The following is a 57,671-nucleotide window of genomic DNA, read 5'->3' as shown; positions in this document are numbered from 1 at the left end:
ACCAAGATCGGCTCCGGCCTCAAGGCAGCCGACCATCCCATCGTCGGCTCGTCGGGCGACACCAGTGCTGACGGCATTCCCGACCTCTGGGCCGTGGACAGCCTCCACCGGCTGCGTACCTGGGACGGCACCGCAGTCTCCGGGAAGGTCACCGGATTCAGGACCGGCCGCACGATGGGCGATGCCCGCATATCCAGCTCTCACTGGAGGCTGAACGAAGGCACCGGAACCGCGGCCGCCGACCTGCGCGGCAGGAACAACGCCACGCTCAGCGCCACTGGCGCCAGCTGGGCCGACGACACCGTGGCGGGCGCGGCCACCAAGGTCGTCGCCCTCGACGGCGCAGCGTCCGGTACCGTCACCGCTGCCGGCCCCGGTCTCGACACCTCCCGCAGCTTCACCGTCTCCGCCTGGGTCAAGTCCCAGGAGAAGTCTGTCGTCCTCAGCCAGGACGGGCAGCGCTCCAGCGGCTTCATGATCTGGCACGACCAGGACGGCACGTGGCAGTTCGGACTGTCGAAGAAGGACGACGACAACTGGGACTACGACCGGACCAGTGTCGTCAACGACGCCGCCAAGGTCCGGGTCAACGAGTGGACCCAGCTCACCGCCACCTACGACGACCGGACCGGACTGATCGCCCTCTACGTCAACGGCACCCTCGCCGGCACCGGCCACCACGCCAAGGGCAATACCTGGAACGCCACCGGCTCTCTGGTCCTGGGCCGCTTCAAGAATGCCGGCCAGCCCTCGTCCTTCTTCCAGGGGCGCATCAGCAACGTGGCAGTCTTCAACCACTCCACCGTCCCCTCGGCCGGCAGCACCACCCTCGTCTCCGCGGTCAGCGCCACCAAATGCGCCGACGACAACCACGGAAGCACCGCTGAGGGCAACCGCATCCAGATCTGGGACTGCAACCCCGACCCAGGCGCCCCCCAGCTCTTCGATATCCGTGAGAACGGCGAGATGCGCGTAGTCGGCAAGTGCGTGACCGCCGCAGGCGGTGGCATCGCGAACGGAACCCCCGCCCAGCTCTCGGCCTGCGAGGGAACCGGAGGTCAGCAATGGCTCCCCACAGCCACGAGCGGCTTCTACAACCCGCAGTCCGGCCGCTGCCTCGACCTGCCGAACGCACGGATCGACAACGGCACCCAGCTCGTGTTGTTCGATTGCAATGGCTCCAACGCACAACGCTGGCATGCCTTCGGTCTGGTCTCCCCCTTGGGAGCCAAGAGCTGACTAGATGAATACCCGAGCCCGCTGTCTCCGGAACCTTCCGAGGCAGCGGGCCCGTCAGCGGTGGAGCAGCAGTTGCAGCTTGTCCCGCCCCATGGACGGGGATTGGAGTCCATCACCGCAGCTCAGCACACGTCGGGATCTCCCAGGCAGCCCAGTCCCGTACAGCGAGGGAAGGTCGTCACTGCCTGTGGCTTGGGTCCGAGCAATGCGGGGGACGATCGGAGTGCACCTGTCGCTGACAACTCGGTCAAGGCACCAGGGACAGCGCGCGCCGAGGCTCCGATGCGGCTCGCTGGCCGCCGCCGTCGACCATCGTCATGGTCAGACCGAAGAGCATCTTGTTCATCTCGTCCGGTGTGAGGCCGAGCTCGGCGGCCACCGCCGCCGGTTTCATCCCCGTGGAGCGCAGACCCTGGAACACCTTGGTGAGCACCTGGGACGTCTCTCGCTTCTTCATCCCGTCGGGCTCCGCCTTGCGGTACCCCCGCTGGCTCAGCTCGGTGCAGGCGGAACGGTACTGCCAGTCGGTGAGTAGTCCGAGGTCGTGCATGCGGTAGGTCAGGGCCATCGCGGACACGTTCCAGATAGCCTTGCCCTTGAGGATCTGATCGACGTGTGCCCCGGTCGGCATGTGGCCCAGCACGCTCGAAGCGGGCATGAGGAAGGCGCTGGCGAAGTCGTTCGCCTGCCGCTCGGCCTCGGGGCCGGCGCACTCGCGGTCGGTGCCGTGCATGACGAGGTGCCCGAGTTCGTGGGCGGCGTCGAAGCGGCTGCGCTCGGCGGACTTCCTCGTGTTCAGGAAGACGAACGGGGTTCTCCCGCGCCAGACGGCGAAGGCGTCGACCTCCGCGTAGTCGGGCGCGAGCGAGAAGACTCGGACGCCGTGCGCCTCCAGTAGGTGCACCATGTTCGGTGCCGGGGCGTTCCCCAGCCCCCACGTCGTGCGGACCATCTCGGCCGCGGTCTCAGGGTCGGGCTTGCCGAGAGAGGGGAGGTCGGCGATCGGCAGACGGAAGCGTTCCTCGATCCAGTCGTAGAGGAGCGCGGCCAGCGTTCCGGCCGCGCGCGCGGCGTCGAGAGTGCGGGCCGGGGTCTTGCTTCGAGCACGCCACGAGATGCCCTCGGCGGGCAGCTCGTCGATCTCCGGACCTGTGAAGAAGTCTCCCGGGAAGCCGAGCGCGCCTGCGAGTCGCTCCACGGTGGTACGTCGGGGTGCCGTCCGGCCGGTCTCATAGTTGGACAGGCTCTGAAGCGAGACCCCCGCAAGTTGGGAAAGCTCGGCGAGCGTCAGGCCTCGGCGCTTTCGGGCCAGCGTGATGCGGGACGGGGTCACCATGGTGAGACTGCCTCGGGATCCGGATGGTGCGGGTGGGGCGGCCAGTATCGCGGCCACCCCACATGATGGGTCTCAGCGAAACTCGACGGGGATGTCGATCTCGTCGGGTCCATCTTCGTCCGGTAGTTCGATTTCGTCCATCTCGATGACCGGTAGCGGAATCCGCTGCTCCCACTTGACCACGAACCCGCGATCGACCTGGCCGGGCAGTGACAACTCGCTGTGGATCCGCACTCCGCCCTCGGCCTTCACTCGGTACGAGACCAGGAACCAGGTCTTGAGCTTCAGGGCCTCGGCTTCGTCGAGGAGGGCTTCGTTCGGATCGACGGGCGGCGGGAAGAGCCCGAGCTGCACGTTGTACTCGGCGGCGCGCTCCGTGGCGGCGCCCCTCTTGTGGAGGTTGGTGGGGTGGAGGCTCGCGTTACCGGTGGCCGCGTCGCCGACCATCGTGCCGATGGCGAGCGTCTTCCCCGGGTTGCAGACGAGTTCGAGGTGGTCGTGGAGAAGTCGTTTCCACCCCTCGTGGCGGATGTGCGCTTCCCGCAGCATCCGCACGTGCTCCTGGTAGGCACGCGTCCCGCCAGTGTTCGCGGGGTGGTTGGGGGTGGCCGTTCGCCGCGCCGCCTCGCCGGCATACAGAGCCGGGTGCAGATACTCCAACTTCGTTCCGAGCGACGCCAACTGGACATGGACGCCATCGGGAACGGGCGCAACGAGGGGCACAGCCATGGAGCCTCCGGTGAATGGATGGGGAGTTATAAGGAGGCTACCGCAAATGAGGCGTCAGTTTTATAAGATTCACGACACGCCCCTTGACCTGTAGGTCAGTTGCCACTCACCAGATGCCGCGGATGCAGGCAGGACCACAGATTCGGCCGCGGCCCGCCGTGTCGCCGGCCCGACGAAGGAACCCCGTGACTCAGCAGACCAACGGCCACTCCCCGGCCCTCAAGGCGGCGTTCGACTCGATGACGCTGCTGGTCGCGGCGGTCATCGTCCACGACCGGGCCGCCAATCGCGTCGTACTCCTCCAGCGCGGCGAGAACGCCAAGTTCGGGAGGGGCTTGTGGGATCTGCCTGGCGGCAAGAGCGAGCCGGGTGAACCCATCACCGAAAGCGCAGTCCGCGAGCTCCATGAGGAGACCGGCGTCACGGTCGAGGCCGACTCGCTGGAGGTCGTTCACGTCATCCACGGCGCCTGGGGCGTCGAGGCTCCCAACGGTTACCTCACGGTCGTCTTCGCCACTCACGAGTGGACCGGCGAGCCCGAGAACCGCGAGCCCCACAAGCACTCCCAGATCCGCTGGGTCCACGTCGATGACCTGCCCGGCGAATTCGTCCACACGTCGGGCAGTGCCCTACTAGCCTTCCTGCACGGCGGCCCCCAGGTCACGCTCCGGGGGTGGCCGTAGACCCCGAAGGCAGGAGAGAGCCATGTCCGATTCGCCCTGGGACGCCGCACTATCGCCCATGAAGCCGTTCCACCCCTTCAACAACATCGGTGAGCCGATCGGTCTGCACCAGGGACAGATCGGCGGAGTGCGGGACACGGAAGTGCCGGGCGAGGTGACCCTTGCGTGTTCGCCGGTGCTCAGCCTCGACTGGAGCGTCACCCCCGAGCCGAACTCGCATCCGCACACCCAGGACACAGCCGTCCTGCGGCTTCCGCGGGCCTACGGTGAGGCAGAGGTGGAAGCCTGGGTCCGCGGTTTCGACGAGGGTTGGATCAACGCAGCCGTCCTGGGAGACAGCAAGGCCCCTCTGGCCCGGATCGCGGTCCACTGGTTCAACCTCCCCCGGTTCACCGGGCAGCATCACCTGACCGATCGGATCGAGGGTGCGGATCGGTACTGGTCCGGGGGCCGCTGGTCCCACGAGGTCGACGGCTGGAAGATCGTGCTGGACGTGCGCGCTGACCACCGCGCTGTCTGGGAAGGACTCCTCAAGACCCGGCTCTATGGGATGACGCACGTGATGGAGATCAGCCGTGCGGACGGACGGCGATTCACCGCCAGTGAGGCGGCGCACCTTCTCACAGCCCTCCACCTCGGCATGTCGTTTTCGCTCGGTCGCTGGACCGCTCCGCTCCTCCCTGTCGGCCTCGGAGCTGACGGGCAGGCCGTCTGGGAGTCCTGGGGTGCCCTGCACTGCGATCCTGCGCGCAGGCACTCTTCCGGCTGGTGGGACTCGTGGGACATCGAAGCCCTCGGCAGGTTCCTTGACGGGCTCGTCCCGGCGATGGCCGATCCCGTGCTCGCGGAGCCGCTGAAGCTGCAGATCAGCTACGCGATCACGGCCATCCGTGACCAGGGATTCGTGGAGCAGCGCGTGATGATCGCCGCTGCCGGACTGGAGCACGCCATGTGGCAGCGTCTGTTCGTCCGTGGTGTTCTCACCCGCGCGGAGTACAAGAACACCCGCCTGTGGCCTGCCCACGCGAAGCTGCGGAAGGTTCTCGGGGAAATCAACGTCGCAGTCTCCATCGACCGCAACCATCTGCCCGCGATGGCCGCCTTCGCCGACGAGATGCGCCGACGGACCGGACGGGTCTGGGACGGGCCCTCCGTGGTGACGAAGATCCGCAACTACATGGTCCACCCGGAGGAGGACCAGAGGGAGCTCTACCGGATACCCGGTCTCGTCACGGAGGCGTGGGCACTCAGTCGGCACTACCTGTCCCTGCTGGTCCTCGAGTCGCTGGGCTATCGCGGACCGCATCAGAACCTGTCGAGAATCCGCGGCATGGCCGGCGAGGTCGAGGAGACTCCCTGGCCCTGACTCGGGGCCTACGCGACATCCCTCCCAAGTCGCGCCACGAAGTCAGCCACACGGGTCAGTGCCTCCGCCAGGCGCTCCGGCGGGACGGTGTAGGAGATGCGGACGTGGTTGGGGGCCGCGAAGTCGGCACCTGGGGACGACCGCGACGTTGGCCTCCGCGAGGAGGAGTTCCGCGAAGACCTCGGCCGAGGTGATGGTCTGGCCCGCCAGGGTGCGGCCGTAGGTGCCCGAGATGTCGGCGAGGAGGAAGAACGCGCCGGTCGGGTCGCCGTCGACGTCGATGCCCGGGATGTCCGCGAGCGCCTTGATGGTGATCAGGTGGCGGTCGTCCAGTTCCAGTCGCCGGCGTTCCAGCTCGGTGGTGAGGTCGGCGGTCAGGGCGCCGAGGGCTGCCTTCTGGGAGATGGAGGAGGGCGCGTAGGCGGTGTGGCTCTGGATCGCCGTGATGGCCTGAGCCACCGAGGGCCGCGCGCGGTGATGACCGCGGGCTCCGTCCTCGGCACCCTCGCACTCCTCGTGATAGCGACCGCCCCCAACCTGGCCGTCTTCACACTGGGTTGCGTGCTCGCCGACTTGACCATGGCCGCCACCTTCTACCCGCCCGCCTTCGCCGCCCTCACCCGCTGGTGGGGCCCGGACCGCATCCGCGCCCTGACCATCGTCACCCTCGCCTCCACCGTCTTCGCACCGCTCACGGCAGTCATCGCGGAGCACCTGAGCTGGCGCGCCACGTACGCCGTCCTCGCGGCGATCCTCGCCGCCGTCACGATCCCCGCCCACGCCCTGGCCCTGCGCGCCCCCTGGCCGGCCGCCCCACCGCAAGCTCCCACCGCTGACGGCACCACACCCATACCCCGCAGCCGCCCCTTCATCCTGCTGGCCGTGGCATTCGCCCTCTCGGGCTTCGCCATGTACGCCGTCGTGATGGGCCTCATCCCGCTCCTCACCGAACGAGGAGCCACAGCCACGCAAGCCGCCTGGGCTCTGGGGCTCGGCGGGGCAGGCCAGACCCTCGGCCGCACCCTCTACTCGGCCCTCGCGACCCGCACCTCGGTCACCGCCCGCACCGCCACCCTGATCGCCCCCGGCGGTGCGACCACGGCATCACTGGCCTTCACCCCAGGCCCCATGCCGCTCCTGATCGCCCTCGCGATCCTCGCCGGAGACGTCCGCGGCAACCTCACGCTCCTACAGGCCACCGCGGTCACCGGCCGCTGGGGCACCACGCACTACGGCCGCCTCTCAGGGCTTCTCGGCGCACCCACCCACATCGCCGCAGCCCTCGCTCCCTGGGCCGGAGCCGCCTTCGCCACGCAGTTCGGCGGGTACTCCCCGCTCTTCGCAGTCCTCGTCGCCACTTCGTTGCTCACGACGATGCTCGCCGTGGCATCAGCGGCGAGGAAGCCCCACCCGGTCAGTTCCGCCGATCCGAGGTGAGCGTGATCCATCCGTCCGGGATCCAGCCTTCGAGGTAGCCCTCCAGGAACGGCTCGAACTCCGGGATTCCGAGGTGCGCCACTTCCCCGAGCGCCTGGCGCCACGGAAGCCACAACTGTGATGGCCTGGGGCCGCCTTCGACGTGCATCGTGAACAGACGTGCCTTCCGATGTGCGCCGTCACCGGGCGACACGCCATCCAGCCGGGCCACCGTGCCGCCGAACCGGAAAGCCAAGCCGGCAGCGAGTCTGCATGCAGCCGCTCTGTACGACTCACCCGGGGCACACGCGCCCATGGGGAGGCTCATGAGCCCCGGCGAGTACTGGACAAGGCCCATCCGGTGAAGGTCGTCGAAGCACACGAGATACACCACACGCCGCCGCACCTCTGGTGCATACATACCCACAAGAAAAAGAATGGCCCGTCGGGAGCGCGACGCACTCCGGGCGGACCGAACGGGTGGGTAGTCGGCGATCTCAGGACTCGGGCGGCGCGGGCGGCAGCGCCGCCGGCCCGGGCCAGATCTGGAAACCGAAGGACGCTTCCAAGCGGGCGAGCGTGCCCGAGTCCGGCATGACCCTGCCGTTGAGCACCCTGCTGATCGTCGAATGGGTCAGGCCGGTCGCTGCCGCGAGGCTGCGCAGCGTATGCCCGGTGGAGGACATGGCCCGCGCGAGGTTCCGGGAGAGGGACTGGCCGTAGTAGGCACTGACCGGAGCATCAGGAGCGAGAGCCGCATTGGGCCAAGCGCCGTCCACGACGTAGTCGCGCGGCTGCTTGTCGTTGCTGCTCCGGGGCATGCCGAGATCATCCCACGTACCCATGGGGCCGACCCTTCCCTTGTCTCGGATCCCGCAACGGAGACCTCTTGCATGGTGCAAGTACGGAACAGCGTAAGGGTCCACGAGCCGTCCGTGCGGCACATTCCAGGGTTTCGGCAGCGCTCCGTGGTGGCGGGCGACGACACCACCCGGTCCCTCACGCGCCACTCGGCTACTACGCGCGCCCGATGCGCCACTCCGGCAAGCGTTCTCAGATGCACCGAGACCGGAGACATCATGCAAGTCATAAGAGACATGGCCTCCAACACGACTTACTTACGGCGGAGTCGCACCCAACCCCAGAGAATCTGCACGCTCGCATCTATGCATTTGCCTGCGGAGCGGGCGAAGGCTCGCTAGCTTGTGGGTGGATCATCCGAGGGGAGCGGAGCATGACCACAACAGGAGCGGGGTCCGCGCACCCTCTCGTTGAACACCTTCGCGAGATCCAGGCCGGGGAACACGCCAAATGGGTCATCGCGACTGGCGTGTTGGCCGAGGTGCGACAAGAGATGGCCGACCTCCAACGTCGCTTTGAAGAGGCGGAGCGATCCCTCCTAGCGGCAGACGTACGACTGTCGGCCGTGAGCGACACGGTTCGCCAGGCCGAGGAGTTCTTGGGGGCGAAGCAGCCCTCACATCCACCGACGAATCCAGGTGATCGCCCGAATCCCGCGGAGCCGCAGAACTCCGGCTCCGACGCCCGTGACTCCGGTGTGCCACATCAGGCGGCGGGGCGGCCGGCCTCCGGCGTCGACACGGAGCAGAAGTCCCTCACAGAGCTGGTCCTCGAAGCGCTCGCGGACGGCCTGGATACACCGACCTCCAAGATCGTCGCCCATGCCCAGCTGGAGCGTCCGGACGCGACACCTCGGCAGATCACCAACTGCGCCAGCCACATGCGGGCCAAGGGGAAGGTCCTCATTGTCGGCCGCGGACTCTACCGACTGGTCAGCAAGGAGCCGCGCACGTAGATATCGCCATCTTCCAACAGAAAAAGGCGCCGCCTGGGTGGTCAAGACCCTGGCGACGCCGTGACACGTCAGCTGAGGGCCCACGCGCCGCCTCCAGGCTAGGCCATGCAGTAGCGGCCCACCCGGCCCTCGGGAATTTTGTGCAGTCAGCACTTGATCATAAATGAGGGCCCACGCCATGCCATCCGACGCATTCATGCACCACTGGCCCCTACAGGCCAGCAGCGGTCAGGCGCTCCAGTACCCCCACGGGGGTGTTCGATGAGTGCCGCAGACAAAGTCCGCAACATCATGCCCACCGGCGGAATGGCCACCCTGCGACAGCTGAAGGTGGTCGACGCCGTCGCCGAACTGGGCGGCGACGACCGCCTGGCCATCCCGGTCTCAGAGATCGCCGCCAAGGTGGGGCTCAGCGCCTCCAACATCTCCTCCTCGCAGGGCTTTCTTCGTCAAGCCGGCCTGCTGGAGACGCACCACGGAGCCCTTTCGGTCACCGATGCCGGCTTTCAGCTGACGCGGCTCCGGGCGGAGGACTCCGCCCGCGCTCGCCTCTTCCTGCATGACCACTGGCAGTCCGCCTGGTTCACCAAGGCCGCCAAGCGCCTCCTGCGACAAGGGCCGCGGCAGAGGACCACGCTCGCCGAAGAGCTCGGCCAAGGGCTGCCCGCAGCGGCGCCCGAACGCGGGCTCTATCTGGTGGACTGGCTCGACTACGCCCTGATCGTCCACGTCGCCAAGGACGGACTGGTCCGCCTCCCGGGCTCCATCCCCACACCCCCGCCCCCAGCCGCTCCGGCATCAGGCCTGTTCCTCAGCTCCGTCGAAGAGACCATGGCGCTACCCGACGACACCTTCGTAGCGGCCATGCGGGCTTACGGGACCCTCGTGAGCTCGCTCCGAGGACCGGCGGCCCGCGCCTAGCCAGGCCGGCTCGCCCCGCCGCACCGAGTGACGCCCCGGGCCGTCCTGCCCGGGGTCTCTTCGGCGCGTCCTCATCCATTCGCCCACGCCGGATTGCAGCGGAGATCACACATGCCCACCGTAATGGTGCAAGTACGGAACACAATGAATCATTCGAATCTTCCCAGTCAGAGGGTCGGGGGAGGGGTCGAACTGCTCTCCCCGACCCTCCGGAGGACCGTCATCATGGGAAGCGACCTGTCTCTCATCCATGCCATCGACCTCGTCATCGACGCATGGCGGGAGATGACCGCCCTCGACGAGATGTCCGAGCAGACCTTCGACAAGTTCGGTCTCCTCATCAAGAGGTTCGGACGGAACGCCACTGCGCGAGGCGTACTGCTCATCTCGGACGTCACCGATGGCATCGCCGAGGACTTCGTGAACGCGAAGGGCCGGAGCCGCCACGGCCACGTCTCGGACTCGGCGGTGGCTACCCGCCGAGTCCGCCGAAGCGTCTTGCGAACCGCCTTCCGCACCCTGCACGAGCTCGGCCTGAGCGACCAGGATCCGACACGCAACATCGTCCTGCCCGCCCGCACCTACGAAGGTTCCCGCCCTCTCACCGAAGACGAGGCCGTACTGCTGCGCCACCACGCCGCATACGCGGCCCGGCCGACCCGGCACGCAGCCGCGGCCGCCCTCGCCCTGGCCGGCGGGCACAGCGGCGAGATCGGGCACAGCGTCGTGGCCGACCTCGACCTGCCGCACAGCCGCGTCTGGATGCACGGAGCGCGCAAATACGACCCCCGCTGGTGCCGGCTGGACGCCTGGAGCCGCCACGTACTGGCCGATCGAGCCCGCCACGTCCTCGCTCAGCACCCGGACAAGACCACCGCGCGCCTCGCGGTGTCCTGTACCCCGGCACCCGATCCGGCCCTGCAATCGCGCACGTGTGTCGCGCTCCGCGATCTGCTGCGCAGGATCGGCCTTGACGGGGAACCCGACGTCACCCCGGCTTCCGTCACCACCCGTGCCGCCGTCGAGACCTTCGAAGTGACCGGCCGCATCGAGGAATCCGCCCGAAGGCTCGGGCTCCGATCCCTGGACAGGGCCGCCTCCATCGTCGGCTACGACTGGCAGACCGACCCCGCCTACACCGACGGGGGCCCGGCCCGTGCCTGACGACGTTTTCGGAACCCCCAAGCCCCACCCCGAACGCCCGAACCGCAAACGCCAGCTCACCGACCAGGACCAGCGCAGCATCGCGGAGCGCGTCCGCGACTGCCTCGACTACCCGCTCCTCTACGAGATGGCGGAACTCCTGCCCCCGCCGAACGTCGTCGGCTGCCCCCGCGAGTACCCGGGCATCGTCTACCTGATCATGGCCGCCCTCACCCCGGTGACGAAGTCCAAGCGTTCCACCACAGGACTCCTCGCCTCTCCCCAGGACTGGCGCAGCGTACGGGCGAGCATCCGCCGCCACCTGGGCCGCAGGGCAGCGGCAGCCCTGCCCCTCACCGCACCTTCCCGCGGGCAGTACCAGGACGCCCTGAACAACCTCCTCGTACCGGCCGCTGACGCACTCGAGGAAGCGTTCCGCAGGTATGCCGCCCAGCAAGCCCTGAGCCAAGGGCTGTTCCCCTCGGACACGCCCAAGGTATGGAGCCGCCCCGAACGCCGACAGCTCCTCGTCGGCGACGCCACCGTCCCCAAGGCACCCTCCAAAGCGCGCGCCATGGAGATCGCGGACGAGGACACCGGCCTGATCCGAAACCACCGCGTTGACCCGGCCGCCCGCATCTACTACGAGAACGGAGAGAAGGAGAAGCGGCGGGTACGCGGCACCAAGTGGTTCTTCGCCTCCGGACGCGACACCGGCTACTGGACCCGTGTCATCCTCAGCTTCGCCCACGTCGCCGGCGGCGAGTACGAAGACGAAGCAGCCATCGCCGTACGCCAGTTCCGCATGCTGAAGGACGCACTGCCCCACTGCATGGGCGTCGTCTACGACGGAGCCTTCCGCGGTGTCCACCGCGACGCCCTCGCCCGGACCGGCCTATTGGCCATCAACAAGCAGCACGGATCCGTCGCCCCCGTCTTCTACGAACGCATCAGCCCCTGCCGAAGCGGCCACGAGCTCTGGTGCGACCAAGGCCGCATCGCCGAGAGCATCCGCATCGACGATGGCACCCGCATCCTCGAACCCCTCCCAATCACCAAGCTCGAGCACCGTGCCGGAGCCGCCAAGAGCCGCTGGTACCACGTCCTCAAGATCCCCTGCCGCCACGGCGACCACGACTACCGCGTCCCCGTCGGCATCACCACCACCCCTGCCGACCGGACCCTGCGCTGCGTCGACACCGGCAAGCGCATCAAGAGCGACAGCGAACGCGGCTTCCACCGAGCCGAATACCTTCAGCAGATCCCCGAGGCCAGCCTCACCCACCAGCTCCTCTACCCCTACCGCGCCGACTCCGAGTCCGTACACAGCCAGTTCGACCAGAGCCTTTGGAACCGCCGCATGATCGCCTACGGCGTGGATCGCCAGAAGATCTTCGTCCTCGGCTTCGCCCTCTCCCAGAACGCCACCAGCCACCAGATCCACCTCCAGGCCCGCAGCAACGCCCAACAGGTCCTCCGCATCGCCTGACACCCCTCGACCCCACGACGGCCGCGCCCACCCCAGGGCGCGGCCGTCGATCCGTTAAAAAGGCCCCATCCATGGCAAGCGGAACAGAACGGACGCTCCAGCGGCCTGCCCACACCCGTGCAGCACCCCCGGCCTCCCCACCCACCACCCCAGACGCTCAGAAACCCCAGGTCACGACGATGCGTTCACCTCAGGCCCACTCCCACGGCAATCCATGCGACCACTCCCAGCACGATCCGCTAGGCTGTCAGCGGTCAGACGGCTACCAGGCGTGTGCCCGGGAAAGTGTCCGCGAGGGCATCTCGACCCGGGTGTGTGCACGTCATCTGACCAGCATGTTTGTCGAGACGGTTCGCGCGATCCCTCTGGGGTTTCCGGCAAGGTTTCCGACAAGCCCCCGCCTTCGTAGCTCAGGGGATAGAGCACGGCTCTCCTAAAGCCGGTGTCGCAGGTTCGAATCCTGCCGAGGGCACGGTCGAGGACCCTCCGCCGTTTCAACGGCCGGGGGTCCTCTTCGTGTTGTACGGGACTCAGCGGGCGGCGCGCTCCGGGCGGTCGTCCCCCCGGCCGGGGCGGGGGTCGGGCCGGGGCGGGGAGGCGGGGGCCGGGAGCACGACGCGGGCCTCGGCGCCGCCCTCCGCGCGGTTGCGGAAGGCGAGGGTGGCGCCGAGGGCCCGGGCCTGCCCGACGGCGATGGTCAGGCCGAGCCCGTGGCCCTTGTTCGTGCCCTCCGTACGGAACCGCTGCGGGCCGGTCGTGATCAGGTACTCCGGATAGCCCGGCCCCGCGTCCGTCACCGTCACGACCGGGCCGTCCACGGTCACCGTGACCGGGGCCGCGCCGTGGCTGTGCGCGTTGGCGACGAGGTTGCCCAGGATCCGCTCCAGGCGGCGCCGGTCCGTCTCCACCCGCGGGGAGGCGAGCACGGTCAGGGCCGTGTCGGTGCCGGACGCGCGGATCGTGCGGGCCGCCAGGTCGGCCAGGTCGTAGGAGTCCAGCTCCACGCGTTCGCTGCGCGTCTCCAGCCGGGAGATCTCCAGCAGGTCCTCGGTGAGCGAGCGCATCGCCTGCACCCGGTCCCGTACGAGCTCGGCCGGGCGGCCCGGGGGCAGCAGCTCGGCGGCCGCGTTCAGGCCGGTGAGCGGGGTGCGCAGCTCGTGGGCGACGTCCGCGGTGAACCGCTGTTCCGCCTCCAGCTTGCCCTGGAGGGACGAGGCCATGGTGTCCAGGGCCCGGGAGACCGCCGCCACCTCGTCCTTGGCGCGGGACCGGTCGCCGACCCGGGCGTCCAGGTCGCCGGCACTGATCCGGCGGGCCACCTGCGCGGTCACGTGCAGGCGCCGGGTGATCCGTGTGACGCCGACCGCGCCGATGAGGAGGGTGACGCCGATGGCGAGGCCCGAGGAGCCGAGGATGGCCCGGTCGAGATCGGCGATGGTGCGCTCGGCCCCGCGGAAGTCCACGGACACGGCGAGCGCGCCGCCGTGCTCGGCGGGCGCGGCCGCCCACATCACGGGGCGCCCGCGGTGCCTGCCGACGGCGGTGCCGCGCTTCCCCTCGACGGCGAGGGCCCGCAGCTCCGGGGGCAGGCCCGAGGGGTCGATGCCCTCGCCGCGCGGCATGCGCGCGCCGTCCTCGTACGCCTCGACCGACCGTTCCAGCTTCAGCAGCGCCTTCTCCCGCGCCGTGCCCACGGTCTGGCGGGTCATGGCGCCGTGCACCAGACATCCGAGCAGCGCCGCGAGCCCGCAGCACATCAGGGTGATGAAGACCGTGGCCTTCCACGTCAGGGTCGAGGTCCAGGCGGGCAGCCGCGGGCGCGGCCGCAGCCGCGCTCTGCGCTGCAATGCGTTCATGGTCAGGTCACGGTAATGCGCGCGGGAGGGCGGGCGACCGGCGGGATCCGGCCGGATCCCGCGAGAACCAGCCGGATCGGGCCGGGGCCCGTCGGCAGGCGCTGCACCCCTGTACCGGCGCCCGCCCGAACCGGAACCGGAAACGGAACGGGATCAGCTCAGGCCGCTGCTGCGTTCGCCGATGCGGTCGCCCTGCGGGGTACCGGCCCGCTTGAGAGCGGCCTTCGTGTGCAGTCCGCCCTTGACCTTGCTCCGGACAGGACCGTCGAAGCCGTGACCCGGGGAGCGCGGCGGCTGCGAACCCTCCTGCGCCTTCGCAATGGCGGCCCGGACGTCCCGCTTCTGCTCTTTGTTCATCCCGTCGTCAACTCCCTCAGGAAGCACCCAATCGGACTACTGGGATCGTATGCAGATATACGGAGCAACGCACCCGGACCGGAACGTAAAGAAATCCGGTCACCGGATCACGGAATCGAGTCGGTCGCCGGAGCAGGACGCTCCGGCGGTCCCACCGTCGCCCGGACGACCTCCTCCGGACAGGGGGTGCCCCGCGGCAGCTGGTACTTCGCCGCCACCCGGTACTCCCCCGGCGCCGGAGCCAGCAGCTCCGTCCACACGTCGCCCTCGGCGTCCGGCAGCGCCTTGAACAGGCACCCGGCGGTGTTCGCGAACTCCTTCGGCACGGCCCCCCGGGCCTTCGAATCCGCCGTCTCCTGCGGCGGCGGCACCGGCTTGCCCACCCCGTCGACCAGGCCCAGCCACGGCGAGTGCGGGATCCGCACCAGCACGCGGCCGGCCTGCTTCACGTCGACGACGAGCTGGTCGGCGCCCGCCCGCACCACGGTCGCGGGCCCCGCCACCAGGTTCGTCGGAGCGTCGACCTTGAAGAGCTGCCAGTTCGCGTCGCCCCACACCTGCTGGAGGTACGGCAGCCCCGCCCGCACCAGCTTCGCCTCGTCCTCACCGCCCGAATCGGGTTTGTCGGCCGGCAGCACCACGTAGTGCACGGCCCAGCGCTCCAGCCAGGCCCGGTAGCCGGCGGCGGTGAGCGTGTCGTCGTAGAAGAGCGGATTGCGCTCCAGGTCGGCCTGCCGGTTCCAGCCGCGCGCGAGGTTCACGTACGACGGGAAGGCGGAGGACTCGCGGTGGCTGCTGACGGGGACCACCTCGACGCGGCCCCGGTCGGCGCCCGCCTTCTGGAGCTGGTCCACGAGCGGGGCCAGCTCGCGGTTCCAGGCGGCCACCGGGGTGGTGCGGACGATGTCCGTGATGCTGTTGGTGGTGATCCAGGCGTTCAGGCCGACGAACGCGAGCAGCACCGCGTACCAGCGCCGCGACCGCGGGACCTCGTACGGGAGTGCCGCGAGCAGCACCGCGCCGCCGAACAGCATCACCATCCGGGTGACGTTCGAACCGACCTGGGAGTCGATCACCCAGGTCAGGAACACTCCGAGGGCGTAGACCGCGGCGGCGATGCGGACCGTCTTCCAGCGCCGCGGCACGAGGAAGAAGATCAGCAGTCCGAACACGAACGGCAGCCCGGCCGAACCGATCTTCATCGGCTGCGTCCCGGAGAACGGGAAGAGCCAGGCCGACAGCCCGACCACGGCCACCGGGGCCAGCCCCAGCGCGTACGCACCCGGGCGCCGCCGGCTCAGGAACAGCGCGGCCGCGATCACCCCGAGGAAGAGGCCCGCGACGGGGCTGGCGGCGGTCGCGATCCCGGCGAGCGGGGCCGCCACCGCGGCCTTGGCCCAGCGGCGGTGCGCCCACTTGCGGGGCCAGCAGAAGACCGCCGCGACCGCACCGAGGGCGAACATCGCGCCGAGCCCGAAGGTGACCCGGCCCGAGAGCGCGTTGCAGAACAGCCCGTACGCCCCGGCCAGGGCGGGCCACACGGGCTCCCGCACGGCCCCGCGGCAGCGGGTCAGGATCAGGGCGAGCAGCCCGGCCGAGACGGTGCCCGCGATCATCATCGTGGTCCGTACGCCGAGCATGTGCATGAGGTACGGGGAGACCACGCTGTACGAGACGGGGTGCATGCCGCCGTACCAGGCGAGGTTGTACGCCGAGTCGGGATGCCGGCCCACGAACTCGGCCCAGGCGTCCTGGGCGGCGAGGTCGCCGCCGCTGTTGGCGAAGCTGAAGAACCACACGACGTGCAGGACCGCGGCGAGGAGCGTGGCGACGGCCACCGGGTGCCGGCGGAGCGGGTCGAGCGCGCGGGTGCGCCGCCGGCGCTGCTCGGGCGGCTGGGGCGCTTCGAGCCGGTCCCCCGGCTGCTGTGCCTCGTGCGGCTCGGGCCGCGGCGGCAGGGCGTCGGTGCCCGGGCCCGGGCCCGGGGCGCCGTCGGCCGACGGGACGGCGCCCTGGCGCCGGCCCTGCTGCTCAGCGGTGGTCACTGCCGCACTCCCCACACATGGATCCGCACCGGCACGCATCTGCGTCCCGGGTCCACACCGTCGTCAAAGTCTCCCCGAGCCCGCTCCCGGCCGCCGGTCCGGGCGCCCGGACCCGCACCTCGGCGGACACTCGCTAGACGCGCACCGGCGCCCCGGGGTTGCCCGGGGCGCCGGATCAGCGCTCGTACCGACCGCCGTGTCGGCCGCTGCGGCTCACGGTCGAGGTGAGCCCATGCGGTCGGCCGATGCGGTCGGCCGGGGTCAGCCGATGCGGGTCAGCTTGCTGCCGATGCCCGGCGACGTCAGGTCGCTCTGCAGCGCCACCGGAACCTTCACCTGGCTGGCGCCCTCGCCGACCGTCAGCAGGCCGACCTCGGTGCCGGCCTTGGCGGTCTGCGGCACCTTGCCACCACCGTCCGCGAGCTTGACGTCCACGGTCAGCGAGGCCCAGCCGATCGCCTGCACGTCGGCAGTGGCGACGACCGGCGTCCGGCCGCCGAGCCCGTCGTCGACATAGCCCACGACCTGGCCCTTCTTCACGACGACCGCGCCGTCGAGGGCCTTCTGGGTGGCGGTCATCAGCTGCTTGCTCGCGGCGAGCACGGTGTCGATGATCGACGGCTTGTGCTGGCCGAGGACGGCTCCGACGATCAGCTGGTTGGTGTTGCCGACCTTCTTCTGCGCGGCGAAGAGGAGGTTTCCACCCGCCTTGGTCGTCGTACCGGTCTTGATGCCGAGCGCGCCGGCGGGTCCGGTGAGACCGTTCCAGTTGCGCCAGCTCTTGCCGTACGGGTCGACCCAGTTCGGCTTCTTGGTGATGTCGAGCAGCGTCTCCATCTCGACGAGCTTCAGGCCCAGCTTCACCTGGTCCTCGGCGGTGCTGACCGTGGTCGCGTCCAGACCGGAGGGGTCGGTGTAGGTGGTGTTGGTCATGCCGAGTTCCTTGGCGGTGTCGTTCATCTTCTTGACGAACGCCTCCTGGGAACCGGAGTCCCAGCGCGCGAGGAGCCGCGCGATGTTGTTGGCCGACGGGATCATGAGGGCGGCGATCGCGTCGTACTCGGAGATCTTGTCGCCCTCCCTGACCGTGTCGAGGGTGGACTCGTTGTCGGTCGAGTTGTTCTTCTTGCCCTCGGTCTCGGCCGTCTTGTCGATGTCGATCATCGCGCCCTGCTCACCCTTCTTGATGGGGTGGTCGCGCAGGATGATGTACGCCGTCATCGACTTGGTGACGCTCGCGATCGGCACCGGCTTCTGCTCGCCGGACTGGCCGAGCGTGCCGAGGCCGGCGGCCGCCATGTACGCCTGGCCCTCGGTGGGCCAGGGCAGCTGCGGGGCCGCGCCCTCGAAGGTGTACGAGGACTTCGCGGTCATCACGAGCTTCGGCTCGGGCAGCGGGCGGACCAGCTGCACGACGGCCAGGATGACCGCGAGGAGCACGACGAGCGGCGCGTAGATCTTGATCCGGCGGACGGCGGTGCGCAGGGGGCTCGGCGGCGGGGGCGGGTTGTTCGTGAGGTCCGCCAGCATGTCGAGCGGCGGCTTGGGCGGCAGCGGCTGCTGGGTGGTCCGCTCGCTGCGGTCACCGCGGTCGAGCCGCTCGGTGGTGGTCGCCGCGGAGCCCGGTGCGGGCGGGGCGGGCGGAACCGGCGCCTTGGGCGGCGCCCCGCCTTCGGTGCGCAGCGGCACGAAGGTGCTGGCCTTGGGCGCGTCGGGCTTGGGCGCGTCGGGCTTCGGGGCGTCGGGCTTCGGAGCGTCGGGCTTCGGGGCGTCGGGCTTCGGGGCGTCGGGCTTCGGGGCACGGAATACGGCGGTCCGCTCGCTGTCCTCGGCGGGCGCGGGGGTCGGCTTCGAGGCGGCGGGCTTCGACTTCTGCCCGTCGTCGGGCTTCACCGCGTCCACCTTCGGCACCCGGAACACCGCGGTGCGCTCGCTGTCGGCGGGCTCGTCCGCAGCGGGCTTGGAAGGCGCGGCGGGAGCCGCCCCCTTCGGCAGCCGCACACCACGGGACTTCGCCGCGCCACCCTCGGCGGGCTTCACCGCCCGGAACACCGCGGTGCGCTCACTGTCCGCCGCCTCGGAGTCCCCGGACTTCCGGTCCGCGTCCGCCGGGTCACCCTTGCCGCCTTCGGCGGGCTTCACCGTACGGAACACCGCGGTGCGCTCGCCGGAAGCCGACCCGCCGTCCGCCTTCGCGGGCTCCACCCCGCCGGAAGCGGAACCGCTCGCCCGGGACGCACCCGACCGCTCGTCACGCTCGCCCGACCCCGTACGGGCACCACCGGAAGCGGAAGCGGAGGCATCCGCCCGGGACCCCGCCGAAGCGGCGTCACCCTCGACCGACGGCCGGTCGGCGTCCGAGGCCCCGGCCTTCCCGCCGGAGGCAGCACCCGAACCGCTCACCGCAGCGGCCGCGGGCTTCGCCTCGCCGGAGCCGGAAGCGGAACCGCTCGCCCGGGATCCACCCGACCGCTCGTCACGCTCGCCCGACCCCGTACGGGCACCACCGGAAGCGGAAGCATCCGCCCGGGACCCCGCCGAAGCGGCGTCACCCTCGACCGACGGCCGGTCGGCGTCCGAAGCCCCGGCCTTCCCGCCGGAGGCAGCACCCGAACCGCTCACCGCAGCGGCCGCCGGCTTCGGCGCGCCAGAAGCGGAATCACCCGCTCCGTCGGAGGCGGAAGCGGAGGCGGAAGCGGAACCGTTCGCGCGGGGCACGGCGGGGCGCGCATCGTCGGCGGCGTCGTCGTCATCGGCGGCGTCGTCGTCATCGGCGGCGGCGGCGGCGGCATCGTCGGGGTCCGACGACGCGGACTCTTCCTCGGGGGCCGGGTTCACGGGATCGGCCGGGGAAGGGGACTCCGTGGTGGCGACCCACGCCGCCACCGCCTCGCGCAACGCGTCCCGGCCACCGGACTCCGCACCACCGCCGGAATCGCGCTCGGCCTCCGCCTCGGCCTCGGCTCCGCTTTCGCCCTTACGGGCGACCCCGGCGCCGTCCTCGGATTCCCTCGGCCGGAAGACCGACAACCTCGGGTCGCGCTCCGCGGACGACTCCGCCGCCCCCGGCGTTCCTTCATCTACCGACTTGTCGGGGGACTCGCCCGCCACCGCTCCTCCTCATCGCCGCCATTGTTCGGCTGTCCGAATGTCTAACAGTGTCCCGTCTCGGGGGCATCGCCCCCGTGCCAGACGAGAACGACATAGCTGCGGGTTCCCCCACAAAGCGACCACGCGCTCTCGACAGATGAATGTGAGAGGCGTCACCCTGTCACTCATCCACGCGGGGAGGCATGGATGGGCAGGAGCCGCAGAACAATTCCGGAGGAGCTTCTGCTGCTCGCCTTGGACCCGGCCACGGGTACCACGGCGCAGCCGCAGTCGCTCGACCTCGGCCTGGCCGGGGCACAGCTAGTGGAGCTGGCTCTGGCAGGACGGATAGCCCCTGATGGGGATCGTATCGCCGTGGTGATGCCACGGCCGACAGGAGATCCGACTCTGGACTCCGCACTGGAACTGCTGCGCAGGCGCGGCAGCCCGGTACGGGCCGTCCACTGGATCGGCGGACCCCGGCTGGGGCTCCGTCAGATTTACCTCGCCCACCTGGAGCGCTGCGGCATGGTCCATGCCGTCGCGGGACAGATGTGCGGGGTCTTGCCGACGACTCGCTACCAGGCGACGGACACGGAGATCAGCCGGGAGATCCGAGCCCGGCTCGACAGTGCGATCCGCACCGGCGTACCGCCGGACCCGCGGACCGCGGCGCTCGCCGCGCTGGCCCACGCGGTCGGTCTCGGCAAGCACCTGTACCCCGGCAACGAGGGGCGTTCGTCCAGGTCCCGGCTGCGGGACCTGATCAGGCACGACCCGATGGGCGGACTCGTGGCGCACGCCGTCATGGACGTCCAGAACGGTGTGGCCGCACAGCCACGCCGGGACCGGCCACCGGCACCGCAGGCCCGGCCCGCGGCGGGCGGCCTGCCGCTGCAGCCGCGCCGTACGGGTGCGATGGCCCGCGTGGCCGCGCACTGATCCAGCCGGCCACCGCACCGCTGGTCCACCGCACAGCTGCTCCACCGCACCACCGCACCATCGCACCGCTGCTCCACCGCACGCCGCGCACAGCACGACGCACGGCCGTGGCGCCGCGCCGTCGTAGCACCGCACCGTCGTAGCGCCGCACCGTCGCACGGCCGTAGCACCGCACACAGCACCGCCGCACCACCGCACCACCGCACCGAACCGCCAGCGCGCGGGGTGACGGAGCCGTTCAGTCGGCTCCGTCACCCCGCGCGTGCGTGTTTTCCCCGCCGTTCCCCAGCGGCGCCGCCCGCTTCGGTGGCAGTCTGCTGAACATCAGCCACGCAGAGAGACAGCTGCACTACAGAAGAAGGCGGAGGTGCCGTTCACGTGGCGTCCAATGTCAATCCCACCGTCCGACGCCGCCGACTGGGAATGGAGCTGCGCAAGCTCCGCGAGGACAAGGGCATGACGGCCGAACAGGTCGCCGAGCGCCTCCTCGTCTCCCAGTCGAAGATCAGCCGGCTGGAGAACGGCCGCCGTTCGATCAGCCAGCGCGACGTCCGCGACCTCTGCGACGTGTACGAGGTCGAGGACCGCCGGCTCATCGACTCCCTCATGCAGATGGCGAAGGACTCCCGCCAGCAGGGCTGGTGGCACGCCTTCGGCGACATCCCGTACAGCGTCTACATCGGCCTGGAGACGGACGCCGCCAGCCTGCGCACCTACGAGCCCCTGGTGATCCCGGGACTGCTCCAGACCACGGAGTACGCCCAGGCCCTCGTCCGCGGCGCGTGGCCGGAGACCGCCCCGGCCGACGTGGACAAGCGCGTCCAGGTCCGGATGCACCGCCAGAAGCGGCTCTCCGAGACCGAGAACAACAACCCCGACCTCGGCCCGCTGCGCCTGTGGGCGGTCATCGACGAGGCGGCGCTGCGCCGGCACGTGGGCGACGCCCAACTCATGATCCGGCAGCTGGAGTACTTGATAGAGCAGTCGGAGCAGCCGCACGTCACCGTGCAGGTGATGCCGTTCGAGCTGGGCGCGCACCCCGGCGTGAACGGCCAGTACGCGATCCTGGAGTTCCCGGACGCGTCCGACTCGACGGTCGTCTACATCGAGGGCGTGACGAGCGACCTGTACCTGGAGAAGGCCAACGACGTCCAGAAGTACAGCGTGATGTACGAGCACCTGCGCGCCCAGGCACTGGGCGTCGACCGGACACGGGAGTTCATCCTCCGCATCATCAACGAATATGCGGACAAAGGCGAATAGTCCTGTGACGCAGGGGGCGGGCGGGAACGGGGGCGGCACGGTACACCGTCGATCCCCGGCCACAGAAGGCTTGAATGGAATGTGCCACTCGGTCGGGTGAATGCCTCCTTCACCCGTCAGGAGCTGCGGGTAGCGTCGATCACGTCAGCCGGAAATGGCCGACACGACACCGGAACCCCCGGAACTACTCGCTCACCGGAGAGAAACATGGCTATTCGCCAGGGCGCCAACGACAACTGGGTCAAGTCCTCCTACTCCGCCAACGGCGCCTGCGTCGAGGTCAAGTCCCCCGTCATGGAGGCGATCGCCGTGCGCGACTCGAAGGTGCAGGACGGCCCGTCCCTCACCTTCGCGCCCGGCTCGTGGACCTCCTTCGTCACCGATGTCACCGAAGGCCGGCTGGGACGCCTCGCCTGAAGATCACGACGCGTCCCGACCGTCCCGCCGAGACTGACTTGAGCCCTCTCGACCGATCCGCCGTCTTGGCCGAGGGGGCTCGGCCATGCCCGGCCGGCGCGCGTCAGCGCAGCTGGTCGACGTAGCGGTCGGTGCCCGGCACCGTGGGGATGAACGGAGCCACGAACTCCACCCGCCCCAGCCCCGCCTCCGCGACCTCCGCGTCCATCCCCTGGAAGCGGTCCCAGCAGGTCCGGGGGTCCTGCTCCAGGAACCACAGCAGCGTGAGGCGCGTGTCGACCCCCTCCACCTGCTTGACGTACGTCATCCGGTCACCGGGCAGCGGTGTCGGCCGGAAGACGGTCACCATGGCCGCCGGAGAGCCGTGCAGCCGCCTCGGCAGGGCACGTGAGCGCAGCCACTCCAGCAACTGGGTCCGCTGCTCGGGACCTTCGGCGTCGACGACCTGGACCACCAGCCCGGCGTAGGGGTGGTCGAGCGCGTGGTGGTCCCGTGGGCCGGCGGCGCCGTCGCGGTAGACGGTGGCCGCGTGGTCCTGGAAGGCCGTGAAGACGTGGGTCCGGTCCTGATAGACGCGGCCGTCGCGGTTGAGCCGTTTGTTGATGCCGACGGTCCACTTCATGTGCTCGTCGTAGCGGCCCTCGGTGACCCAGTACGTCGATATGTAGCAGCCGGCGGTGACCGGCTGGGCGACCGCCGACTTCTCGGGGTAGCGCAGCTCCTGCAGCTCCCGGGTGGCCACCCATCGGCGGCCCGCGAACATCCAGGGCATGGCCATGGCGCCGGCGTAGTAGTGGTCGTCCTCGTACCAGCGGTTGTACGCGTACTCGTGGCCCGGGTGCGGCTCCACCATGGTGATCAGCGCATGGCCGGGGCGGACGCCGTAGGGGCCGACGGCCGCCAGGGCGGCGTAGTCGTCGACGCGGGTGCCGGTGCCTGTGTCCTGCTGCGGGTCCTGCTCTCCTGTCGTCATGGGAACGGTCTATCTGATGTGGCGTCAGACCGGGAGGGGGTGGGCGGAGTCGAGGGCACGGGGGCCCACGGGCGTCGACGCGTCCACCCCCTGGAATATCCATGTCATCTACACGCTTCTCTCGCTACGCTGCGCGCACCCGTCTCCCGGAGGAGTTCCCGTGCCCGCTGCCGCTGTCGCCGCCGTCACCGCGACGACCACGAGCCCGCCCGATGCCGCTGCCGTGGCCCCGCCGCCCGCCTTCGCCGCCCGCGCCACCTCGGTCGAGGGCTCCCCCGTACGCGAGATCCTCGCGCTCACCCAGCGGCCCGGCGTCATCTCCTTCGCCGGCGGCCTGCCCGCGCCCGAGCTCTTCGACACCGAGGGCCTGCGCGCCGCGTACGACGCCGCCTTCGCGCTGTCGGCGCGCCGCGCGCTCCAGTACTCGACCACGGAGGGCGCCCCGGAGCTGCGCGCCGTGATCGCGGCGCGGGCCACGGCGCGCGGGCTGCCGACCGGGGCGGACGACGTCCTGGTGACGTCCGGCTCCCAGCAGGCCCTCAGCCTCGTCACCGCTGCCCTGATCGAGCCGGGCGACGTGGTGCTGGTCGAGAACCCCACCTACCTGGCCGCGCTCCAGTGCTTCGGCCTGGCGGGGGCGCGGCTGGTGGCCGTTCCCTGCGACGAGGAGGGCGTACTGCCGGACGCGCTGGCGGAACTGGTCGCGCGGGAGCGGCCGAAGCTGCTGTACACGGTCCCGACCTTCCAGAATCCGACGGGGCGCACCCTGCCGGCCGCCCGCCGGACGGCGGTGGCGGAGGTCGCGGCCCGGTCCGGTCTGTGGCTGGTGGAGGACGACCCGTACGGTGATCTGCGCTACGAGGGCGACGACCTGCCGTGGCTCGCCGCCCACCCGGGGGCCCAGGACCGCACGGCACTGATCGGCAGCTTCTCGAAGATCATGGCGCCGGGGCTGCGGCTGGGCTGGCTGCGCGCTCCGGCGGCGCTCCTGCGGGCCGCGGTGGTCGCGAAGCAGGCGGCGGACCTGCACACCTCCACGGTGGACCAGCTGGCGGCGGCGCACTACCTCGCGACCGTCGACCTGGACGCGCACGTGGCGCGCGTGCGCGGCGCGTACCGGGAGCGGCGCGACGCCCTGCAGCGCGCCCTGAGCCGGACCCTGTCGGCGGACTGCGACTGGAACCGGCCCGAGGGCGGCATGTTCGTGTGGGCCCGGCTCCCGGCGGACCACGACGCGACGGCGCTGCTGAGGACGGCCGTGGCGCACGGCGTCGCCTTCGTCCCCGGCGCCCCTTTCCACACCGGCGCCCCGGACCCCCGCACGCTGCGCCTGTCCTTCACGACGCACACCCCGGAGGAGATCACCGAGGGGGTCGGCCGCCTCGGTGCGGCGCTGGCGGAGTACGGCGAAGGCTGAGGCGCCGGGGGCGCGGCGGGGGGCGCGGTGGGGGGCGCGGTGGGGGGCGCGGTGGGGGGCGCGGTGGGGGCGCGCGGCGGTCAGTGCTTGAGGCCGACCTTGAGCAGCACGATGACCAGTCCGAGGAGGAGGTTGACGACGCCGGCGACGGCCATGAGCCGGCGCGAGGCGCCGGCGCGTTTGGCGGCCACGGTCGCCCAGCCGACCTGCCCGGCCAGGGCGACCAGCAGGGCCAGCCATGCGATCCCTTGGGGTCCGAGGCCGAAGAGCGGGCTGATGGCCGCGGCGAGGGCCGGCGGGACGGCCGCCTCGATGATCGGGCGTTCCTCCCGGGAGGTGCGGCGGATCACGCTCCAGCTGAGCCGGCCCACCATGCGGGCGCCGAAGAGGCGGGCGAAGACGTGCGCGGCCCAGAACACCACGCCGGTGCCCAGCAGCAGTGCGATGAGCTGGAGGCGCGGGAACGAGCCGAGCGTCCCGGCGCCGACGACGACGGAGGCGGCGAGCAGGGAGCCGTAGACGGCGCCGGTGTAGTCGCCGCGGGCGTGCCCGCCGTCCCCCTCGGCGTCCTCCCCCGGCAGCCGCGCCCGGCGCTTCCTCGGGGCCGATGCCGCGACCGGATCCTCGGGCTCCGGGATCCCGGCGCGAGCCGCCCGAGGGGCCTCGTACGCGTCGTACGAAGCCTCCTCCAGGACGGGCTCCCGGTCGTGCCCGCGCCCTCGCTCGGGGCCCGCACCCCCGGGGCCCGCCTCCGGGGCCCCTTCCGGGCCGCCCGCGGCCACTAGGACGCGGCCCCGGACCGCGAGGTGGCGGTGGGCCACTTGAGCTCGATCTCCATCTCGATCTCCCCGTCTCCGACCTCGACCTCGATCTCGGTACGGAGTTCGTCGGGGACCCGCAGGCTCATCCTGCCGGGGCCGAGTTCCAGTTCGGCATTGCCGCCGTGCCGCAGCGCCTCCGCGAGCGCGGAGAGCTGATCGGCGGCCTCGAGGCGTGAAAGGGAACTCTTCTGCTCGAACTTGAGGTCCTTCACGGCTGTCTCCTATCCGCCACGACCAGCGGGAACAGCGGGATCACCGGGTAAGGCTCATTGTGCCGCCGTACGGGAGACCGGGCATCCCGGGACGCCACGCCCGCGCCCCGGTCACCGTCACGCCCGCGCCCACTCCCGCGCCCACGCCCGCGCCCGCGCCCCGGGCACGGGGTCACCGCGCCGGCGTCCGGTGGAAGGCCAGCGCGAGGACGTCGCGCCACTGCATCGGCGGACCGGCCCGCGGGGCGCCGGGACGTTCCCTCGGCACCCGTACGCGCAGGGCGCCGGGGCGGACGGAGCAGGTGACGGGCGTGGGCAGGGTCAGGGCCTCCCCGTCCACGGCGACCGGGATGCTCTCGGCGTCCGACCCGATCACGACCTGCCGGGACGTCAGGATGTGCAGGCCCGCCGCCCGGGCGCCGCGCAGTGCCACGTCGGCCGCCTGGGCGGCGTTGTTCACCCGGATCCCGACCACGCCCAGGACGCCCAGGTCGAGGCGGGCGCGGCGGGCGCCGACGGCCGTCGGTTCGGGGGACGAGTAGGGGTTGTTGCTGATCAGCAGGGCCTGCTGGCCTTCCAGGCGCAGCTCGTCGGTCGCCGCTTCGAGGGTGCGGCCGGCGTATCCGAGCAGCAGGTCGGGCAGTGCGTTCAGCGCCGAGTCCGCCTTGGCGTCGCGGTACTCGGGGCGCTGCACGACCTCCGCGTAGACCCCGAAGGAGGCCGTGTTCACGAAGGCGCGGCCGCCCACGAAGCCCAGGTCGACCCTGAGTTCCTCGCCGTCCGCGAGCGCGTCCAGGCAGCGGGCGGGGTCCTCGCGGTCCAGGCCGAGGTCCATGGCGAAGTGGTTGCGCGTGCCCGCGGAGACGACCAGGAACGGCAGGCCGTGCTCGGCCGCCACCTCGGCCACCCGGGCCTGGGTGCCGTCGCCGCCGGCCACCCCCAGCAGGTCCGCCCCCTCGGCCACCGCCCGGCGGGCGAGGGCGGCGACGTCGGTGACGACGTCCGGGTCGAGCAGCACCACACGGGCACCGAGCGCCTCGCCCTTCTCGACGAGGCCGAAGCGGCCGACCTTCCCGCCGCCGGACTTCGGGTTCATGATCAGCACCGGGTGCCGGGGGCGTTCGACGGCGACCGCCCGCATGCCGGCGGGCGGCCGCGCGGCGCGCAGCGCCGTCCGCGCGCACACCACGGCGGCCGCCCAGACCAGGAGGGCGGCCAGCGCCGTGGGCCACAGGTCGGCCCGGGCGTAGATGACGAGGATGGCCACCGGCGCGGCCACGGCCAGCACCGCCCCGGCCAGCCGGACGGGCCCCCGGTGGGCCACCACCCACCAGGTCCCCATGGCGGTCAGCGCGGCTCCGGCCACCCCGACCACGACGACGACCAGCCCGCCGCCCTCACCGGCCGCCACGAGCACCACCACCGCGCCCAGCGCGCACAGCAGCGCCAGCAGAGCGAACAGCCGGGCGCGCGTCGGCACGCCGTCAGGGTGCGAGAGCGACATGGTCCTCACGTCCTCCGACCGGTTCCCGGCACGACGCCGGCCCCACCGGGATGCGTTCCATCCGATCATCCCCCGAACCCCCACGCCCGGCCCGCCGAGTACGGCAACAGTCCCGGGCATTGCGCATGCAATTCCACTGCCCGACGCCGCGAGCACGTGAACCCGGTGCACCTGGCGCGACATGTGCGCCACCGAACAGTGAAGTTGGCCGCCCCCACCCCGACATGCAAAGGTACGTTCGATTGACGCGAACGCGGGGGGTTCCAGGGGTGGATTTCGACGCCGAATGGGGGCTGCTGCGCGCCGACGCCGGCCGGCGACACGCACAGCCGGCGCCACCGGAAGAGCCGGCCGATGCCCAGGTCGAGGCCGGCACGCCCGCGCACGCGCGCGCAGTGGTCATGGAGCGGTTGGCGGACTTCCGCAGCCGGCTCCTCCTCGTACCGCTGGACGACCGTGACGGCCTGTGGACGGCCGAACTCGGCGGTCTGGACTGGGTCTGCGCCTTCTCGGACGAGGACGCGCTCGCCCGGTTCGCGGTGGCCCGGGGCGAGGGCGACCGGGAGTGGACGTACCGCCGGATCGTCGGTGCGCGGCTCCTCGACGACGTGGTGGCCACCGTCGGCTTTCCGTGCGGCGTCGCATGGAACGCGGCGGGGCCGGACGGAATGGTGTTCCCGCCTGTGCGCGGGATCGTGCCGGATGCCGCGGCACTGGACGGGGAGGCGGCGCAGTGAGCGGGGACGGGGCGGATCTCGATGTCTCGAAGCAGGCACTCGGGCAGATCGCCAAGGGAATCACGGACAGCCTGGCGGAACTGAAGGAACTCGGGTCGGTCGGTGAGGCGAGCATGGGCGGCGGCTTTTCCGAGCTGGGGCTGTCCGGGATCGAGACCGGGCACGAGGGCCTGACGTCCACCCTCCACACGTTCTGCGAACGCTGGGGCTGGGGCGTCCGCTCGCTGGTCCAACAGGGCAATGCCTTCGCCATGGGGGTGGGCCTCTCCGCAGGCCTGGTGCACGAGCAGGACCAGTACATCCAGGGGAGCTTCAAGGTCGTGGCGAACGCGGCGCTGGGCAATCCGCACGCGTCCGAGAAGGACGTCATCGACAAGGACTGGGGCGAGGTGCTCTCCGACAATCCCTTCACCCAGATCCGCGACGCGGACTACGACCCGACGGACTTCCGGCGTGCCACGGAGAACGGCAACGAGGCCTGGAAGACCGCGGTCCGGGACGTGAACAGCTCCGACATCCTCATGCACAACCAGCTCCTCGAGGCCGCCGGAATGCGCGACGACGTGGACGGGGTGGTCGAAGACATGGTCGGCCCCGCCCCCGAGGTGACCGAGGTCGTCGAGGCCCCCGGGACCCAGCCGGGCGGTGAGGGCCGATGACGGACTGGGGCGGTCTGGTCGACAAGGGCCTCGACAAGATCGAGGCCGGGGTCGACTCGGCGAAGAAGGTCATCGGCCACGGCGTGGACCGGGCATCGGACGAGGTCGGCGGCGCGCTCGACCGTGTCGGTGCGCACGGCTGGGCGGACGCGGTCGAGGACTTCGGCGACAACCTCGCCTCCGGTCTCGGCGCCTCGGTGCGAGAGCAGCAGCTCGGCCAGAGCGAGCAGGCGGACGAACTGGTCCACGGCGAACCGGAGGCGATCCGGGCCTCGGCCGGACACCTCGGCGATTTCCAGGCCGCCTTCGAACGGGTCGGCCAGGGCATGAAGGCTCTCGACTCCGACCGGTGGAAGGGTCAGGCCGCCGACACGTTCCGCGAGAAGTTCGCGATGCACCCGGCCGATTGGTTGCGTGCCGCGGACGCGTGCGAGGCGGCCGCCGGCGCTCTCACCCGGTACGCGGACATGGTCGAGTGGGCGCAGAAGCAGGCCCAGGAGGCCATCGCCCTGCACAAGGCCTCGGTGAAGGCGACGAAGGAAGCTCACGAGGCCCACATCGCCAAGGAGCACGCCTACGCAGCCGCCTCGAAGGACGGCGGCGATCCGGGCCCGAAGCCGGTGGAGGGCGCGGACCCGGGCGCGGCGGGCCGCAAGCGCGCCCAGGAGATCCTGGACGAGGCGCGCAGGCAGCGCGACGAAGCCGCGACGACGGCAGAGTACGGCCTGAAGGCCGCCATGGAGCACGCTCCGGCCGAGCCCCCGCCGACGGACCGGCTACTGGCCGGGATCGCCGACTACGCGGGCTCGGAGGCGGTCGAGCTCAACCACTTCGTCGGAGGGGTGGTCAAGGGGGCGGCGGGAACGCTGAACTTCGCACGCGGCCTGAACCCCATCGACTTCTACAACGTCACCCACCCGGCGGACTACCAGCAGAACGTCAACATGACGCTGGCGGGTCTCGTCTCGACGGCGTCCCACCCCGAACGCATCCCCGGTCCGATGATCGACAGCTACATGGAGGATCCCAGCGAGTTCAAGGGCCGTCTCGTCCCCGACCTCCTCGGGACGAAGGGCGCCACCGGCGCCGCGCGGACAGCGATGCGGTTCGCGGACAACGCAGCGGCGAGAACCGCGAGCAAGGAGGCCGCACGCGCCAGCGCCACGGCCGAAGCCGAGGCGGCTGCTCGCGCCAAGGACAAGCTCACGTGCAAGGGCGACCCGGTGGACGTGGCGACCGGCCGCATGGTCCTGCCCCAGACCGACCTGGTCCTGCCCGGCTCGCTGCCGCTGGTCTTCAGCCGGACCTTCGAGTCCTCGTACCGGGCGGGGCGCTGGTTCGGCCCGTCCTGGGCGTCCACCGCCGACCAGCGCCTGGAGATCGACGAGGAAGGCGTGATCCTCGTCCGCGAGGACGGAAGTCTGCTCGTCTACCCGCACCCCGAGCCGGGGGCGCCCGTACTGCCCGGCCACGGACAGCGGTGGCCCCTCGTACGCGACGCGGACGGCGGGTACACCGTCACGGACCACGAGTCCGGCCATGTGCGCCACTTCACGGCCGAGGGGCTCCTGACCCGACTCGACGACCGCAACGGTGCATGGATCGCGTTCGACTACGACGAGGCGGGTACCCCGACCGGCGTGTCGCACAGCGGCGGCTACGAGGTCCTACTGACCTCGTCCGAGGGCCGGATAACCGGCCTGGCCCTGGCCGACGGCACAGAAGTACTGCGCTACGGGTACACCGACGGCCACCTCACCCGGGTCACCAACTCCTCCGGCCGCCCCCTCCGCTTCGGCTACGACGACCTCGGCCGGATCACCTCCTGGACCGACACCAACGGCCGCCACTTCGACTACGCCTACGACGAGCGGCACCGCTGCGTCGCCCAGTCCGGCACCAACGGCCACCTGAACGTCCGCTTCGCCTACGGGGACGGCGTCACCACCTACACCGACTCCTTCGGGAACGTGTCCCGGTACCTGATCGACGACCGTGCGCGGATCACGGCGGAGACCGACCCGGCGGGCGCAACGACCCACTACACCCACGACACGTACGACCGTCTGGTGACCCGTACGGACCCGCTGGGCCACACGACCCGCTACGTGTACGACGAGCAGGGCCGTCTCACCTCGCTCCTGCGGCCGGACGGCCGCGAGGTGCGTGCGGAGTACGACGCTCTCGGCCTGCTCCTGGCGGTGATCCGCCCGGACGGCCGGGTCACGCGCATGACGTACGACGCCCGCGGCAACCGCACCTCCGCCACCGCCCCGTTCGGAGCCGCCCACCGCTTCTCCCATGACGCCCGCGGGCACCTGGCCTCGGTCACGGACCCCCTGGGCGCGGTCACGCGCGTGCGCTGCGACGCGGCCGGCCTGCCCGTGGAGATCACCGACCCCCTGGGCGCGACGACCCGCTACGCACGTGACGCCTTCGGCCGTCCCACCGCCGTCACCGACGCCCTCGGGCGGACCACCCTCCTCACCTGGAGCGTGGAAGGCCGACTGCTGCGCCGCGACACGCCGGACGGCGCCACCGAGTCCTGGATTTACGACGGCGAGGGCAACTGCACCGCCCACACCGACCCGGTCGGTGGGGTGACCCTCTCGGAGTACGGTGATTTCGACCTCCTCACCTCCCGTACCGGCCCCGACGGCGTCCGGTACTCCTTCGCCCACGACACCGAGCTCCGCCTGACGGAAGTCACCAACCCCCAGGGGCTGACCTGGACCTACGCCTACGACCAGGCGGGACGCCTCGCCCAGGAGACGGACTTCGACGACCGCACACTGACCTACGGGTACGACGCCGCGGGCCGTCTGACGTCCCGTACGAACGCACTGGGCGCCACGACGACCTACCGGCACGACGCCCTGGCCCGCCTCCTGCACAAGGAGACCGCGGACGGAGTCACCTCCTACGAGTACGACGTCTTCGACGAACTCGCCGGGGCCGTCACGCCGGACGGCACCACCCTGACCCTGGAGCGGGACCGGTACGGCCGCCTCGTCTCGGAGACGGTCGACGGGCGCACGCTCACATACGCCTACGACGCCGCGGGCCGCCGGGCCCACCGCACCACCCCGGCCGGGGCCGTCTCGGCGTGGACCTACGACGCGGCGGGCCGCCGCAGCGCCCTCAGCGCATCGGGCCGCACCCTGACCTTCGAACGGGACGCGGCCGGCCGGGAGCTGACCCGCAGCATCGGCGCGGACGTCGACCTCGTGCAGACGTACGACCCCGTCGGACGCCTCACCGACCAGCGCGTGGTGGGCCAGGACGGCCGCACGCTCCAGCGCCGCGGCTACAGCTACCGCGCCGACGGCAGCCTGACGGCGGTCGACGACGCCCTGGCCGGCCTGCGCACCTTCACCCTGGACGCGGCAGCCCGCGTCACCGGCGTCGACGCCGGCAACTGGTCCGAGCGCTACGCCTACGACGACGCCGGCAACCAGACCACCGCGGTCTGGCCGGACCGCCACCCGGGTGCGGAGGCGCGCGGCGACCGCGCGTACTCGGGCACCCGCATCACCCGCGCCGGCTCGATCCGCTACGAACACGACGCCCTGGGCCGGACCGTCCTGCGCCAGAAGACCCGCCTCTCCCGCAAGCCGGACACCTGGCACTACGAGTGGGACGCGGAAGACCGCCTGGCGGGGGTCACCACGCCCGACGGCACGCGCTGGCGCTACCGCTACGACGCCCTGTCACGGCGCACGGCCAAGCAGCGCCTCACGCCCACCGGCGAAGTGGCGGCGGAGACCCTCTTCACGTGGGACGGCACCACCCTCTGCGAGCAGCGGGAAGGCCCGGTCAGCCTCACCTGGACCCACCACGGCCTGCACCCCCTCACCCAGGCGGAGAGCGTCCTCGGCACGACGGACGACCGCTTCTTCGCCATCGTGACGGACCTGATCGGGACCCCGCGGGAGCTGGTCGACGAGTCGGGCGAGATAGCGTGGCGCGCCCGCTCCACCCTCTGGGGCTCCACCACCTGGACGCGCGACGCCACGGCCTACACCCCGCTCCGCTTCCCCGGCCAGTACTACGACCCGGAGTCGGGCCTCCACCACAACTACTTCCGCACCTACGACCCCGAAACGGCCCGCTACCTCACCCCGGACCCCCTGGGCCTGACCGGAAGCGAAAACCCCTACTGGTACGGCCCTCATCCCTATGAGTGGATCGACCCGTTCGGCCTGGCCCTGTGCCGCGTGAAACCACGGTTGGAGGACGGGACCCCTAGGGAGGGGTGGCAGCACATTGATGAACGTCACATATCCGGCACCCACTCGTCCGGGCATGGAGACCTCATGCCTCCGACCACCACAAGGGAGCAAGTTCAGGCGGCTGCGGAGAAGATCGTCGAGAAGGGAGCCCGGGTATCCGAACCCGACCGCCGCATTCAAACGTTCGAGAGGAGGATGGTGGTCAACGGAATGAGGGCGAGATATCGAGTAGTGGTCGACTCGTTGGACGGAAACCGAATCATCACGTTCTTCCCCGTAGGAAAGTCGTATGTTCCATGATCATTGAATTTTCGGTTCGCCCCGGCCAAGGGGCCCCCAGCGGGTTCGACCTGGGGGACATGTGCTGGCGGGGAGAGCTGGGTGAGGCGAACTCCGCAGGACAGCACCCCGATCAGGGGATGATGATCCACCTGGCCGTCGTCCATCTGCTCGACGTGACGAGCAGCCTCCTGGAAGGCGGCACCGCCGTCGGCTCGTTCGTCGGTACCGACAGCTCGTTCAGGCTGACCTTCAGGACCGTGCGGGAGGGCGTCAGCGTGGCATCGCCGTCCGCAAAGGTGGGAGTGGTCAGCCGAGCCACGCTGGCGACCACCCTGCTGCGCGCGGCGGAGGAGTTGGCTGGCAGTGCCGCAGGCTCGCTGCCCGCCGACGACTGCGCCCGGGACGACTACGCGGCCGCCGTGAATCGATTGCGCGGCATCGCACGGACGCTCTGACCGACCGCCGCACCCTGGACACGCGGGAGCTGGTGCGCGGCTCTTCCCTTGGGCACGGCGCCGCCGTAACCTGACGGGCCGTCAGATGTGGTCGGGTCCGCCTGGAGGTACGTCGTGCTGTTGCGAGGGAAGACCGTCATCGTCTCCGGCGTCGGGGCCGGGCTCGGGCACCAGGTGGCCGCCGCCGTCGTGCGGGACGGCGGGAACGCCGTGCTCGGCGCGCGGACCGAGGCGAACCTCGCCAAGTCCGCCGCCGAGATCGACCCCGACGGCGCCCACACCGCCCACCTGGCCACCGACATCGGCGACGAGGCGCAGTGCGAAGCCCTCGCCGCCCTCGCGCGGGAGCGGTTCGGGGGCGTCGACGCCGTCGTGCACGTCGCCGCCTGGGACTCGTACTTCGGCGGGCTGGAGGACGCCGACTTCGGCACCTGGCAGCAGATCATCGACGTCAACCTGCTGGGCACCCTGCGCATGACCCGGGCCTGCCTGCCCGCCCTCAAGCAGAACGGCGGATCGGTCGTGATCATCGGGACGCAGTCCGCCGTCGCCGCACCCAACGAGGTCCAGCAGGCCGCCTACGCCGCCTCCAAGGGCGCCCTGACCTCCGCCATGTACTCCATGGCCCGTGAGCTCGGCCCGCACCGGATACGCGTCAACACCGTGCTGCCCGGCTGGATGTGGGGTCCGCCCGTGCAGGCCTTCGTCACCTTCACCGCCCACACCGAGGGCGTGCCCGAGGCCGAGGTGCTCGCCCGCCTCACCGACCGCATGGCGCTGCCCGACCTCGCCACCGACGGGGACGTCGCGGACGCCGCCGTCTTCCTCGCCTCCGACCGCGCCCGGGCGATTACCGGCCAATCGTTGCTGGTCAACGCCGGTGAGCTGATGCGATGACGGGGTCCACCGCCGCGGCGCCGGATCGTATGCTCACCACATGACCCCTCCGAGTGACGCTCCGACCGAAAACGCGATGCGCCGCGCGCTGCGACGGGCCCGAGACGGCGTCGCGCTCGACGCGGCCGAGGCGGCCGTACTGCTCCGGGCGCGCGGCGAGGCCCTCACCGACCTCGCCGCCTCCGCCGCTCGCGTCAGGGACGCCGGGCTCACCGCCGCCGGACGGCCCGGTGTCATCACGTACTCGCGCAAGGTCTTCATCCCCCTCACCCGCCTCTGCCGTGACAAGTGCCACTACTGCACCTTCGTCACCGTCCCCGGCAAGCTCCGCCGGGACGGCCACGGCATGTACCTCTCCCCCGACGAGGTCCTCGACATCGCCCGCAAGGGAGCGGCGATGGGCTGCAAGGAGGCCCTCTTCACCCTCGGCGACCGCCCCGAGGACCGCTGGCCCGAGGCCCGCGAGTGGCTCGACGCGCACGGCTACGACGACACCCTCGCCTACGTCCGCGCCATGGCGATCCGCGTCCTGGAGGAAACGGGTCTGCTGCCGCACCTCAACCCCGGCGTCCTGTCGTGGTCGGAGCTGCAGCGCCTGAAGCCCGTCGCGCCGTCCATGGGCATGATGCTGGAGACCACCGCCACCCGCCTGTGGTCCGAGCCCGGCGGCCCCCACCACGGCTCCCCCGACAAGGAACCGGCCGTCCGGCTGCGCGTGCTGGAGGACGCGGGCCGTTCCAACGTCCCCTTCACCACCGGCGTCCTGATCGGCATCGGCGAGTCCTACGAGGAGCGGGCCGAGGCCTTCTTCGAGCTGCGCCGCATCCAGCGCAGCTACCACGGCATCCAGGAAGTCATCGTCCAGAACTTCCGCGCCAAGCCGGACACCGCCATGCGCGGCATGCCGGACGCCGAGCTGGAGGAACTGGCCGCGGCGATCGCCGTCGCCCGCCACATCCTGGGCCCGAGCGCCCGCATCCAGGCCCCGCCGAACCTGGTGGACGCCGAGTACGCCCTGCTCATCGGCGCGGGCATCGACGACTGGGGCGGCGTCTCCCCGCTCACCCCCGACCACGTCAACCCCGAGCGCCCCTGGCCGCACATCGAGGAGCTGGCGGCGCGGACCGCCGCGGCCGGCTTCGAGCTGCGCGAACGCCTCACCATCTACCCGGAGTTCCTGCAGCGCGGCGAGCCCTGGCTGGACCCGCGGCTGCTGCCGCACGTACGGGCGCTGGCCGACGCGGAGACGGGCCTGGCGGACGAGTCCGCGACCGTCGAGGGCCGGCCCTGGCAGGAGCCGGACGAGGGCTTCGCGGCGTACGGGCGCACCGGCACCGGGCGCACGGACCTGCACACCGCCATCGACACCGAGGGCCGCACCACCGACCGCCGCGAGGACTTCGACCACGTCTACGGCGACTGGGAGGCCCTGCGCGAGGCGGCGGCGCCCGGCATGGTCCCGGAGCGCATCGACACCGACGTACGGGCCGCCCTCGCGCAGGCCGCCGACGACCCGGAACGGCTCACGGACGCGCAGGCGCTCGCGCTGCTGCACGCGGACGGGCCGGCCCTCGACGCCCTGTGCCGGATCGCGGACGACCTGCGCAGGTCCGTCGTCGGCGACGACGTCACCTACATCGTCACGCGGAACATCAACTTCACCAACGTCTGCTACACCGGCTGCCGTTTCTGCGCCTTCGCGCAGCGCCGTACGGACGCCGACGCCTACACCCTCTCCCTGGACCAGGTCGCCGACCGGGCCGCCCAGGCCTGGGACGTCGGCGCGGTCGAGGTGTGCATGCAGGGCGGCATCCACCCCGACCTGCCGGGGACCGCGTACTTCGACATCGCGCGGGCGGTCAAGCAGCGGGTTCCGGGCATGCACGTGCACGCCTTCTCGCCGATGGAGGTCGTCAACGGCGCGACCCGCACGGGCATGTCCGTGCGGGACTGGCTGACGGCGGCCAAGGAGGCCGGCCTGGACTCGATCCCGGGGACGGCGGCGGAGATCCTGGACGACGAGGTGCGCTGGGTCCTGACCAAGGGCAAGCTGCCCACGGCGGACTGGATCGACGTGATCACCACGGCGCACGAGCTCGGGATCCGCTCCTCGTCGACCATGATGTACGGGCACGTGGACCAGCCCCGGCACTGGCTCGGCCACTTCCGCACGCTGGCCCGGATCCAGCAGCGGACGGGCGGTTTCACGGAGTTCGTCACGCTCCCCTTCATCCACACCAACGCGCCCGTGTACCTGGCGGGCATCGCGCGGCCCGGCCCGACGGTCCGCGACAACCGGGCGGTGACGGCGATGGCGCGGCTGCTGCTGCACCCGCACATCCCCAACATCCAGACGAGTTGGGTGAAGCTGGGCGCCGAGGGTGCGGCGGAGATGCTCCGGTCCGGGGCGAACGACCTCGGCGGGACGCTGATGGAGGAGACCATCTCCCGCATGGCCGGGTCGAGTTACGGCTCGTACAAGTCGGTGCGGGACCTGGTGGCCGTCGCGGAGGCGGCGGGCCGGCCCGCGAAGCCCCGTACGACGTTGTACGGGGAGGTGCCGCAGGAGCGGCAGCGGGCGGCCCGCGCCTCGGACGGGCACCTGCCGGAGCTGCTGCCGGTACTGGACTGAACGGGCCGGGGGCGGGAGGGGGCCCGGAGCACGCGGCGGGGGGCCCGGCGAACGCGGCGGGGCCCCGGGGCACGCGGCGGGGCCCCGGGGCACGCGGCGGGGCCCCGGGGCACGGGCTGGTGCGCGGCGCGGGCCCCGCCCCCCTCCCCCGCCGGTCAGCCGACGAGGAGGTCCTTCTTCAGCTGCTCCATCTCGCGGGAGTCGATGCCGAGCCCGTCCTTGAGGTAGCGGTCGAAGGAGCCGTACCGGGCCGCGACCTCGTCGTAGCCGGCGTTCAGGTACTCGGGGCGCACGTCGAGCAGCGGCTTGTAGACGGCGGCCTGCTGGGCGGGCAGGTGGGACAGGATCGCGTCGTTGGCCGCCTTGCGGTAGTCGTTGCTGGCCAGGTAGTCGGCCTCGACGGTCTCGCGCGGCACGCCGAGCGCGGTCAGCAGGGCGGCGCCCGCCCAGCCGGTGCGGTCCTTTCCGGCGGTGCAGTGGAAGAGGACGGAGCGGGAGCGGTCCCGCCCGATGCCGTCGAAGACCTGCGCGTACGCCTTCTTGCCGCCGTCGCCGGAGACCATCGCCCGCTCGGCGTCGACCATGGCCCTGACGGCCTCGTCGGGGGTCCGGGGCATGGTCTGGAAGGAGCCGGAGCCCGCGAAGACGTCGGCGACGACGTAGGTGGCACCGGCCGGGACCTTGTCGGCGTCCTTGGTCCGCTCGTCCTGCATGCGCAGGTCGAAGACGGTACGGACGTGCAGGCGCCGGAGCTTGGCGAGGTCGTTCGGGGTGAGCCTGTCGAGGGCATCGGAGCGGTAGACCTCCCCCATGCGGACCCACTGGCCGGTGGTGGTGCGGTAGCCGCCGGCGTCACGGAAGTTGGCGGTGCCGTCCAGCTTGACGAGACGGTCGGCGAGGCGCAGGCCCCGGCCGTGCTGCGGTGCGAAGTCGAACCACTGGCGGTCGGCGGCGGGCAGCCCCGTGACCACGGCCCGGCCCTGGGCGCCGCCCCTGGCGACGACCTTGCCGTTCGCCCTGATCTCGACCCGCTTGCTGCCGGGGGCCTTCCACGCGAGCGTGAAGGAGCCGTCGGCCCCGGCGGTGACGGTGGCCTCCGTGAACGGGACGGCGGAACGGGCCTGGGAGTGGGCGTGGGCGGCGGGGGCGGCGGTCAGGGAAGCGGTGAGCGCGCAGGCGACGACGGTCGCGGCGAGGAGGGCCTTCTTCATGCGGTCGAGGCTGGGCGGGCGGGGAGAACGTCGCGTGAACGCGACGTGGCAGGACTGGCAAAACGTGCCATCAGCCAGGCGGCGTCCGGAACTGTTCACTCGGCGGACTGCTTACGGATCGGATCGAACCTGTCCACTACAGTGCGGATTTCGTATGCTCGGCGGTCACGAGTAGGGACGCCGGCCAGCGGCCCCGGGGGGACGACGTGATCGGTACGAACGACGGCACGACGGGCGACAACCACGCAGGCGCGGCCGGCCCGGCCGCCGGCCCCCTGACGCACCTGGGCCCGCCCGCGGGCCGGGCAACGCCCCCCGCCCCGAGCCCGCCGCCCCACCCCCCGACCGCAGGCCCCAGCCCAACGGACCACCCCCCGACTGCGGCCCAGGGACAGACGGGCCCCGGCCCAGCGGCGGCAGGCCCTGGCCCGACGGGCCACCACCCGGCCGGGGGCGCAGGGGTCGCAGGTCCCGGCCCGGCGGGCCACTACCCGGCCGCAGGCCAAGGGCAGGCGGGCAGCCCCAGCCACGCGGTCCCGGCCGGAGGCCCAGGGGTCACAGGTCCCGGCCCGGCGGACCACTACCCGGCCGCAGGCCAAGGGCAGGCGGGCCCCGCCCACGCGGTCCCGGCCGGAGGCCAGGGACAGCCAGGCCCCAGCCCGACGGACCACCACCCGGCCGGAGGCCCAGGGGTCGCAGGTCCCAACCCGACGGGACACCACCCTGCCGCGGGCCCAGGGGCGGCAGGTCCCGGCCCGGCGGGCCACCACCCGGCCGCAGGCCAGGGGCAGGCGGGCCCCGTCCACGCGGTCCCGGCCGGAGGCCAGGGACAACCAGGCCCCGGCCCCGCGGACCACCTCCCGGCCGGAGGCTCAGGGGTCGCAGGTCCCAGCCCGGCGGACCACCACCCGGCCGCAGGCCAGGGACAGACGGGCGGCCCCGGCCACGCGGTCCCGGCCGGAGGCCCAGGGGCGGCAGGCCCAAGCCCCGCGGACCACCACCCGGCCGCAGGCCAAGGGCAGGCAGGCCCAAGCCCCGCGGACCACCACCCGGCCGGAGGCCCAGGGGCGGCGGGCCCCAGCCCCGCGGGCCGCCACCCGGCCGCGGGCCAAGGACGGGCGGGTGCCGGTCCGGCTGCCCGTGCCGGAGCGGCCCGCCCGGGCGGAGACGCAGGGGCCGGGGCGGCGCAGGGCTCCGCCGAGCCCGCCGGAGGCAGGACGCTCGGGCGGGGGATCGTCACCGGGCTCTGGGGACGGATCGAGCAGCAGGACTTCCGCAGCCGGATCCGCGGCACGCTCCTCGGCGCGGCACTCGGCGACGCCCTCGGCGCGCCCCTCGCCGGACTCTCCCGCGACGCCATCCGCGAGGCGCACGGCCCCGACGGCCCGGCCGGACCCACCGCCACGGACGGCCGCCGCGGCCGGATCACCGCGGCCACCCAGCTCACCCTCTTCACCGTGGACGGCCTCATACGGGCCCACGTACGCCGGGACACCGGCGCCTGGCACCCGCCCACCGACGTGCACCGTGCGTACCGCCGCTGGGCGGCGACCCAGCACGACTGGGGCCCCGACGAGCGCCGCGCGGACAACGGCTGGCTCGCGCAGCAGGAGTGGCTCTACGCCCGCCGCGCCCCTGACCGCGCCTGTCTGACCGGCTTCGGTGACGACGTCCTCGCCACCCTCGACCAGCCCAAGAACCCGGCCGCCCGCGGCGCGGCCGCCGCCGCCCGCTCGGCCCCCTTCGGGCTGCTGGTCGGCTGGGAGCCCGCCCTCGTCCTGCAGCTCAGCGTCGAGTGCGCCGCGCAGAGCCACGGCCATCCGACCGCGCACCTCTCCGCGGGCGCGCTCGCCGTCATCGTCCACGGTCTGATCCGCGGCGACTCCCTCGACGCCGCCGTCCAGCGCAGCCTGGGCCTGCTGGGTGCCCGCCCCGGCCACCAACCCGTCACCGACGCCCTCCAGCGCGCCATGGCCGCGGTCACCCAGGGCCCGCCCGGCCCGGACACCGTCGCGGCGCTCTCCCCCACCGCGCCCGACCCCACCGCGCCCTCCCCCGGCGCGCCCGACCCCACCGCGCCCGTCCCCACCGCGCCCTCCCCCGGCGCCCCCGTCCCCGACGCCTCGCACGCCCTCGCCGTCGCCGTGTACTGCGCCCTCGTCGCCGAAGACGTCGCCCACGGCCTGCGCCTCGCCGTCAACCACGGCGGCGACTCCGTCGCCTCCGGCACCCTCTGCGGGGCACTGCTCGGCGCACAGCACGGCGAGACCGCCCTCCCGCCCACCTGGCTCGCGGAGCTGGAGGGCCGCGCCACGCTCCTCGAACTGTGCGACGACTTCGCCCTGGAGATGACCCAGGGCCCGACCCTCCACAGCCCTTCCGCCTCCTCACCCGGCTGGCTCGCCCGCTACCCCCGCGCCTGACGGAAACCGTCCGCCGGGACCTGACGCCCCCTCAACAATCGGGGCGCCAGACCGTACCGTGGCGTTTCCACGTCCCGGCCGCCGGAGGTGCCAGCACACATGCGGATCGCCACGACCGTCTTCCTCACCGACCGCACCGTCTCCCCCGTCCGTCTCGCCCGGATCCTGGAGGAGCGCGGCTTCTCCGGCCTCTACCTGCCGGAACACACCCACATCCCGGCCTCCCGCGACACCCCCGCCCCGATGGGCGGCGAACTCCCCGAGATGTACGGCCGCACCCTCGACCCCTTCGTCGCCCTCGGCCAGGCGGCCGCGGTCACCGAGCACCTGCACCTCGGCACCGGCATCACCCTCGTCGCCCAGCACGACCCGATCGGCCTCGCGAAGCAGGTCGCGACGCTCGACCACCTCTCCGACGGCCGTTTCACCCTGGGCATCGGCTACGGCTGGAACGTCGAGGAGGCCGCTGACCACGGCGTCGAGTGGCGCACCCGCCGCGACCTGGTCCGCGACCGGATGGCCCTGATGCGCGCCCTGTGGGCGCCCGAACCGACGGCGTACGTCGGCCAGTACTGCTCCGTCCGGGCCAGCAGCGCCCACCCCAAGCCCGCCCAGGCCCCGCGCGAACTGCGCCCCGGTACACCCCTGCACGGCCCCCGCACCCTGATCGGCGGTGCGGCCGGCCCGAAGCTGTTCGCCGCCGTCGCCGACCACGCCGACGGCTGGCTCCCGATCGGCGGCGGCGGCCTGACCGAGTCGCTGCCGGTCCTCCGCCAGGTCTGGGAGACCGCCGGACGCGACCCGAAGTCCCTCCAGGTGGTCCCGTACGCCGTGCAGCCCACCCCGGGCAAGCTCGCCCACTACGCCGACCTCGGCATCGAGGAGGTCGTCCTCCAGCTCCCCTCGGCCCCCGAGCCGGAGATCCTGCGCACCCTGGACGACTTCGCCCAGTACCTCTGAACCTCTGACCGCTCCCCTCCCGGTCCCCGCACAGCGGCGGGGCCCGCCCGATCGTGCGATCGGACGGGCCCCGGTTCACTCCTCCGCGGATCCTCAGGACGTGAAGTAGCCGTTCAGGTCGGCGATCACGTCGACCGAGCCGGTGTTGTTGAAGAACGTCACCCGGCCGTCGACCACGGGTACGACCACCAGGTTGGAGACGGTCTGTCCCGCCGTGTAGTTGAGGTTCGACACGTTCGGCCGCCCGGTGCCGTGCGGGTGCACGATGAGGTGGCCGTCCTGGGAGGGGTTGGTCACGGTGACGTTCAGGACCACCGCGGTCACTCCCGTGAGCGGCACTCCTTCGACCCCGGCCACCTGCAGGCTGACGATGCCGCCCCCGCCGACGGCTCCGGCGCGGGCGCCGGTCCCGTCCCGGGTGTCCAGCAGCCGGACCGGCGCACCGGCCGAGAAGGCCGAACCGGTGGCCGCGTAGTAGCCAGTGACATCGGCGATCAGGTCCACCGAGCCGGAGTTGTTGCGCAGGTCCACCGTCCCGTTCACCACCGGCACCGTCACCAGGTTGGGGACGATCTGCCCGGGCGTGAAGTTCAGGTTCGACACGCCCGGCGCCGCCTGCCCGTTGGGGTAGACCGTCACATGACCCGCTTCGGTCGGCTGGACCGCCGTCACGTTCATCACGACCGCCGTGACCCCGCTCGCCGGGACGCCCTTCACACCGGCGACCTGGAGGGTGACGACCCCGCCCGGACCGACCCGCTGCTTCGCCGCACCCGTGCCGTCACGGGTGTCCAGGAACCGAGCCGGGGTGACCGGGTTCAGCCCGGAGCCCGCGCCGGCCTGGTCGGTGTAGTAGCCCGTCACGTCGGCGATCAGGTCCACCGAACCGGCGTTGTTGCGCAGGTCGACCTTGCCGTTGACCACCGGCACCGTCACCAGGTTCGGCACGATCTGCCCGGGCGCGAAGTTGAGGTTCGACACCGACGGCCTGGGCTGACCGTTCGGGTACACCATCACGTGCCCGGCCTCGGTCGGCAGCACCGCCGTCACGTTCATGACCACCGCCGTCACCCCGCTCGCGGGGACGCCCTTCACACCCGCCACCTGGAGGGTGACCACCCCGCCCGGACCGACCCGCTGCTTCGTCGCACCGGTGCCGTCACGGGTGTCCAGGAACCGCGCCGGGCCGTGCGGTACGAAGCGGCTCTTGGCGGCCGTCGTCGGCGCCGTCACCGTGTACGCCTTGGTGATCCTGTGCCCGATGAAGGGCCCGACGTCGTACAGGCCCGGCTGAAGGCCGGTCGTGTCGACGAGCACCTTCATCGAGGTCCCGTCCGGGCTCACCGACAGCGCCTTCAGGTAGGGGCCCTGTTCGTACTGCGTGCCGGTGGGCATCAGCATGAGTTCCGTGCCGAGGGTGAGGTTCTGCCCGTGCACGACCGCCTGGTTCCGCGTCCCGGCGGGACCGGTGGCCGGGCTGATCCCGGACACCCAAGGGCTGGGCTGCTGCCCGCTGCACGTGGTGACGCAGGATCCGCCCATGGTGAATTCGACCGGCAGGGCCGTCTTGCCGGCACTCAGCATCAGGACGGCCTGGCCGGCCCGGGCATCGCTCTGGGTGGAGCAGAGGCCGTGGCCATCGCACCCGTACCTGGACGTGGTGCCGGTGCCCTCCCACACGTCCGGGCCCAGCAGACTCCGCTCGGGAGCTGCCTGGCTGGCCAGGTCGTTGGTCGTGAACGGCACACCGACGCCGAAACTCTGCGAGGGCTTCATGTCGATGACCGCGCAGTAGGCGGTGGAGTTCTCCGTCAGGACCCCGCTGCGGTCCGGGAAGCCCGCCACCGAGATCCGGTTCGCGGTGCACTCCGGCGCCCAGCCCGCCGACGTGGCGACCTTCCAGGTGTCCACGTCCGTGTGGATCGGCTTGCCCGCGTGGTTCTTGCTGTGGACGATCGCGACGTACGAGGTGGATCCGGTGACCCGGCAGGCCACCGTGTACTGCTCGCACAGGTACTTGCCGGACGCGTCGACCACCTGCAGCGTCGCCGAAGGGTCGTCCTTGCCGCCCGCCGTCCTGGCGCTCAGCCAGAACTTGTCGGTGGCGGCACCGCTCACCCTCAGGCATCGGGCGTCGAGCGCCGAGCCCAGGTCGAAGGGCGTGGCCCGGCCGCCGACCTTTGTCGACACTGGGGCGGTGCAGTTCGCCGTCCCCGAGATGTCGCGCCGTGCCAGCTTGTAGGTGTCGGCCTGTCCGACCAGCACGACGGTGTACGGGGTACCGGGTGCGAGGGGGCACGCCAGGACCGCCCCGCCGAGGCAGGCGACGTTGCCCGCGGTGTCGGCGACGTAGAAGGTCCCCCACTGCCGGTTGAAGGGTTCGGAGTAGGACAGCACCTCGGCGGCCGCGTGCTGGTCGGCAGGCAGGCTCAGGCAGGACTGCCGTCCGTCCGAGGTCAGCTGCACCTCCACCCCCACCGTGCCGTCGAAGCCGGTCCGCGGCCAGGCCGCACATCCCGCGGCCTCGCCGGTCCGGTGGACCGCCAGCGCGTACGCCTGCGACGGCGCACCGGTCAGGACGGCCCGGAAGGGCGCGGTCCCGGTCAGCTTGCAGACGGGGTGGTAGCCGGAGTACTCGCACTGCTTGAGGCCGGACGCGTCGTAGACCACGGCGTTCACGGCCTTACCGCCTGCGGGCGACCTGTCGAGCAGGTACACGCCCTGGCCGGAGACGGTCGGCAGGGTCAGGCACAGCTTCTGTCCGGGACCGCCGAAGGTGCCGGTAGCCGGCCCGGCGACGAGACCGTTGTCCGAGGTGGCGGTGCAGCCCCGGGTCTCCCTGGCGGAGTGGAAGGCCATGCCGAAGGCCGCGGGTGCCCCCGGCTGGGGAGCTGCCACCCAAGTGTGGTCGCCGGCGGGCAGATCGCACCCGCCGTGCTGGCACACCTGGGGCATGTCGGCGCCGGCCGCGGTGAACAGCTTTCCGGCAGGGACCGCACCGGAGGCGACGGGGCCGAAGGAGTGCCAGGCGGGCTGGGAGGCCCGCAGGGTCCGGCAGCCCACCGCGGAGCTCAGGTCCGGAGAGACCCCGAACGCCTGGGGCTCCACCACCGTGCAGCCCTCCGGACGGGACAGACGCGCCAGGGTGACGTCGTACGCCGCCTGGCTCGCCCCGAGGGCACTGACCGCCGCCATCCGGAACGGCGCGGTACCGGTCAGCTTGCAGTCCAGCGCGACGCTGCCGGTGTTCCGCCAGTCGTTGACGTCGGCGCAGATCTGCTTGCCGGTCGCGTCGTGGACGCTGTGGTGAACGTCCTTGGAGGACGAGTAGGTGCGGAGCACGTCGTTGGCCACCAGGTCCAGCGCGTAGCAGTCACCCGCCGAGCCGGCCGGCAGCGCTCCCTGGAACACCTTGGGAGCGCCGAGCGTGCGGTCGGCGGGAGCGACGGTCTTGCAGGCGGTGGAGGAGACCAGCGGCAGGTACGAGGTCCAGAGCTGGCTCTGCGAGCCGGTGCCGTTCGCGACCTTCATCGTGTAGGTGCCCGCCTGGGTGGCGGGGCAGCGGACCGCTCCGTAGGCGTAGTCGCCCGGACCCAACACGTGCTCGCACGCCACGGCGGCGCCGGTGGGGGAGGTCAGCTGGGGCCGGAGGACCCCGGGCGTCGTGGCGACCTGCAGGACGAGCAGGTCCGGTGCGCTCAGCGTGATGGAGAAGGACGCCGTCGTGTTCGCCTCGACCGCGCAGGTGACGATCGTGCTCGGCTGCAGGGCCGGCGGGCAGGCACCGGCAGCCTGGCCACTCTGCTGGAGTGAGCGCACGACGGCTTCGCGGTCGCCCGCCGAACCGGGCTTCGGCGCGGGCGCGGCCTGAGGGCCGGCTTCGGGAGCGGCTCCGGCCGCAGCGCCGGACTGCGGTGAGGTGGTGGCGGCGGGCGGCCGTTCCGCCGCCGCGGCGGCTCCGGTCTGACCGGTGAACGACGCCAGCACGGAGAGCAGCAGGGCCCCGGACGCGACCGCGGCCCTGCCCCTCCCCCGTCTCTCGCGCATGCTTCTGCCCGACGGCAGCAATCTCATGGAGCCCCCAGCTCAGCAGATCCTCGTCCTGTGTCAGTCACACGACGGGCAGGCGGAGCTTACAAGCCCCCTACACGCTTCCCGCAGGGGGGCACCGCCGCCGGGTCAGCTCCGCCCAGACCGTCTTGCCGACGGTGCGGTCCGAGACGCCCCAGTCGGCGGCGACGGCGGCCACGATGCGCAGGCCGTAGCCGGATTCCGCCCCGTACGCGTGCGGCTGCACGGCCGGGCGGCGGTCGCCGCGGGCGTCGGAGACCTCGATGCGCAGGATCTCCTCCAGGAGCGTCAGCTTCAGCTCGAAGTCCCGCCCCGGGACGCACCCGTGGCGTACGGCGTTGGCGGCCAGTTCGGCCACGAGGAGCCCGGCGTCGGCCGCCAGGCCGGTGGACTCGGGGAAGCCCCAGTCGTGGAGCTCGACGAGGGCCAGCTGCCGGGCCAGCCGGGCCCCGCGGCGGGTGCTGGTGAAACGCTGAGTGAACACGCGTACGAGGGCCCGGGCAGGGCCGGAAGGTGCGGTCATGCCGCCAACATCCCGCCCGACCAGCGTCGTTCAACACCACCCCGACTCGTACAAACCAACTGTACGAGTCCACTTCCTGGACAGGCGCGGTCACGGTGCGTGAATCTGCTGTCGGGGAGGTGACCGCCATGGTGCGTGCCGACGACAGCGGTGACGGCGAGGTCGAACCGGACGACAACCTGCGCAGCTTCGGCGAGACGGTCAAGGCCTCCCGCAAACGGGCCGGCCTGACCCAGGAGCAACTGGCCCCGCTGATCGGTTACTCGGTCCAGTACGTCGGCTCGGTCGAGCAGGGCCGACGCCACCCGTCGCAGAAGTTCGTGCACAAGACCGAGGCGGTCCTGGACACCTTCGGCGTCATCGACATCGCCGCGAAGCAGCTGACGCGGCGGCGCGGCCTGGCGACGTGGTTCCGGCGGTGGGCGGAGCTGGAGGAGCTGGCCGTCACCCTCAATACGTACGAGTGCCGGTCCGTGCCGGGCCTGCTCCAGCCGGAGTCCTACGCCCGCGCCCTCATCGAGAACGTGCCGCCGCTGGCCACCCCGGAGGAGGCGGAGGCCCGTGTCGCGGTCCGCCTGGAGCGGCAGAAGCTGCTGCACCGCACCCCGTACGCGCTCTTCAGCTTCGTCATCGAGCAGGCGCTGATCGAGCGCCGCACGGGCGGGCCGCAGGTGACGCGGGAGTTGGTCGACCGGCTCCTGGAGTGCGGGGAGCTGCCCAACGTGGACGTCCAGATCATGCCGCTGGTCCAGCCGGTTCACGCAGGCACCGACGGCCCCTTCCGGCTCCTGGAAACCGATGAACACGAGTGGCTGGGCTACACCGAGGGGCAGCAGACGGGCCAGGTCATCTCCGACCCGAAGGACATCAGCCTTCTCCACCAGCGGTATGCCAAACTTCGCATTCAGGCCCTCAATCCGGCGGACAGCGCTGGCCTGTTGATGCGAATGCGAGGATCCCTGTGAAGAGCTCCCGGCTCCGGTGGTTCAAGAGCAGTTACAGCAGCGGCGACGGCGACAACTGCGTCGAGGTCGCCCTCTCCTGGCACAAGTCCTCGTACAGCGGCAGCCAGGGCGACGACTGCGTCGAGGTCGCCGCCTGCCCCGGCGCCGTGCACGTCCGGGACTCCAAGGTGACGGCCGGCCCCGAGCTGGCCGTCACCCCGGACGCCTGGACCGCGTTCCTGGGCGGCGTCACCGCCACCCGCTGAACGGCGGCGCGGCTACCGCTCCCCGGTCTCCCCCTCGGCGGGGAACCGGGCGAGCGGGGCCTCGCGCGCGAAGAAGGTCTTGGCGCGGGTCATCGCGCGCTCGTCGGCGCGCACCTGGCCGGGGCGGGAGCCGTTGCCGAGCAGGACGCCGCCGAAGCGCATCCCCATGTAGGCGGCGGTGTTGTTGAGGCTGGCGATCAGCCCGTTCGCCGTGGCCTCGTTCTCCTCGGCCATCGCCGTGACGCCCCACAGCGTGCGGCCTGCCATCCGCTGCTTGAAGTCCATGCCGGGTACTCCGAGCCAGCCGGACCAGTAGTCGAGGTAGCGCTTGGTGCCGGCAGAGACCGCGTACCAGTACAGCGGCGAGGCGATGACGACATCGGTGGCCTCCAGGGTGAGCCGGCGCAGCACCTCCTCCTGCTCGCCCACCGGCCAGGTCCCGTCCTCGTGCCGGCCGTCCTGGAAGTCGGGCAGCGGGTCCTTGGCGAGGTCGACCCAGCGCTGCGGGGTGCCGGCCGGCAGTTGCTCCGCCGCCGCCCGGGCGAGGATCTCGGTGTTGCCGTCCGGTCGGGAGCTGCCGAGGACGAAGAGGAACGAGCGGTCGGCATCGGCGAGGTCGGTGAGGCCGGTGAGGTCGGTGAGTATGTCGGTCGTCATGCGGCGTGCAACTCCCGCCGCACGCGGAGCTATTCCGTCCCTGTCGGGGGCGCCGAAATCCCCTCGACGGCGGGACCGGCCGCCCTGGACCATGACAGCCGGACGGATCGAGGGGACGGATCGGGCATGCCCGCAGCACAGCCGCAGGACCAGGGACAGGACCAGGACCAGGACCAGGGCCTCTGGGAGACGCTCCCCGCGGGCATCCGCACCCAGGTCGACGGGTACGTCCTCCAGGACTCCCTCTTCCCGGCCGTGAAGCTCGTGTGGGACGCGGGGCGCGCCCGCGGGATCGGCCTGCACGACGCCGAGATGATCGTCCACGAGCGGTACGTCCTCCTCGGCGACCGGATCGCCCGTACGCCCGAGTGTCCGCTGGATCTGGCGTCCCTGGCCGCCCTCGTGAGCGGCCTGCCGGGGCGGGTGGCGGCGGTCGAGGCCGTCTGGGACGGAGACACCGTCCACGGCTGGTTCGTGAACCTGCTGGCGATCACGGACGAGCCCGCCGAGGAACGGGCCCTCGCCACGGTCTACAGCCGCAACGACCGCGACCCGTCCGAGGCCGCCGCCGAGGCGGGCCGCACCCTGGCGAACCACCTCGGCGTGCCGTTCCACTTCGGCAGCCCCGACGACCCGGACTACGACGCCCCGCGCTGGCGCCCCTGAGAGGAGCCAGCCCGGTGCCGGACAGCGCCGGGGCGACCGCGGCCCTGCCGAGGCGCGCCCCGTACGCTGCCGGACGTGATCGATTCACGTGCCCATGTCCGTATCGCCCGCCCGTCCCTGGACCTGGCCGCCGCCGAGCGGTTCTACGTCGACGGGCTCGGGCTGGAGGTGCAGTGGCGGAGCGCCGAGAGCGTGCCCGGTGAACACGACTTGCTGATGGTGGGACCGGCCGGGGGCGGCTGGCACTTCGCGCTGACCCGGGACGCCTCGAACCCGGTGGTGCCCGCGCCCACGGTCGACGACCTCTTCGTGGTGTACCTCGGCGAGGAGCCCGACGAGGCGCTCGTGCAGCGCCTCGTCGAGCACGGCGGGACCCGGGTCGTCGCCCACAACCCGTACTGGGACGAGTGGGGTGTCACCGTCGAGGACCCGGACGGCTACCGGCTGGTGCTCTGCTCGCGCACCCGGGGCTGATCCGCCGGGGCGTCGGCCGTCCAGAACCGGGCCAGCGCGGCCTCCTTGTAGGGCGCGGGGCTCACGCTCAGGTCGCCCGCGAAGGGCCGGTCCAGGGCCACCACCAGCAGCAGGCTGAAGCCGATCAGTCCGGCGACGGCCGACACGAAGAGCAGCTGCATCTTCAGGCTGCGCAGCCCGAAGAGGAAGGTGAGCGGGACGATCACGAGCGCGCCGCCGTACACGAGCACCTGGAGCAGGACGGGCAGGGAGGTCTCGGCCATGGTGACGCGGGCCCGGCGCTGCGAGTTGAGGTCGTTGAGGCGGGAGGCGGCTTCGGCGTAGAAGGTCTCGGCGCGGGGTCCTTGCGGCTCGTAGGCCATGAGGGCCTGGTAGAGGGCGTGCGTCTGGGTGCCGGTCGCCTCGTAGCTCGGCCGGCCCTCGCGCATGAGGGGCCACTGCACCTCGACGACGGCGTGGGCGTACGCGCCGACGGCCGCGTGCACCCTCGCGCGGTCGGCCGCGGGGAAGGCGTCGGCGCTGCGCACGACGGCCGCGAGGTCGCCGGCCTCGGAGGCGATGATGTTCTGGGTGGTCTCCAGCTGCGTCCACAGGGTGACCACGACGAAGGCGAGGATGATGCCGTAGATCGCGCCGAACATGCCGAGCGCGATCCCGACCATCTCGTTGTGCTCCCCCTGGGCCAGGTGCGGGAAGCGGCGGCGGGCCAGCACGCTCCCGGCCACGGCGAGGCCGGTGAGGCCGCCGACCAGGAGGACGGCGATGACGAACGTGCTGAGGCTGTTGAGCAACCAGAGGATCATGCGCTGCTCAACGAGCGGGGCGGGCCGCAATCCCGGCCCGTCCCCGTCCGTTCCGGATCAGCCGACCTTCGGGGCGTTCGGCAGCCCGGCGCCCAGGGCCGTGCCGGCGCCGCCGAGCGAGCTGTCGGTGGCCTTGGTGGCGGAGCCGACCGCACCCTGGGTCACCGCGACCGCCGTCTTCGCGTCCTGGACGGTCTGGGCGGGGTGGTCGGCGATGTCGACGACCCGGCCGACGAGCGGGGCGGCCCCGGACGGCTCGTCGGCGGCGTGCGCGGCGGGAACGAGTGCGAGGGCGGCTCCCCCGGACAGGACCAGGGCGGCGAGGGTGCGCTTCAAGGCAGTCATGCCCGTCCCAACGACCTCCCGCACCCGAGGTCACCGCCGGGAACGCCGGCGGCCCCGGATCGGGGGGATCGATCCGGGGCCGCTGGGATGACTCGGCGGGTGGCGTCGCGGGTGCGGCCGGGTGGGGTCAGTCCTCGACCACCAGGGACGGGGTCGACTTCGTGAGGACCTGGCCGCGGAAGAAGGCGGGGCTGCGGCGCTCGGTGACGAACATGATCACCAGGCCGAGGGCCAGCAGGCCGACGCCGATGATGAAGACGCTGCCGACGCCGAGCACGGTGGAACCGGATCCGTAGGACGGGTCCCACATGTCGAAGAGGGTCTTGCAGAAGACCGCGGCCAGGAGGACTCCGCCGAGGACCGGGAAGACGCCCTTGAAGAACAGGTCGCGGGCGGAGCGGCGCAGCTCGGCGCGGAAGTACCAGGCGCACGCGAAGGCGGTCAGCGAGTAGTAGAAGCAGATCATCAGGCCGAGCGCGAAGATCGTGTCGGTCAGGACGTTCTCACTGACCAGGGTCATCACCGTGTAGAAGAGGCCGGTGGCGGCGCCCGCCATGACGGTGGCCCGGCCCGGGGTCTTGAACCTGGGGTGGACCTTGGCGTAGGAGGGCGGCAGCGCCTCGTACGTGGACATCGCGAGGACGGTGCGGGCCACCGGGATGAAGGTGGTCTGCAGGGAGGCCGCGGCGGACGCCAGGACGGCGACGAAGAGCAGGATGCCGAGGGCCGGGCCCATCACCGGGCCGGCGAGGGCCGCGAAGACGTTGTCGGAGGTCTCCTCGTTGGCGAGGCCGAGGCCTTCGCCGCCGGAGCCGACGGCCATCTGGGCGGCGACGCCGGTGGCGAGGTAGGAGCCGACGAGGACGACCATCGCGATGAGCGAGGCGCGGCCGGGGGTCTTCGTGGAGCCGGTGGTCTCCTCGTTGGTGGCCAGGCAGGCGTCCCAGCCCCAGTACATGAAGATCGAGAGCGAGAGTCCGGCGGTGAAGGCCGCCATGGACTCGACCGCGAAGGGGTTCATCCAGGACCAGGAGAAGTCCAGGCCGGTGTCGAAGGTGCCGGCGGAGGCCTTCTGGAAGGCCATCGCGACGAAGACGGCGAGCACGACGAGCTGGAGGCCGACCAGGGCGTACTGGACGCCCTTGGTGGCGGTCATGCCGCGGTAGCTGATGGCGGTCGCGAGGGCGATCAGGGTCAGGCAGGTGGCGATGTGGACGAGCTTGTTGTCGTCGAGGGCGGCGATCGACGGGTTGCCCGTGATCTCGCCGGCCAGCAGCCAGAAGTAGGAGGTGGCGACGCCTGCGAGGTTGGAGAGGACGATGATCGTGGCGATCACCAGGCCCCAGCCGCACATCCAGCCGATCCGCGGGCCGAAGGCCTTGACGGTCCAGGTGAAGGAGGTGCCGCAGTCCGGCATGGCCTTGTTGAGCTCGCGGTAGGCGAAGGCGACCAGGAGCATCGGCAGGAACCCGGCGAGGAAGATCGCGGGCATCTGCAGGCCGACCTCGCCGGCGGTGGAGCCGAGGGTCGAGGTCAGGCAGTAGACGGGCGCGACGGTGGAGATGCCGATGACGGCGCTGCCCACGAGCCCCACGGACCCCTTGCCGAGGCCCTTGCCGCGGACATCGCCGTCGGCGACGCCGCTTACCGTGTCTCCGGCCCGAGGCCGAACGTCCAGCTGAGTCATGGGTCAGGACGTTAGATGCTGCGCATTCCACATCTGGAGGACCGAACTCCGGAAGAGAACCGGCCCCGACGCCTTGGAATCCTGAGGCCGGAACAGTTCACGAGCACTTAATAAAAGGTTCACCCAGGCACCCAACCTCGAATCGACAGGCGCGACCAAGAGGCTTTCAGCATGCGGAAACCGCAGGCATGTCCGATTTGCACTTTTCCAAACTTTCCGTCGTGACTTTGCGGTGACCACTGGTAACGGGGTAATGCACCACGGCCCGGCGGCGCGATCCGCGAGACTGTCCCCATGCCCACGGCCGATGAACTCCTCAGCGCGGACACCGTCACCACCCTGGCCCGCATCCTCGCCCGCGCCGGCGGCCGCCGGACCGCGCCCGCCCTGACCGCCCGCGCCGCCGCCCTCGACGGGCTGACGTACAGCGGCCGGGTCGCGGCCGTCCGCGACGCCGTCCTCGCCGACCTCCCCGAGGACTGGCCCGCCTTCGAGGCCGTCGTCCGCTCCGCACTCGCCGAACCCGGCTTCGAGGGGTGGATGACCTTCCCCGTCAACGAGGCCGTCGCCGTCCGCGGGCTGGAGGTCTTCGAGCCCGGGCTGGAGCTGCTGCACGACCTCACGCCCCGGCTGACCGCCGAATCCGCGGTCCGGCCCTTCCTGCGGGCCGACGCCGACCGCGCCCTGGCCGTCGTACGGAAGTGGACGGACGACCCGGACCCGCACGTACGGCGCCTCGCCAGCGAGGGCACCCGGCCCCGGCTGCCGTGGGCCCCGCAGCTCCCCGCCTTCGTCGCCGACCCGCGCCCCGCCCTGCCCGTGCTGGACGCCCTCCACCGCGACGCGTCCGAGTACGTCCGCCGCTCCGTCTCCAACCACCTCAACGACATCAGCCGCGACCACCCCGGCCTCGCCGTCGAGACCGCGGCCCGCTGGCTGGCCGAACCCGAACCGGCCGACACCACCGACCGCGTCGTCCGGCACGGCCTGCGCACCCTGGTCAAGGCCGGCCGCCCGAGGCGCTGACCCTCCTCGGCCACGCCCCGGACGTCCCCGTCACCGTGCACGGACCGGTGGTCACCACCCCGCGCGTGGCCGTCGGCGAATACCTCGTCTTCGACTACGCCGTCACCAACACCGGCGAGCTGCCGGCCGAGCTGGTGATCGACTACGTCGTGCACCACACGAAGGCGAACGGCACCCGCACCCCGAAGGTCTTCAAGCTCGTCACCCGCCCGCTGGCGCCCGGCGAAACCCTCACCGGCACCCGGCGGCACTCCTTCAAACCGATCACCACCCGCCGCTACCACTCCGGCGAGCACCTGGTGCAGCTCCAGGTCAACGGCCGCGTCCGCGGCGAGGCCGTTTTCTCGCTGGACGCCGGATGATCACGCCTGGCACCCTCGTGGCATGACCTACGGAATCGAGTCCCACCCCGCCCGGTGAGCGCCCGCGAAGAGCGCCCGGCGCTCACCTCCCGGACGACCTCCCTCCACGACTACGCCCTCTTCCGCCACGGCACAGAGCCGACCGGCCGCGTCCCCCGCAGGGGCTTTCCGCTGCCGGATGGGTCGCCGGAGCCCAGCCGCGCGGACCTGACGTGGCAACAGGCACAGACCGAAGTCGCCGACACCCTCACGCCCCTGTTCCGCGACCCCGACCCGGTACGGGCCGCTGCGGCGGTCCACCGGGCAGCCGCCGAACTGGCCATGCCCCATCGCACCCTGCGCGCCCACACCGCACGACTCGCCCTCACCGACGAGGACACCGCCCGGCGGACCGCCCGGCAGCTGGTCCGCACCGGTACCGACATCGCGGCCGTCGGCGTCGGCATGGCCCTGCTGATCCGCCTGGGCGAAGCCGAGGACGTGCCCTCCCTCCAGGCCCTCGGCATGCTGCACGGTCTCGCGGACGCCGCGAGCGCCGCCCTCGACCCGCTCGACCGGCAGGCAGCCGCCCTGCTGTACATCCGCTGCCGAGACCGGTCCGGGGAGCTGACCCCGCTGACCGACGCGGTCGCCTCCGGCGACGCGGAGGCCGTCCGGTCCGCGCTGGTCTCCCTGCCGGACGAGCCTCGGGCCATGTGGCTCGGCCGGCGCATCGCCGAGGCCGCCGACCTGCGCGGGCTGCTCCGGGCCCGGCCGCAGGACGCCGAGCTGCTCGCACTGACCGGCCGGCTGCTGCACCGGATGGCCGACCAGCCGGACGTCCTCGACTACCTGCCCGCCCGGGCCGTGTACGAGGCCCTGGTCCGGCACGCGGACCGGCTGCCCCCGACCCAGGAGAACCGGACGCTGCTGCTGTCGATCGCCCTCGACCTGCACAGCGGACCGGCCGTACTGCTGAACTGGCGGCCCGGGCGGCGCCGTGCCCTGCTCGACGCGCTGGACGGGCTGCTGCCCGCGGCCGCGCCGGGGCCCGTACCCGGTGACCGGCGGGCGGACTGGTTCCGACGCAACCGGCACCTCCCCTTCACCCGCGCCGAGGACCGTGACCGCCCGCGGTGGGAGGTCGTCGTCGTCCACGGGTCCGCGGACTCCTCCGCCGTCGAGACCCGGATCCTGGTCGACGGGATCCCGCTCGTGCCCGCGGCGTTCGGCAAGGGCAGGGGCAACCCGCCCGAGTACCTGCTCGACAGCGGCCGGCTGCGCGCCGGGCCGGAGCCGCGCGAGGTGCAGCTCGCCGAGGCGTACTGCACCGAGGGCTGCTGCGGAGCGCTGTACGTGACGGTCCGCCGGGACGGTGACGAGGTGGTGTGGGACGGCTGGCGCGGAGCGGTCGGCCCGCCACCGCCCCCGTACCGCTTCGACGCGGAGGCCTACGACGCCGAACTCGCACGTGCGGAACGGGACCACTCCTGGTGCTGGCCGGCCCGCAGCACCGCCCGCCTGATCGCGGCGGGCCTGCGGGCACGTCCCGGGCTGACGGCCCGGTGGGAGCTCTCGCAGCACTGGATCGGCACCGACTGGCGGGACCCGGACACCGCGGTGGTCCATCTCAGGTACGAACCGTCCGCGCCGCCTCCGGGCACCGGCGGGTCGCTCTACTTCCAATGGCAGCTGCCCGACGACGACGGTCCGCCCCGGGACCGGGCGGCCGCCGCCTTGCGACGGCTGGAGACGGACGACCCGAAGGTCTTCGCCGCCTTCGGCGGCGGCGACACCGAACTGGCCGAGGCCCTCGGCTACCGCACCGCCCCACCCGCCCCGCGGACATGACCTGGTCCGGCCGGGGGGCCGACCGCCCCCGGCCGGACCGGAGCCGCGGTCCCGACTAGGTCGTCCAGACGATCGACTGGATCTCGCTGTACGCGTGCAGGGCGTACGAGCCGACGTCGCGGCCCACCCCACTGCGTTTGAAGCCGCCGAACGGGGCCTCCATGTTGCGGCCGATGGTGTTCACGCCGACGCCGCCCGCGCGCAGTCGCCGTGCCACGCGGAAGGCGCGCGCCGCGTCGCCGGACCACACGTACGACAGCAGCCCGAAGTCGCTGTCGTTGGCGAGCCGGACCGCCTCGTCCTCGTCGCCGTCGAAGGGCACCACCACGACGACCGGGCCGAAGATCTCCTCGCGGACGACCCGCATGTCGTTCGTGCAGTCCACGAGCAGGGTCGGCGCCACGTAGAAGCCGCGGCCGGCGCCCACCACCGGGCGCTCACCGCCGTACGCGACCCGCGCCCCCTCCTTCCGGCCCAGCTCGACGTACGACTCCACGCGGTCGCGGTGCGCCGCCGAGATGACCGGGCCGACGACCGTGCCGGGCGCCGCCGGGTCGCCGACCTTCATGAAGGCCAGGTAGCCGGTGAGCTTCTCGACGAGCTGCCCGTAGACCGAGCGGTGGACGATCACGCGGGTGGGGGCGGTGCAGATCTGGCCGGAGTAGAACGAGAAGGTGGTGCCGATCCCCGTGACCGCCGCGTCCAGGTCGGCGTCCTCGAAAACGATCGCGGCGCCCTTGCCGCCGAGTTCCATCAGCTGCCGCTTCATCGTGCGGCCGCAGACCTCCGCGATGCGCTGCCCGACGCCCGTGGAGCCGGTGAAGGACACCATGTCCACGTACGGGGAGTCCACGGCGGCCTCGCCGACCTCCACCGCCTGCCCGCCGACCACGTTGACGACGCCCGCCGGGACCCCGGCCTCGTGCAGTGCCTGCGCCATCCTGAACACGGACAGGGGGTCCTGCGGCGCCGGTTTGACGACCACCGTGTTGCCCATGGCCAGGGCGGGGGCGACCTTCCCGGCCGGGTTCGCCCACGGGTTGTTGTAGGAGGTGATGCAGGTGACCACGCCGACCGGCTGGCGGACCTCCAGCGCGCCCAGGATGCCCGCCCGCCCCATCGGTCCGGCTTCCGTGACCTGCGGCGGCAGCCCCCTTTCCACCGGCTCCAGGGCGCCCCTGGCGTAGCGGCGGAAGCGGGCGACGCCCACCCCGACCTGCATGCCGCGCGCGATCCCGGCCGGCGCGCCCGTCTCGGCCTGCGCGAGCGCCGTCCACGGGCCGAACTCGCGCTGCATGACGTCCGCGGCTCGGTCGAGGATCTCCGCCCGGGCCTGCGGGGTGGTGCGCGACCAGCTCGCGAAGGCGTCGGCCGCCGCCCGGGCCGCGTCGGCGACCTGTTCGCGGGAGGCTTCGGGGGCGAGTCCGACGACCGACTCGTCGGCCGGGTTGACCACCTCGTAGTGCCCGCCGGCGGGCTCGACCCACTCGCCGCCGATGTAGAGGGGTTGTGTGTTCAACGGGTGCTCACCGTCCTGGTGTCCCGGCCCGAGCGCAGCACGGTGCCGGGGACGGCTCCCGTGATCTCGTCGTCGCGGACGGTCTCGACGCCGTTGACCCGGACCGAGACGATGCCGATGGCGCGGGCGTCCAGGCGGGGGCTGTCGCCGGGCAGGTCGTGGACCAGGGTGGCCGGTCCGGCCTCGATGCGCTCGGGGTCGAAGAGCACCAGGTCGGCGTGGTAGCCCTCGGCGAGCCGGCCGCGCCCGCGCAGCCCGAACAGCCGGGCCGGGTCGTCGGTGAGCATCCGTACGGCCTCTTCCAGCGGGACCAGTTTGCGGCCGCGCAGGCAGTCGCCGAGGAAGCGGGTCGTGTACGGGGCCCCGCACATCCGGTCCAGGTGGGCGCCGGCGTCGGAGCCGCCGAGCATGACGTCCTCGTGCTGCCAGGTCTCGGCGCGCAGGGCCCAGCTCGCCGGGTCGTTGTCGGTGGGCATCGGCCAGAGCACGGTGCGCAGTTCGTCGTTGGCGCAGATCTCCACCAGGGCCTGGAAGGGGTCCTGGCCGCGTTCGGCGGCGATGTCGTTCACGACCCGTCCGGAGAGCCCTTCGTTCTCCTTGCTGTAGGTGTCGCCGATGACGTAGCGGCCGAAGTCGGCCAGGCGGCGGAAGACTCCGGCCTCCTTGCTGTCGGCGCGGCGCAGCATCTCGGCGCGTACTTCGGGGTTGCGGAGCGTGGCGATCCGTTCGGGGACGGGCAGGGCGAGGACCTCTCCCCAGCCGGGGATGAGGTTCAGCGCGCAGAACGTGCCGAGCGACATGTTCATGGGGGTGAGGATGGGCATGGTCAGCGCCACGATGCGGCCGCCGGCCCTGCGGGCGCGTTCGCTGGGGATCAGCTGGCGCGGGACGCGTTCGGGGACGGCGGCGTCGATGGTGAGGACGTTCCAGTTCAGGGGCCGTCCGGCGGCGGCGCTCATGTCGACGAAGAGGTCG

Annotated in this window: 50 protein-coding genes and 1 tRNA gene (2 of these 51 only partly in view); 28 read left to right on the top strand and 23 right to left on the bottom strand. The window is 71.9% G+C overall.

From position 1 onward, the window contains the following. Positions 1-1,239, top strand: the final stretch of a protein-coding gene (locus AC2RP6_RS23100; RefSeq protein WP_486447913.1) for a LamG-like jellyroll fold domain-containing protein. Its footprint begins 2,742 nt before the window's first position; only the last 1,239 of its 3,981 coding nucleotides appear in the window; its start codon lies beyond the left edge, outside the window; its stop codon occupies positions 1,237-1,239. A gap of 247 nt (positions 1,240-1,486) precedes the next feature. On the opposite strand, the gene AC2RP6_RS23095 is transcribed toward AC2RP6_RS23100, so the two are convergent. Together AC2RP6_RS23095 and AC2RP6_RS23090 are read right to left on the bottom strand one after the other, a co-directional pair. Further along, positions 1,487-2,575: a helix-turn-helix domain-containing protein gene (locus AC2RP6_RS23095; RefSeq protein ID WP_486447912.1), complete on the bottom strand. Its 1,089-nt coding sequence runs from the start codon at positions 2,573-2,575 to the stop codon at positions 1,487-1,489. Between the two features lie 72 nt (positions 2,576-2,647). After that, the gene (locus tag AC2RP6_RS23090) at positions 2,648-3,304 is read right to left on the bottom strand and encodes a hypothetical protein (RefSeq protein WP_486447911.1); all 657 of its coding nucleotides are present in this window, start codon (positions 3,302-3,304) and stop codon (positions 2,648-2,650) included. 185 nt (positions 3,305-3,489) lie between these two features. Here AC2RP6_RS23090 and AC2RP6_RS23085 point away from each other — a divergent pair, with 185 nt between their 5' ends. Continuing rightward, a complete protein-coding gene (locus AC2RP6_RS23085; RefSeq protein WP_486447910.1) occupies positions 3,490-3,987 on the top strand; it encodes an NUDIX domain-containing protein in 498 nt (165 codons plus the stop codon). 22 nt (positions 3,988-4,009) lie between these two features. Further along, positions 4,010-5,353: a YopA family protein gene (locus AC2RP6_RS23080; RefSeq protein WP_486447909.1), complete on the top strand. Its 1,344-nt coding sequence runs from the start codon at positions 4,010-4,012 to the stop codon at positions 5,351-5,353. Between the two features lie 42 nt (positions 5,354-5,395). Here AC2RP6_RS23080 and AC2RP6_RS23075 read toward each other — a convergent pair whose 3' ends face one another. Then, complete coding sequence (locus AC2RP6_RS23075; RefSeq protein WP_486450590.1) at positions 5,396-5,812, bottom strand: hypothetical protein; 417 nt, start codon at positions 5,810-5,812, stop codon at positions 5,396-5,398. On the opposite strand from AC2RP6_RS23075, the gene AC2RP6_RS23070 reads away from it, so the two are divergent. After that, positions 5,750-6,790, top strand: a complete 1,041-nt coding sequence (locus tag AC2RP6_RS23070; RefSeq protein WP_486450416.1) for an MFS transporter — start codon at positions 5,750-5,752, stop codon at positions 6,788-6,790. The genes AC2RP6_RS23075 and AC2RP6_RS23070 overlap by 63 nt on opposite strands. Here the strand turns inward: AC2RP6_RS23070 and AC2RP6_RS23065 are convergent. Both AC2RP6_RS23065 and AC2RP6_RS23060 read right to left on the bottom strand, forming a co-directional pair. Beyond that, a complete protein-coding gene (locus AC2RP6_RS23065; protein WP_486447908.1) occupies positions 6,768-7,163 on the bottom strand; it encodes an NUDIX hydrolase in 396 nt (131 codons plus the stop codon). The two genes, AC2RP6_RS23070 and AC2RP6_RS23065, sit on opposite strands and share 23 nt — an antisense overlap. Before the next feature lie 103 nt (positions 7,164-7,266). Next, the gene (locus AC2RP6_RS23060; protein ID WP_063890625.1) at positions 7,267-7,590 is read right to left on the bottom strand and encodes a helix-turn-helix domain-containing protein; all 324 of its coding nucleotides are present in this window, start codon (positions 7,588-7,590) and stop codon (positions 7,267-7,269) included. A gap of 413 nt (positions 7,591-8,003) precedes the next feature. Here AC2RP6_RS23060 and AC2RP6_RS23055 point away from each other — a divergent pair, with 413 nt between their 5' ends. The 5 genes from AC2RP6_RS23055 (at position 8,004) to AC2RP6_RS23035 (ending at position 12,610) form a co-directional block, all read left to right on the top strand. Then, positions 8,004-8,585, top strand: a complete 582-nt coding sequence (locus tag AC2RP6_RS23055) for a hypothetical protein (RefSeq protein WP_486447907.1) — start codon at positions 8,004-8,006, stop codon at positions 8,583-8,585. Positions 8,586-8,846: 261 nt separating this feature from the next. Further along, positions 8,847-9,506, top strand: coding sequence for a hypothetical protein (locus AC2RP6_RS23050; RefSeq protein WP_486447906.1), 660 nt, complete (start codon positions 8,847-8,849; stop codon positions 9,504-9,506). A 225-nt stretch (positions 9,507-9,731) separates the two neighbouring features. Beyond that, a complete protein-coding gene (locus AC2RP6_RS23045; RefSeq protein ID WP_052031094.1) occupies positions 9,732-10,670 on the top strand; it encodes a hypothetical protein in 939 nt (312 codons plus the stop codon). Next, the gene (locus tag AC2RP6_RS23040; protein ID WP_486447905.1) at positions 10,663-12,138 is read left to right on the top strand and encodes a hypothetical protein; all 1,476 of its coding nucleotides are present in this window, start codon (positions 10,663-10,665) and stop codon (positions 12,136-12,138) included. Before AC2RP6_RS23045 ends, AC2RP6_RS23040 begins: the two co-directional genes overlap by 8 nt. 399 nt (positions 12,139-12,537) lie before the next feature. Then, positions 12,538-12,610: transfer RNA gene (locus AC2RP6_RS23035), tRNA-Arg, on the top strand. Positions 12,611-12,668: 58 nt separating this feature from the next. On the opposite strand, the gene AC2RP6_RS23030 is transcribed toward AC2RP6_RS23035, so the two are convergent. The 4 genes from AC2RP6_RS23030 to AC2RP6_RS23015 all read right to left on the bottom strand — a co-directional run bounded on the left by AC2RP6_RS23030 (position 12,669) and on the right by AC2RP6_RS23015 (position 19,507). Continuing rightward, the gene (locus tag AC2RP6_RS23030; RefSeq protein WP_486447904.1) at positions 12,669-13,994 is read right to left on the bottom strand and encodes an ATP-binding protein; all 1,326 of its coding nucleotides are present in this window, start codon (positions 13,992-13,994) and stop codon (positions 12,669-12,671) included. A 153-nt stretch (positions 13,995-14,147) separates the two neighbouring features. Continuing rightward, a complete protein-coding gene (locus tag AC2RP6_RS23025; RefSeq protein WP_486447903.1) occupies positions 14,148-14,351 on the bottom strand; it encodes a hypothetical protein in 204 nt (67 codons plus the stop codon). 107 nt (positions 14,352-14,458) lie between these two features. After that, positions 14,459-16,396, bottom strand: coding sequence for an MFS transporter (locus AC2RP6_RS23020; RefSeq protein WP_486447902.1), 1,938 nt, complete (start codon positions 16,394-16,396; stop codon positions 14,459-14,461). A 261-nt stretch (positions 16,397-16,657) separates the two neighbouring features. Beyond that, positions 16,658-19,507, bottom strand: coding sequence for a D-alanyl-D-alanine carboxypeptidase family protein (locus AC2RP6_RS23015; RefSeq protein WP_486447901.1), 2,850 nt, complete (start codon positions 19,505-19,507; stop codon positions 16,658-16,660). Positions 19,508-19,693: 186 nt separating this feature from the next. Here AC2RP6_RS23015 and AC2RP6_RS23010 point away from each other — a divergent pair, with 186 nt between their 5' ends. From AC2RP6_RS23010 to AC2RP6_RS23000, 3 genes are all read left to right on the top strand, one after another. After that, positions 19,694-20,428, top strand: a complete 735-nt coding sequence (locus AC2RP6_RS23010) for a GOLPH3/VPS74 family protein (RefSeq protein ID WP_486447900.1) — start codon at positions 19,694-19,696, stop codon at positions 20,426-20,428. 378 nt (positions 20,429-20,806) lie between these two features. After that, complete coding sequence (locus AC2RP6_RS23005) at positions 20,807-21,691, top strand: helix-turn-helix domain-containing protein (protein ID WP_030649081.1); 885 nt, start codon at positions 20,807-20,809, stop codon at positions 21,689-21,691. Between the two features lie 207 nt (positions 21,692-21,898). Then, positions 21,899-22,108, top strand: coding sequence for a DUF397 domain-containing protein (locus tag AC2RP6_RS23000; RefSeq protein WP_030029643.1), 210 nt, complete (start codon positions 21,899-21,901; stop codon positions 22,106-22,108). Between the two features lie 103 nt (positions 22,109-22,211). Here the strand turns inward: AC2RP6_RS23000 and AC2RP6_RS22995 are convergent, their stop codons facing one another. After that, entirely contained in the window at positions 22,212-23,081 is an 870-nt protein-coding gene (locus tag AC2RP6_RS22995; protein ID WP_486447899.1) for a hypothetical protein, read from the bottom strand. Between the two features lie 160 nt (positions 23,082-23,241). Here AC2RP6_RS22995 and AC2RP6_RS22990 point away from each other — a divergent pair, with 160 nt between their 5' ends. Next, positions 23,242-24,498: an aminotransferase-like domain-containing protein gene (locus AC2RP6_RS22990; RefSeq protein ID WP_486447898.1), complete on the top strand. Its 1,257-nt coding sequence runs from the start codon at positions 23,242-23,244 to the stop codon at positions 24,496-24,498. Between the two features lie 80 nt (positions 24,499-24,578). On the opposite strand, the gene AC2RP6_RS22985 is transcribed toward AC2RP6_RS22990, so the two are convergent. From AC2RP6_RS22985 to AC2RP6_RS22975, 3 genes are all read right to left on the bottom strand, one after another. Next, complete coding sequence (locus AC2RP6_RS22985) at positions 24,579-25,079, bottom strand: hypothetical protein (protein WP_486450415.1); 501 nt, start codon at positions 25,077-25,079, stop codon at positions 24,579-24,581. 200 nt (positions 25,080-25,279) lie between these two features. Next, positions 25,280-25,531 carry an amphi-Trp domain-containing protein gene (locus AC2RP6_RS22980; RefSeq protein ID WP_486447897.1) on the bottom strand — a complete coding sequence of 84 codons (252 nt, stop codon included), beginning with the start codon at positions 25,529-25,531 and terminating at the stop codon, positions 25,280-25,282. Between the two features lie 172 nt (positions 25,532-25,703). Continuing rightward, positions 25,704-27,035, bottom strand: coding sequence for a diacylglycerol/lipid kinase family protein (locus tag AC2RP6_RS22975; protein ID WP_486447896.1), 1,332 nt, complete (start codon positions 27,033-27,035; stop codon positions 25,704-25,706). Positions 27,036-27,304: 269 nt separating this feature from the next. On the opposite strand from AC2RP6_RS22975, the gene AC2RP6_RS22970 reads away from it, so the two are divergent. The 6 genes from AC2RP6_RS22970 to AC2RP6_RS22945 all read left to right on the top strand — a co-directional run bounded on the left by AC2RP6_RS22970 (position 27,305) and on the right by AC2RP6_RS22945 (position 36,929). Further along, the gene (locus AC2RP6_RS22970) at positions 27,305-27,772 is read left to right on the top strand and encodes a hypothetical protein (RefSeq protein WP_486447895.1); all 468 of its coding nucleotides are present in this window, start codon (positions 27,305-27,307) and stop codon (positions 27,770-27,772) included. After that, positions 27,769-28,431 carry a hypothetical protein gene (locus AC2RP6_RS22965; protein ID WP_486447894.1) on the top strand — a complete coding sequence of 221 codons (663 nt, stop codon included), beginning with the start codon at positions 27,769-27,771 and terminating at the stop codon, positions 28,429-28,431. The genes AC2RP6_RS22970 and AC2RP6_RS22965 overlap by 4 nt, the downstream gene beginning before the upstream one ends. Then, positions 28,428-32,963 carry a putative T7SS-secreted protein gene (locus AC2RP6_RS22960; protein WP_486447893.1) on the top strand — a complete coding sequence of 1,512 codons (4,536 nt, stop codon included), beginning with the start codon at positions 28,428-28,430 and terminating at the stop codon, positions 32,961-32,963. The genes AC2RP6_RS22965 and AC2RP6_RS22960 overlap by 4 nt, the downstream gene beginning before the upstream one ends. 119 nt (positions 32,964-33,082) lie before the next feature. Next, positions 33,083-33,400 (top strand): hypothetical protein, encoded by a 318-nt coding sequence (locus AC2RP6_RS22955; protein WP_486447892.1) that lies wholly within the window; start codon positions 33,083-33,085, stop codon positions 33,398-33,400. Positions 33,401-33,514: 114 nt separating this feature from the next. Continuing rightward, positions 33,515-34,297 (top strand): SDR family oxidoreductase, encoded by a 783-nt coding sequence (locus AC2RP6_RS22950; RefSeq protein WP_486447891.1) that lies wholly within the window; start codon positions 33,515-33,517, stop codon positions 34,295-34,297. 40 nt (positions 34,298-34,337) lie between these two features. After that, a complete protein-coding gene (locus tag AC2RP6_RS22945; RefSeq protein ID WP_486447890.1) occupies positions 34,338-36,929 on the top strand; it encodes a bifunctional FO biosynthesis protein CofGH in 2,592 nt (863 codons plus the stop codon). A gap of 155 nt (positions 36,930-37,084) precedes the next feature. Here AC2RP6_RS22945 and AC2RP6_RS22940 read toward each other — a convergent pair whose 3' ends face one another. Next, positions 37,085-38,140 (bottom strand): tyrosine-protein phosphatase, encoded by a 1,056-nt coding sequence (locus tag AC2RP6_RS22940; protein ID WP_486447889.1) that lies wholly within the window; start codon positions 38,138-38,140, stop codon positions 37,085-37,087. An 872-nt stretch (positions 38,141-39,012) separates the two neighbouring features. After that, positions 39,013-39,513, bottom strand: a complete 501-nt coding sequence (locus tag AC2RP6_RS22935) for a hypothetical protein (RefSeq protein WP_486450589.1) — start codon at positions 39,511-39,513, stop codon at positions 39,013-39,015. Here AC2RP6_RS22935 and AC2RP6_RS22930 point away from each other — a divergent pair. Together AC2RP6_RS22930 and AC2RP6_RS22925 are read left to right on the top strand one after the other, a co-directional pair. Next, positions 39,397-40,563 (top strand): ADP-ribosylglycohydrolase family protein, encoded by a 1,167-nt coding sequence (locus AC2RP6_RS22930; protein WP_486450414.1) that lies wholly within the window; start codon positions 39,397-39,399, stop codon positions 40,561-40,563. The two genes, AC2RP6_RS22935 and AC2RP6_RS22930, sit on opposite strands and share 117 nt — an antisense overlap. 99 nt (positions 40,564-40,662) lie before the next feature. Beyond that, a complete protein-coding gene (locus AC2RP6_RS22925) occupies positions 40,663-41,523 on the top strand; it encodes a TIGR03619 family F420-dependent LLM class oxidoreductase (RefSeq protein ID WP_486447888.1) in 861 nt (286 codons plus the stop codon). Positions 41,524-41,616: 93 nt separating this feature from the next. Here AC2RP6_RS22925 and AC2RP6_RS22920 read toward each other — a convergent pair whose 3' ends face one another. Continuing rightward, a complete protein-coding gene (locus tag AC2RP6_RS22920; RefSeq protein ID WP_486447887.1) occupies positions 41,617-45,570 on the bottom strand; it encodes a hypothetical protein in 3,954 nt (1,317 codons plus the stop codon). A 97-nt stretch (positions 45,571-45,667) separates the two neighbouring features. Further along, a complete protein-coding gene (locus AC2RP6_RS22915; RefSeq protein ID WP_486447886.1) occupies positions 45,668-46,117 on the bottom strand; it encodes an ATP-binding protein in 450 nt (149 codons plus the stop codon). 128 nt (positions 46,118-46,245) lie between these two features. On the opposite strand from AC2RP6_RS22915, the gene AC2RP6_RS22910 reads away from it, so the two are divergent. After that, positions 46,246-47,082 carry a helix-turn-helix domain-containing protein gene (locus tag AC2RP6_RS22910; RefSeq protein WP_486447885.1) on the top strand — a complete coding sequence of 279 codons (837 nt, stop codon included), beginning with the start codon at positions 46,246-46,248 and terminating at the stop codon, positions 47,080-47,082. Beyond that, positions 47,079-47,327: a DUF397 domain-containing protein gene (locus AC2RP6_RS22905; RefSeq protein ID WP_486447884.1), complete on the top strand. Its 249-nt coding sequence runs from the start codon at positions 47,079-47,081 to the stop codon at positions 47,325-47,327. Before AC2RP6_RS22910 ends, AC2RP6_RS22905 begins: the two co-directional genes overlap by 4 nt. Before the next feature lie 12 nt (positions 47,328-47,339). Here AC2RP6_RS22905 and AC2RP6_RS22900 read toward each other — a convergent pair whose 3' ends face one another. Next, positions 47,340-47,984, bottom strand: coding sequence for a flavodoxin family protein (locus AC2RP6_RS22900; RefSeq protein WP_486447883.1), 645 nt, complete (start codon positions 47,982-47,984; stop codon positions 47,340-47,342). A gap of 126 nt (positions 47,985-48,110) precedes the next feature. Between AC2RP6_RS22900 and AC2RP6_RS22895 the strand changes: the two genes are divergently transcribed. Together AC2RP6_RS22895 and AC2RP6_RS22890 are read left to right on the top strand one after the other, a co-directional pair. Then, on the top strand, positions 48,111-48,650 hold the full coding sequence (locus AC2RP6_RS22895; protein ID WP_486447882.1) for a hypothetical protein: 540 nt from the start codon (positions 48,111-48,113) through the stop codon (positions 48,648-48,650). A 75-nt stretch (positions 48,651-48,725) separates the two neighbouring features. Then, positions 48,726-49,124, top strand: coding sequence for a VOC family protein (locus AC2RP6_RS22890; protein WP_486447881.1), 399 nt, complete (start codon positions 48,726-48,728; stop codon positions 49,122-49,124). Here the strand turns inward: AC2RP6_RS22890 and AC2RP6_RS22885 are convergent. From AC2RP6_RS22885 to AC2RP6_RS22875, 3 genes are all read right to left on the bottom strand, one after another. Continuing rightward, positions 49,088-49,927, bottom strand: coding sequence for a bestrophin-like domain (locus tag AC2RP6_RS22885; protein ID WP_486447880.1), 840 nt, complete (start codon positions 49,925-49,927; stop codon positions 49,088-49,090). The two genes, AC2RP6_RS22890 and AC2RP6_RS22885, sit on opposite strands and share 37 nt — an antisense overlap. A gap of 57 nt (positions 49,928-49,984) precedes the next feature. Continuing rightward, entirely contained in the window at positions 49,985-50,272 is a 288-nt protein-coding gene (locus AC2RP6_RS22880; protein WP_486447879.1) for a hypothetical protein, read from the bottom strand. A 127-nt stretch (positions 50,273-50,399) separates the two neighbouring features. Next, positions 50,400-51,959: an APC family permease gene (locus AC2RP6_RS22875; RefSeq protein ID WP_486447878.1), complete on the bottom strand. Its 1,560-nt coding sequence runs from the start codon at positions 51,957-51,959 to the stop codon at positions 50,400-50,402. A 294-nt stretch (positions 51,960-52,253) separates the two neighbouring features. On the opposite strand from AC2RP6_RS22875, the gene AC2RP6_RS22870 reads away from it, so the two are divergent. Genes AC2RP6_RS22870 through AC2RP6_RS22860 form a run of 3 tightly spaced genes read left to right on the top strand, consistent with a single transcriptional unit; the run spans position 52,254 to position 55,177 of the window. Beyond that, positions 52,254-52,985: a hypothetical protein gene (locus AC2RP6_RS22870; RefSeq protein ID WP_486447877.1), complete on the top strand. Its 732-nt coding sequence runs from the start codon at positions 52,254-52,256 to the stop codon at positions 52,983-52,985. A 47-nt stretch (positions 52,986-53,032) separates the two neighbouring features. Next, positions 53,033-53,347 carry a hypothetical protein gene (locus AC2RP6_RS22865; protein ID WP_486447876.1) on the top strand — a complete coding sequence of 105 codons (315 nt, stop codon included), beginning with the start codon at positions 53,033-53,035 and terminating at the stop codon, positions 53,345-53,347. Between the two features lie 54 nt (positions 53,348-53,401). Continuing rightward, entirely contained in the window at positions 53,402-55,177 is a 1,776-nt protein-coding gene (locus tag AC2RP6_RS22860) for a hypothetical protein (protein WP_486447875.1), read from the top strand. Positions 55,178-55,232: 55 nt separating this feature from the next. Here AC2RP6_RS22860 and AC2RP6_RS22855 read toward each other — a convergent pair whose 3' ends face one another. Both AC2RP6_RS22855 and AC2RP6_RS22850 read right to left on the bottom strand, forming a co-directional pair. After that, positions 55,233-56,696 carry an aldehyde dehydrogenase family protein gene (locus AC2RP6_RS22855; RefSeq protein WP_486447874.1) on the bottom strand — a complete coding sequence of 488 codons (1,464 nt, stop codon included), beginning with the start codon at positions 56,694-56,696 and terminating at the stop codon, positions 55,233-55,235. Beyond that, positions 56,693-57,671: the 3' portion of an N-acyl-D-amino-acid deacylase family protein gene (locus AC2RP6_RS22850; RefSeq protein WP_486447873.1), read on the bottom strand. The gene runs 761 nt beyond the window's last position; the window shows 979 of its 1,740 coding nt (coding positions 762-1,740); the start codon falls outside the window, past its right edge; the stop codon is at positions 56,693-56,695. Before AC2RP6_RS22850 ends, AC2RP6_RS22855 begins: the two co-directional genes overlap by 4 nt.

This window comes from Streptomyces sp. WAC03905, from assembly GCF_057371075.1.
This window is presented reverse-complemented; position numbering and strand designations above follow the sequence as displayed.

Bases quoted from the DNA above. Each gene is read 5' to 3' on its own strand.
- AC2RP6_RS23000 (WP_030029643.1), top strand. From the start codon at position 21,899: ATGGCTATTCGCCAGGGCGCCAACGACAACTGGGTCAAGTCCTCCTAC.
- AC2RP6_RS22960 (WP_486447893.1), top strand. From the start codon at position 28,428: ATGACGGACTGGGGCGGTCTGGTCGACAAGGGCCTCGACAAGATCGAG.
- AC2RP6_RS23030 (WP_486447904.1), bottom strand. From the start codon at position 13,994: ATGAACGCATTGCAGCGCAGAGCGCGGCTGCGGCCGCGCCCGCGGCTG.
- AC2RP6_RS23080 (WP_486447909.1), top strand. From the start codon at position 4,010: ATGTCCGATTCGCCCTGGGACGCCGCACTATCGCCCATGAAGCCGTTC.
- AC2RP6_RS23050 (WP_486447906.1), top strand. From the start codon at position 8,847: ATGAGTGCCGCAGACAAAGTCCGCAACATCATGCCCACCGGCGGAATG.
- AC2RP6_RS22940 (WP_486447889.1), bottom strand. From the start codon at position 38,140: ATGAAGAAGGCCCTCCTCGCCGCGACCGTCGTCGCCTGCGCGCTCACC.
- AC2RP6_RS22925 (WP_486447888.1), top strand. From the start codon at position 40,663: ATGCGGATCGCCACGACCGTCTTCCTCACCGACCGCACCGTCTCCCCC.
- AC2RP6_RS22915 (WP_486447886.1), bottom strand. From the start codon at position 46,117: ATGACCGCACCTTCCGGCCCTGCCCGGGCCCTCGTACGCGTGTTCACT.
- AC2RP6_RS22975 (WP_486447896.1), bottom strand. From the start codon at position 27,035: ATGTCGCTCTCGCACCCTGACGGCGTGCCGACGCGCGCCCGGCTGTTC.
- AC2RP6_RS22895 (WP_486447882.1), top strand. From the start codon at position 48,111: ATGCCCGCAGCACAGCCGCAGGACCAGGGACAGGACCAGGACCAGGAC.
- AC2RP6_RS22885 (WP_486447880.1), bottom strand. From the start codon at position 49,927: ATGATCCTCTGGTTGCTCAACAGCCTCAGCACGTTCGTCATCGCCGTC.
- AC2RP6_RS23010 (WP_486447900.1), top strand. From the start codon at position 19,694: ATGGGCAGGAGCCGCAGAACAATTCCGGAGGAGCTTCTGCTGCTCGCC.
- AC2RP6_RS22920 (WP_486447887.1), bottom strand. From the start codon at position 45,570: ATGCGCGAGAGACGGGGGAGGGGCAGGGCCGCGGTCGCGTCCGGGGCC.
- AC2RP6_RS23090 (WP_486447911.1), bottom strand. From the start codon at position 3,304: ATGGCTGTGCCCCTCGTTGCGCCCGTTCCCGATGGCGTCCATGTCCAG.
- AC2RP6_RS22900 (WP_486447883.1), bottom strand. From the start codon at position 47,984: ATGACGACCGACATACTCACCGACCTCACCGGCCTCACCGACCTCGCC.
- AC2RP6_RS22875 (WP_486447878.1), bottom strand. From the start codon at position 51,959: ATGACTCAGCTGGACGTTCGGCCTCGGGCCGGAGACACGGTAAGCGGC.
- AC2RP6_RS23045 (WP_052031094.1), top strand. From the start codon at position 9,732: ATGGGAAGCGACCTGTCTCTCATCCATGCCATCGACCTCGTCATCGAC.
- AC2RP6_RS22945 (WP_486447890.1), top strand. From the start codon at position 34,338: ATGACCCCTCCGAGTGACGCTCCGACCGAAAACGCGATGCGCCGCGCG.
- AC2RP6_RS22880 (WP_486447879.1), bottom strand. From the start codon at position 50,272: ATGACTGCCTTGAAGCGCACCCTCGCCGCCCTGGTCCTGTCCGGGGGA.
- AC2RP6_RS23025 (WP_486447903.1), bottom strand. From the start codon at position 14,351: ATGAACAAAGAGCAGAAGCGGGACGTCCGGGCCGCCATTGCGAAGGCG.
- AC2RP6_RS22910 (WP_486447885.1), top strand. From the start codon at position 46,246: ATGGTGCGTGCCGACGACAGCGGTGACGGCGAGGTCGAACCGGACGAC.
- AC2RP6_RS22955 (WP_486447892.1), top strand. From the start codon at position 33,083: ATGATGATCCACCTGGCCGTCGTCCATCTGCTCGACGTGACGAGCAGC.
- AC2RP6_RS22870 (WP_486447877.1), top strand. From the start codon at position 52,254: ATGCCCACGGCCGATGAACTCCTCAGCGCGGACACCGTCACCACCCTG.
- AC2RP6_RS23095 (WP_486447912.1), bottom strand. From the start codon at position 2,575: ATGGTGACCCCGTCCCGCATCACGCTGGCCCGAAAGCGCCGAGGCCTG.
- AC2RP6_RS22995 (WP_486447899.1), bottom strand. From the start codon at position 23,081: ATGACGACAGGAGAGCAGGACCCGCAGCAGGACACAGGCACCGGCACC.
- AC2RP6_RS23055 (WP_486447907.1), top strand. From the start codon at position 8,004: ATGACCACAACAGGAGCGGGGTCCGCGCACCCTCTCGTTGAACACCTT.
- AC2RP6_RS23060 (WP_063890625.1), bottom strand. From the start codon at position 7,590: ATGCCCCGGAGCAGCAACGACAAGCAGCCGCGCGACTACGTCGTGGAC.